The organism is Finegoldia sp. (genome assembly GCF_046991905.1).
Classification (GTDB): Bacteria; Bacillota; Clostridia; order Tissierellales; family Peptoniphilaceae; genus Finegoldia.
The window spans coordinates 1-46,802 of record NZ_JBKWZF010000017.1 but is presented as its reverse complement, the minus strand read 5'-3'; the positions used below and the strand labels follow the sequence as shown (position 1 = coordinate 46,802).

Annotated in this window: 48 protein-coding genes and 2 pseudogenes; 42 read left to right on the top strand and 8 right to left on the bottom strand. The window is 37.0% G+C overall.

What is annotated here, in order from left to right; all coding sequences use genetic code 11:
• Positions 1-589: 589 nt before the first annotated feature.
• The 3 genes and pseudogenes from ACLUJM_RS08015 (at position 590) to ACLUJM_RS08005 (ending at position 5,283) form a co-directional block, all read left to right on the top strand.
• Positions 590-2,404 carry a reverse transcriptase domain-containing protein gene (locus ACLUJM_RS08015; protein WP_008817044.1) on the top strand — a complete coding sequence of 605 codons (1,815 nt, stop codon included), beginning with the start codon at positions 590-592 and terminating at the stop codon, positions 2,402-2,404.
• A 104-nt stretch (positions 2,405-2,508) separates the two neighbouring features.
• Positions 2,509-4,264: pseudogene (locus tag ACLUJM_RS08010) on the top strand (helicase-related protein); the annotation flags it as partial.
• A gap of 65 nt (positions 4,265-4,329) precedes the next feature.
• Positions 4,330-5,283 carry a DUF3991 domain-containing protein gene (locus ACLUJM_RS08005; protein ID WP_008816968.1) on the top strand — a complete coding sequence of 318 codons (954 nt, stop codon included), beginning with the start codon at positions 4,330-4,332 and terminating at the stop codon, positions 5,281-5,283.
• Between the two features lie 86 nt (positions 5,284-5,369).
• On the opposite strand, the gene ACLUJM_RS08000 is transcribed toward ACLUJM_RS08005, so the two are convergent.
• Positions 5,370-5,582 carry a helix-turn-helix domain-containing protein gene (locus ACLUJM_RS08000; protein ID WP_008816967.1) on the bottom strand — a complete coding sequence of 71 codons (213 nt, stop codon included), beginning with the start codon at positions 5,580-5,582 and terminating at the stop codon, positions 5,370-5,372.
• A 600-nt stretch (positions 5,583-6,182) separates the two neighbouring features.
• On the opposite strand from ACLUJM_RS08000, the gene ACLUJM_RS07995 reads away from it, so the two are divergent.
• The 26 genes and pseudogenes from ACLUJM_RS07995 to ACLUJM_RS07870 all read left to right on the top strand — a co-directional run bounded on the left by ACLUJM_RS07995 (position 6,183) and on the right by ACLUJM_RS07870 (position 28,512).
• On the top strand, positions 6,183-6,383 hold the full coding sequence (locus ACLUJM_RS07995) for a hypothetical protein (protein WP_008816963.1): 201 nt from the start codon (positions 6,183-6,185) through the stop codon (positions 6,381-6,383).
• A complete protein-coding gene (locus ACLUJM_RS07990) occupies positions 6,380-7,021 on the top strand; it encodes a hypothetical protein (RefSeq protein WP_008816962.1) in 642 nt (213 codons plus the stop codon). The genes ACLUJM_RS07995 and ACLUJM_RS07990 overlap by 4 nt, the downstream gene beginning before the upstream one ends.
• A gap of 227 nt (positions 7,022-7,248) precedes the next feature.
• On the top strand, positions 7,249-8,016 hold the full coding sequence (locus ACLUJM_RS07985; RefSeq protein ID WP_008816961.1) for a DUF6602 domain-containing protein: 768 nt from the start codon (positions 7,249-7,251) through the stop codon (positions 8,014-8,016).
• A gap of 66 nt (positions 8,017-8,082) precedes the next feature.
• Entirely contained in the window at positions 8,083-8,424 is a 342-nt protein-coding gene (locus tag ACLUJM_RS07980; RefSeq protein WP_008816960.1) for a plasmid mobilization protein, read from the top strand.
• Positions 8,411-9,799 carry a relaxase/mobilization nuclease domain-containing protein gene (locus ACLUJM_RS07975; RefSeq protein WP_008816959.1) on the top strand — a complete coding sequence of 463 codons (1,389 nt, stop codon included), beginning with the start codon at positions 8,411-8,413 and terminating at the stop codon, positions 9,797-9,799. The genes ACLUJM_RS07980 and ACLUJM_RS07975 overlap by 14 nt, the downstream gene beginning before the upstream one ends.
• Positions 9,741-10,523 carry a PcfB family protein gene (locus ACLUJM_RS07970; protein ID WP_008816958.1) on the top strand — a complete coding sequence of 261 codons (783 nt, stop codon included), beginning with the start codon at positions 9,741-9,743 and terminating at the stop codon, positions 10,521-10,523. The genes ACLUJM_RS07975 and ACLUJM_RS07970 overlap by 59 nt, the downstream gene beginning before the upstream one ends.
• On the top strand, positions 10,520-11,443 hold the full coding sequence (locus tag ACLUJM_RS07965; RefSeq protein ID WP_008816957.1) for a hypothetical protein: 924 nt from the start codon (positions 10,520-10,522) through the stop codon (positions 11,441-11,443). Before ACLUJM_RS07970 ends, ACLUJM_RS07965 begins: the two co-directional genes overlap by 4 nt.
• A gap of 6 nt (positions 11,444-11,449) precedes the next feature.
• Entirely contained in the window at positions 11,450-11,641 is a 192-nt protein-coding gene (locus ACLUJM_RS07960; protein ID WP_044947573.1) for a hypothetical protein, read from the top strand.
• Positions 11,628-12,638 (top strand): type IV secretory system conjugative DNA transfer family protein, encoded by a 1,011-nt coding sequence (locus ACLUJM_RS07955; protein WP_412412586.1) that lies wholly within the window; start codon positions 11,628-11,630, stop codon positions 12,636-12,638. Before ACLUJM_RS07960 ends, ACLUJM_RS07955 begins: the two co-directional genes overlap by 14 nt.
• A gap of 3 nt (positions 12,639-12,641) precedes the next feature.
• A complete protein-coding gene (locus ACLUJM_RS07950) occupies positions 12,642-14,513 on the top strand; it encodes a DUF4368 domain-containing protein (protein ID WP_412412585.1) in 1,872 nt (623 codons plus the stop codon).
• Positions 14,510-14,857, top strand: coding sequence for a TnpV protein (locus tag ACLUJM_RS07945; protein WP_412412584.1), 348 nt, complete (start codon positions 14,510-14,512; stop codon positions 14,855-14,857). Before ACLUJM_RS07950 ends, ACLUJM_RS07945 begins: the two co-directional genes overlap by 4 nt.
• A gap of 135 nt (positions 14,858-14,992) precedes the next feature.
• Positions 14,993-15,484 (top strand): YfbM family protein, encoded by a 492-nt coding sequence (locus ACLUJM_RS07940; RefSeq protein ID WP_257332028.1) that lies wholly within the window; start codon positions 14,993-14,995, stop codon positions 15,482-15,484.
• Between the two features lie 309 nt (positions 15,485-15,793).
• Entirely contained in the window at positions 15,794-16,543 is a 750-nt protein-coding gene (locus ACLUJM_RS07935) for an SMI1/KNR4 family protein (RefSeq protein ID WP_349933928.1), read from the top strand.
• A 113-nt stretch (positions 16,544-16,656) separates the two neighbouring features.
• Positions 16,657-17,022, top strand: a complete 366-nt coding sequence (locus tag ACLUJM_RS07930) for a DUF3847 domain-containing protein (RefSeq protein ID WP_349933929.1) — start codon at positions 16,657-16,659, stop codon at positions 17,020-17,022.
• Complete coding sequence (gene mobQ, locus ACLUJM_RS07925; protein ID WP_412412583.1) at positions 16,979-18,475, top strand: MobQ family relaxase; 1,497 nt, start codon at positions 16,979-16,981, stop codon at positions 18,473-18,475. Before ACLUJM_RS07930 ends, mobQ begins: the two co-directional genes overlap by 44 nt.
• Entirely contained in the window at positions 18,472-18,774 is a 303-nt protein-coding gene (locus ACLUJM_RS07920) for a hypothetical protein (RefSeq protein WP_304323794.1), read from the top strand. Before mobQ ends, ACLUJM_RS07920 begins: the two co-directional genes overlap by 4 nt.
• 12 nt (positions 18,775-18,786) lie before the next feature.
• Positions 18,787-20,658, top strand: a complete 1,872-nt coding sequence (locus ACLUJM_RS07915) for an AAA family ATPase (RefSeq protein ID WP_349933933.1) — start codon at positions 18,787-18,789, stop codon at positions 20,656-20,658.
• Positions 20,659-20,799: 141 nt separating this feature from the next.
• Positions 20,800-20,958: a transposon-encoded TnpW family protein gene (locus ACLUJM_RS07910; protein ID WP_081018971.1), complete on the top strand. Its 159-nt coding sequence runs from the start codon at positions 20,800-20,802 to the stop codon at positions 20,956-20,958.
• Between the two features lie 41 nt (positions 20,959-20,999).
• Positions 21,000-21,853 (top strand): annotated as a pseudogene (locus ACLUJM_RS07905) (VirD4-like conjugal transfer protein, CD1115 family); the annotation flags it as partial.
• Positions 21,854-21,943: 90 nt separating this feature from the next.
• Positions 21,944-22,258, top strand: coding sequence for a TrbC/VirB2 family protein (locus ACLUJM_RS07900; RefSeq protein WP_008816955.1), 315 nt, complete (start codon positions 21,944-21,946; stop codon positions 22,256-22,258).
• Positions 22,259-22,296: 38 nt separating this feature from the next.
• Positions 22,297-23,127: a hypothetical protein gene (locus ACLUJM_RS07895; protein ID WP_008816954.1), complete on the top strand. Its 831-nt coding sequence runs from the start codon at positions 22,297-22,299 to the stop codon at positions 23,125-23,127.
• 14 nt (positions 23,128-23,141) lie between these two features.
• Entirely contained in the window at positions 23,142-24,092 is a 951-nt protein-coding gene (locus ACLUJM_RS07890) for a hypothetical protein (RefSeq protein WP_008816953.1), read from the top strand.
• An 18-nt stretch (positions 24,093-24,110) separates the two neighbouring features.
• On the top strand, positions 24,111-25,049 hold the full coding sequence (locus tag ACLUJM_RS07885; RefSeq protein ID WP_008816952.1) for a hypothetical protein: 939 nt from the start codon (positions 24,111-24,113) through the stop codon (positions 25,047-25,049).
• 6 nt (positions 25,050-25,055) lie between these two features.
• Positions 25,056-25,451 carry a PrgI family protein gene (locus ACLUJM_RS07880; protein WP_008816951.1) on the top strand — a complete coding sequence of 132 codons (396 nt, stop codon included), beginning with the start codon at positions 25,056-25,058 and terminating at the stop codon, positions 25,449-25,451.
• Positions 25,414-27,744 (top strand): VirB4-like conjugal transfer ATPase, CD1110 family, encoded by a 2,331-nt coding sequence (locus tag ACLUJM_RS07875; RefSeq protein WP_008816950.1) that lies wholly within the window; start codon positions 25,414-25,416, stop codon positions 27,742-27,744. The genes ACLUJM_RS07880 and ACLUJM_RS07875 overlap by 38 nt, the downstream gene beginning before the upstream one ends.
• Positions 27,745-27,750: 6 nt before the next feature.
• The gene (locus ACLUJM_RS07870) at positions 27,751-28,512 is read left to right on the top strand and encodes a DUF6674 family protein (RefSeq protein ID WP_008816949.1); all 762 of its coding nucleotides are present in this window, start codon (positions 27,751-27,753) and stop codon (positions 28,510-28,512) included.
• Between the two features lie 24 nt (positions 28,513-28,536).
• Here the strand turns inward: ACLUJM_RS07870 and ACLUJM_RS07865 are convergent, their stop codons facing one another.
• The gene (locus ACLUJM_RS07865; RefSeq protein WP_008816948.1) at positions 28,537-28,890 is read right to left on the bottom strand and encodes a hypothetical protein; all 354 of its coding nucleotides are present in this window, start codon (positions 28,888-28,890) and stop codon (positions 28,537-28,539) included.
• Between the two features lie 105 nt (positions 28,891-28,995).
• On the opposite strand from ACLUJM_RS07865, the gene ACLUJM_RS07860 reads away from it, so the two are divergent.
• On the top strand, positions 28,996-29,388 hold the full coding sequence (locus tag ACLUJM_RS07860) for a DUF6075 family protein (protein ID WP_008816947.1): 393 nt from the start codon (positions 28,996-28,998) through the stop codon (positions 29,386-29,388).
• A gap of 3 nt (positions 29,389-29,391) precedes the next feature.
• Positions 29,392-31,074 (top strand): lysozyme family protein, encoded by a 1,683-nt coding sequence (locus tag ACLUJM_RS07855; RefSeq protein ID WP_008816946.1) that lies wholly within the window; start codon positions 29,392-29,394, stop codon positions 31,072-31,074.
• 15 nt (positions 31,075-31,089) lie between these two features.
• Here ACLUJM_RS07855 and ACLUJM_RS07850 read toward each other — a convergent pair whose 3' ends face one another.
• Complete coding sequence (locus ACLUJM_RS07850) at positions 31,090-31,404, bottom strand: hypothetical protein (protein WP_008816945.1); 315 nt, start codon at positions 31,402-31,404, stop codon at positions 31,090-31,092.
• 1,018 nt (positions 31,405-32,422) lie between these two features.
• Here ACLUJM_RS07850 and ACLUJM_RS07845 point away from each other — a divergent pair.
• The 3 genes from ACLUJM_RS07845 to ACLUJM_RS07835 all read left to right on the top strand — a co-directional run bounded on the left by ACLUJM_RS07845 (position 32,423) and on the right by ACLUJM_RS07835 (position 36,235).
• Complete coding sequence (locus ACLUJM_RS07845; RefSeq protein ID WP_008817836.1) at positions 32,423-33,703, top strand: helix-turn-helix domain-containing protein; 1,281 nt, start codon at positions 32,423-32,425, stop codon at positions 33,701-33,703.
• 348 nt (positions 33,704-34,051) lie between these two features.
• Entirely contained in the window at positions 34,052-34,582 is a 531-nt protein-coding gene (locus ACLUJM_RS07840; RefSeq protein WP_222859840.1) for a DUF6431 domain-containing protein, read from the top strand.
• 57 nt (positions 34,583-34,639) lie between these two features.
• Positions 34,640-36,235, top strand: a complete 1,596-nt coding sequence (locus ACLUJM_RS07835; protein WP_008816942.1) for an ISL3 family transposase — start codon at positions 34,640-34,642, stop codon at positions 36,233-36,235.
• Positions 36,236-36,699: 464 nt separating this feature from the next.
• On the opposite strand, the gene ACLUJM_RS07830 is transcribed toward ACLUJM_RS07835, so the two are convergent.
• The 5 genes from ACLUJM_RS07830 to ACLUJM_RS07810 form a co-directional block, all read right to left on the bottom strand.
• Positions 36,700-38,187, bottom strand: a complete 1,488-nt coding sequence (locus ACLUJM_RS07830) for an ATP-binding cassette domain-containing protein (protein WP_412412582.1) — start codon at positions 38,185-38,187, stop codon at positions 36,700-36,702.
• 207 nt (positions 38,188-38,394) lie between these two features.
• Positions 38,395-38,667, bottom strand: a complete 273-nt coding sequence (locus ACLUJM_RS07825; protein WP_008816939.1) for a hypothetical protein — start codon at positions 38,665-38,667, stop codon at positions 38,395-38,397.
• Positions 38,668-38,795: 128 nt separating this feature from the next.
• Positions 38,796-40,925, bottom strand: coding sequence for a radical SAM peptide maturase, CXXX-repeat target family (locus ACLUJM_RS07820; protein WP_008819548.1), 2,130 nt, complete (start codon positions 40,923-40,925; stop codon positions 38,796-38,798).
• A 198-nt stretch (positions 40,926-41,123) separates the two neighbouring features.
• Positions 41,124-41,306 (bottom strand): hypothetical protein, encoded by a 183-nt coding sequence (locus ACLUJM_RS07815; RefSeq protein ID WP_008819549.1) that lies wholly within the window; start codon positions 41,304-41,306, stop codon positions 41,124-41,126.
• A 93-nt stretch (positions 41,307-41,399) separates the two neighbouring features.
• Positions 41,400-41,642, bottom strand: coding sequence for a hypothetical protein (locus tag ACLUJM_RS07810; RefSeq protein WP_008819550.1), 243 nt, complete (start codon positions 41,640-41,642; stop codon positions 41,400-41,402).
• Positions 41,643-42,117: 475 nt separating this feature from the next.
• Between ACLUJM_RS07810 and ACLUJM_RS07805 the strand changes: the two genes are divergently transcribed.
• The 8 genes from ACLUJM_RS07805 to ACLUJM_RS07770 form a co-directional block, all read left to right on the top strand.
• Positions 42,118-42,453, top strand: coding sequence for a helix-turn-helix domain-containing protein (locus ACLUJM_RS07805; RefSeq protein WP_008819551.1), 336 nt, complete (start codon positions 42,118-42,120; stop codon positions 42,451-42,453).
• Positions 42,454-42,514: 61 nt separating this feature from the next.
• The gene (locus ACLUJM_RS07800; RefSeq protein WP_008819552.1) at positions 42,515-43,213 is read left to right on the top strand and encodes a LytR/AlgR family response regulator transcription factor; all 699 of its coding nucleotides are present in this window, start codon (positions 42,515-42,517) and stop codon (positions 43,211-43,213) included.
• 2 nt (positions 43,214-43,215) lie between these two features.
• Positions 43,216-44,391, top strand: a complete 1,176-nt coding sequence (locus ACLUJM_RS07795) for a hypothetical protein (protein ID WP_008819553.1) — start codon at positions 43,216-43,218, stop codon at positions 44,389-44,391.
• A gap of 13 nt (positions 44,392-44,404) precedes the next feature.
• Positions 44,405-44,929, top strand: coding sequence for an accessory gene regulator B family protein (locus ACLUJM_RS07790; RefSeq protein ID WP_008819554.1), 525 nt, complete (start codon positions 44,405-44,407; stop codon positions 44,927-44,929).
• 84 nt (positions 44,930-45,013) lie between these two features.
• Positions 45,014-45,130, top strand: coding sequence for a cyclic lactone autoinducer peptide (locus ACLUJM_RS07785; protein ID WP_008819555.1), 117 nt, complete (start codon positions 45,014-45,016; stop codon positions 45,128-45,130).
• 168 nt (positions 45,131-45,298) lie between these two features.
• Positions 45,299-45,769 (top strand): sigma-70 family RNA polymerase sigma factor, encoded by a 471-nt coding sequence (locus tag ACLUJM_RS07780; protein WP_008819556.1) that lies wholly within the window; start codon positions 45,299-45,301, stop codon positions 45,767-45,769.
• Positions 45,770-46,230: 461 nt separating this feature from the next.
• Positions 46,231-46,542 (top strand): hypothetical protein, encoded by a 312-nt coding sequence (locus tag ACLUJM_RS07775; protein WP_008819557.1) that lies wholly within the window; start codon positions 46,231-46,233, stop codon positions 46,540-46,542.
• A 67-nt stretch (positions 46,543-46,609) separates the two neighbouring features.
• Positions 46,610-46,802 (top strand): hypothetical protein (locus ACLUJM_RS07770; protein WP_412412581.1); only part of this gene is annotated, 193 nt, incomplete at its 3' end.

The following is a 46,802-nucleotide window of genomic DNA, read 5'->3' as shown; positions in this document are numbered from 1 at the left end:
GTGCGCCCGTAAGGGGCTGTAATAATCTTACCTTGAGCAAGTAATAGGGCAAGGTATTAAAGCGGAATAATCCGCACCCTATCGTCACCCGACTTATCCGAAAGGGGAAACCCGACGGGGAGTGTAGCATGTCGGAGGGCACGAAACACGGAAACTTCCAAAGTGTTTGCGTGGTAGTGACGAAAAGTTATGAATAAGGATGAAAGCTAAACTGCCTGAATGACAGTCGGAGATTGGGCAAAATGTTGCTCCATGCGTAAGGAAGTTATACTCGCATGTACTCTGGTGGATATGAGTCGGCCATGCGTACCCACAAGATACCCAGAGTAAATCAGCCATAGGATAATGGAAAACGGCGAACGTCACATCCGAAATCATAGCAGGCTTATGTTATTACAGTTCTAAACGGGGATTGCCTACGGTAAAACGCCGAAATATCGGCTATGAGTGCTATGAGAAAAAGCGACTCTGAATATTTACTATGGCAACAGAGTCTCCGTAGTAGTCCGAGGGCGGGAAAGCCGTCCACATGGCGAAGGGAGACAGTCTTTCTTCAATACAAATAACAAGGAAAGGTGCGTGAGGCATTATGAGAAGTCCCGAAAATGTATTGAAAAGTTTAAGTGAAAAAGCAAAAAACAAAGATTACAGGTACGAGAGATTATACCGTAACCTGTACAATCCAGAGTTCTATCTGCTCGCATACCAGAATATTGCGACCTCTCAGGGGAGCATGACGGCAGGGGCAGATGGACTCACTCTTGATGGTATGAGCATGGAGCGCATTGAAAAACTCATTGCGAAATTAAGAGACCATTCATACCAACCGAACCCAGCAAGGCGTGTCTATATTGCGAAGAAAAATAGCAATAAAAAGCGCCCATTGGGGATTCCGTCAACGGACGATAAACTGTTGCAGGAAGTCGTCCGTATGATATTAGAAGCAATTTATGAGCCGACATTCTCCGATAATTCACATGGTTTTAGACCGAAAAGAAGCTGCCATACAGCATTAAAAGAAATTGTAACGCTGTTTACTGGCGCAAAGTGGATAATCGAGGGAGATATTAAGGCTTGCTTTGACAGCTTCGACCACCATATCACAATACAGCTTCTGAGAAAACGCATAAAAGATGAAGCATTCATATCGCTGATGTGGAAATTTTTAAGGGCAGGATATATGGAACAGTGGACATACCATGAAACGTACTCCGGCAGTCCGCAGGGCTCCGGTGTCAGTCCGATACTTGCAAACATCTACCTAAATGAACTCGATGAGTTTATGGGGAAGATGAAAAAAAGTTTTGACAAAGGCGATACAAGAAACCGTAAAGTCCACAAAGACCATGATAAGGTACGCTGGGCTTATCGGAAAGCGCAGAAAAATCTGGAAACAGAGCGCACAGAAGCAAACCTGACCACATTTAAAGAAGCAAGAAAAGTGATGCTGTCCACGCCGCATTTAGATGAAATGGATAAGAGTTACAAAAGGCTTCAATACAACCGTTACGCTGATGACTTTCTGATTTCGATAACAGGCTCAAAGCAGGATGCCGAAAATATCAAGGAACAGGTGAGGATATTTCTGAAAGACAAGTTAAATCTTACGATGTCAGAGGAGAAAACTCACGTTACCCATTCCTCTGAAAAGGTGCGTTATCTTGGATACGACATAAGAATATCAAGAAGTCAGGATACGAAGCGGACGAAAAAAGGCTTACAACGGGTGTGGTATGGAAAAGTGCAGTTATATATGCCGAAAGAAAAATGGATTGCAAAACTGCATGAATACGGAGCATTTAAAATCAAAAAGGACGAGAACGGCAAAGAGAATTGGAAACCGCTCCACAGAGGGGCGCTTATGCCATTGGATGATGTGGCAATCATCAGCAAGTATAATTCAGAAATCAGAGGTTTGTACAACTATTACAGATTGGCAATCAATGTATGCAATCTGGGAAAATTCCATTCTATCATGCGTTGCAGTTGCCTAAAAACGCTGGCGGCAAAATATAATTCTTCTGTTATGAAGATGTATAAGAAGTACCGCAGTGAAAAGGGCGACCTCGGCGCAGATTATAAAACCAAGAGTGGAACAAAGCGATGTGAATTTTACAATGAGGGATTCAGGCGTAACAAGAATATCGCTCCCGAATTTGTAGACATTATGCCGAAGTATAGAGGTCGGATAAAACCGAACAGCCTTGCAGGACGCTTAAAAAGCGGAAAATGTGAAATGTGTGGGGCAAGCCCTGTAAAAGTGTATATGCACCATGTGCAACGCTTAAAAGATTTAAATGCTGATAATGAATTTGACGGACTGATGTTACAGAAAAGGCGGAAGTCACTGGCTCTCTGCCCGAAATGCTATGAAGAAGCAAAGCTAAAATCACTTAAACTATGAAAGATGGCGAGCCGTGTACATCGAGAGGTGTAAGCACGGTTCTGGAGGGGGTTACGCCAAGACCGCTGACGAAAGGAAGTATGGCGTGGCGTTTCCTACCTTATGAAATGTATACGATACAGCGCTATCTGCAATATGACCTACTGGAAGAACATGGACTTGAGAACTTTGATGCTTGGGCATCTACCTTTGGTGAAACAGTATCCGCAATCGAACTTGCACCAGAAGGAACCGGTTATCGCATGAAAACCAGATTCTCACGATTTTATAACTTGCCGGAACTTATTTCCATGTTTAAAGAGATCGCTGATATTAAAACTGCCGATATGTTGAATTTGCCTACGCCTACAGCACATTATGAAACAATAGCAGTAAAGCCTAGTGAGATGCAGAAAAGCATCGTAGAATCGCTTGCAAAGCGTGCAGAGAAAGTAAGAAACGGTGAGGACCCACGAATAGACAACATGCTTAAGATTACCAATGATGGAAGAAAACTAGCGTTAGACCAGCGATTGATTGATGATAGACTGGAGGACTTTGAAAATAGTAAGGTCAATATTTGTATTCAGAAGGTATTGTCTATTTACAAAGAAACAGAAGAGAAAAAATCCACGCAGTTAATATTTTGTGATATGTCCACTCCACATAGAAAGTCATCTTCTGTGAAAGAACAAATAGAAGCAGGAAACGAACTGTTATTTACAAATGTTTACGATGATATCGCTGAGAAACTAATAAGACGTGGTTGTGCCGGCTGATGAAATTGCTTATATTCATGATGCCGAAACAGATGCTACCAAGAAGGAATTATTTGCAAAGGTACGCACTGGAAGTATCCGTATTTTGTTAGGTTCAACCCAAAAGATGGGAGCAGGAACGAATGTACAAGATCTGTTGATTGCATCACATGACCTTGATTGTCCTTGGCGTCCATCTGATTTGGAACAGCGTGGAGGTAGAATCGTTAGGCAAGGCAATACCAACAGTGATGTTTATATCTATCGTTATGTTACCGAACAGACGTTTGATGCTTATTTGTATCAGCTGGTCGAAGGAAAACAAAAGTTTATATCACAGATTATGACATCAAAAAGCCCTGTACGCTCGGCTGAAGATATTGATGATGCGACCCTTTCTTACGCTGAAATCAAAGCATTAGCCAGCGGCAATCCTAAAATTAAAGAGAAGATGGATCTTGATATACAGGTCAGTAAACTCAAGATGGCGAAAGCAAATTATCTTTCAGAACGATATGATTTAGAGGATAGAATCATAAAATATTATCCAAAGAAGATATCTTTACTGGAAGAAAATATACGTGGTCTAAAGAATGATATAGCCACACTCAAACCTGTGGAAGACTTTTCTGGAATGATGATTAACAATATTCGTTATGATGAGAAGGAACATGCTGGTAATAGCCTAATATTGATGTGTAAAAAAATGGAATCATCAGAGCAGAAAGCAATAGGTGAATATCGAGGATTCCAAATGCTTCTTTCTTATGATGTTTTCAATAAAGCTTTCGTGTTGACTTTGAAAAAGGAAACAGCTTATTCCATTGAATTGGGTGATGACGTTTATGGAAATCTAAAACGTATTGATAATCTTTTGAACTCCTATCCTGACAAGTTAAAAAACGAAGAGGCACTATTTGAGGACGTGAAAAAACAGTTGGGAAATGCAAAGGAGGAAGTCAATCGACCTTTTGAAAAAGAAGAGGAGTTAAAGGAAAAGACTAAAAGGCTATCAGAATTAAATAAGGAATTGGATATCAGCAATAAGAATGATCCTAGCACAGTATTTGTGGATGATGAGCCGGATGAGAACGTGGAAAGTCGTAATGAAATGACACGATAGTAAAAATGAGAGATTGAGGACTTCATAGTTTTGGAGTCCTTTTTACTTTGAAATGAGGTGTTAATATGGGAAAGAAAATCCCCGAAAGTGATATGAAAAGAATTAGAGAGTTGGACTTACTGACTTACTTTAAAAATTATGAACCGCATGATCTTGTGAGAAATGGACATGTGGATTACACAACAAAATCTCATACATCACTGCATATGTCGCATGGATTATGGATGCACTGGTCATCAGGGATCGGTGGTAAAACAGCACTCGATTTCTTAATTAAAATTGAGAATATGAGTTTTCGGGATGCAGCAATGCATATTAAAAATCTGATAGACTTAAAGGAACCTGTGCAACACAATCAAAGAGAAAGACAGACAAAGAAACTGCGTCTGCCTTATCCTGCTGAAAATGATAATGATGCAATAGCTTATCTAATAAATAAGCGCTGCATTGATAAAAACATTGTGAACTACTGTCAAGAACAACGTTTATTTTATCAGGAATCTAAAGAGCATTGCATCGTCTTTGTAGGATACGATGAGAACCACTATCCTCGTTTTGCATGTAAAAGATCATTGGATAATGATATGAAAAAGGATGTCTGGGGCAGTGACAAAAGTTATGGATTTTCAATTACCAATGACAGTAATACTTCCCTGCACGTTTTTGAATCAGCGATTGATTTGCTGTCATATATGACGTTATCAAAGCAGAATCACAAGGATTACAAATTGGATAATTATCTTGCAATTTCTGGAGCCTCTACTTTGGTAAAGGATAGAAATCTTGAAGAATCTACAATTCCAATAGCATTAAAATCATTCTTAGAAAGGAATCTTCAAATCAAAGAATTACATCTGCATTTGGATAATGATAAAGCTGGTTACGATACAACGAGAAAAATTATTTTTCATCTACAAGATCAATATAACATTTTTGATGACAGTCCCAGACATGCAAAGGACATTAATTTGATATTACAGAATCAAGTTAAGAAAAGAAAATATAATTTAGAACGATAACAATAGTTCTAAGTCATTCATAGCTAATGTTTTTTATACAGTTTAAAGCGATTATTTATAGAAAAAAAGATAGCCTTAACTATCTTTCAAAAGGAATTATCATCTGGAAAATGTTCCATGATTTCTTCTATTTTGCAATTTAAGATATTGCATAATTTATCAATCGTGTTTACTTCAACATTATGATTTTTTCTTAATCTATTCAACTGAGAGCGATTTACATTATAATGTGTATAAAGATCATATTGAGATATACCCTTTGCTTTCATCGTTTGCCATAATCTATCATACTTTATCATTATTGTCACTCCAGTCTCCATCGTATAATTGCATTATAAATATTATTACGATAATATTGAATTACTGATAGTGTTCGCGTAAGAACACTATTTGATGCGAGGAGGTTTAATTATGGCTGAGAAAAATGTAGAATTTAAAGAATTAATTTACGATTTAATGAATGGTATGATGGAACTGAATGAGGCTCCAAGCGAATTGAGGTGCTATAGAAAATGAATTTGAAATTGGCAAAGTATGTGAAGAAGCGTATCAGAACATATATGATGCATATCATCATATATGTGAAAAATTTTGTATTAGTGAGGATAAAGATGTAGAAACCATCTTAACAAATTATTCGTTGATCACTAGATTTTTGAGTATGAAAATGTATGATTATGGATCACTATTTTTGCATGATGAAAATATCAAAGAAGTGATAAAGTTTTATAGAGAATTATCAGATGTAAAGAAGATAAGGTATATGGAGCTTATAGATATATTAAAAAAAGCTTTGAGTAATTTAGATTGATTATTGTATTATCTGAAGTAACAAATAAGTAATAAAGATGTGATTTAAAATAAACAGTTTCTTTTATATCTAAGGAGGATTATGTAGCATGTACAAGAAAATTGAAAAGGAAATACAGAAATTAGAACAACAAAAAACTTTGAAAATAGAGAAAAGAAATGAGTTAGACTGTGAAGTTAATCAGCTTAACTCTAAGCTGAAAGATTTAAATAATCTTAAAAATAAGTATCAGAAACTTGAGCAAAGTACAGATGATTTCTTTGAAAAACAGGAAGGAAAAAGTAAATGAAGCGTTATGATGTTGAGATTACTGAGATTCGGCAGGCTGTTATTCCTATTGAAGCTACATCAAAAAACTTTGCTGAACAGCAGGCAATGGAATTGGTAGATTCTGGAGAATTTCAATTTCAAAAGAGTGATTGGTATAAGATGGAATATCGTGCAACTGATAAAGGTCGTATACCTCAAAAGGAATTAGAATACTTCAGTGATGGTGTTTCGTTAAAGGAAATGGAAGATAGAATGATATATACAACTGATTATGAAAAAGGAAATCATGGTGGTTGTATCATGATTTTTAGCAAAGAAGGAAGTAAAATCTGGGCAGCCGAGGCACTGATGATTGAAAATGATATTGAAAATAAATTTGATTTTAAAAATTATTATGTCGTTGATTGTTGTTATCGAGTTATGGATTTTAAGTATGTAAATTATATGGATACACAACAGTATTCTCAATCATTAGAAAGACTGCAGGAGTTATATATTCATGAAGATATGCAAGGTATAAAAACAGGTTTTTACTCAGTGTCAGCGGATTTAAACTTCTATAAAATCAACATAGATCGCTTAGAAATCATGCACCAGCAGGAAATGAAGAACAAACAAAAAGGAAAGGAACAGCCTACGCAGGAATTGCCATTTTAGGATAGATGCGATTTGGATATAGGGCGAAACAATAAAATGTTTTGCTCTTTTTATATTATTTTAGAACTATTCAAATCTTTGAGTGTACCTTTATGTCTTGTACTGCAGCAAGCACTGAATTTGGCTACCCACAAATTCGCTTGTTAGGGTATACCCTAAGACCCATGCTTTAAAGTATGATCTATATTTGATATGATGTATTATATATCAAGAAAGGATGAGAGAATATGAATCAAGAAGAAAGTATAAGGTTACCTATACTTGTGCATAAAAGATGGTTTGAAAAAATTATAGCTGAATTAGATCTTATCACAAGCATACATCATAATGGAGAGAGAGGGAGAGAATGCGAAGAAGTTGTAAAGAATTTTCTAAAGGATTATATTCCTGATAAATTTACTATTGCATCTGGTTTTGTATACACAGAATCAAGTATAAGTAATCAATGTGATATTATGATATATGATTCATTTAATTATCCGGTATTGTTTTCCGGTTATGCAAATAAAATTATTTATCATGAAAGTCTAAAAGCAAATATTGAATGTTCTACTTTGTTGTCAAAAGATAAAATTAAGAATGATAACTTGAAGTTTACAAATCTCCAAAATGCTTTTAACAGAGATGAAAAATTAAAAAGTACCCTAAATTATAAAGCTCCTTTAAAAGTGATGTTCACATATAAATCAAATATATCTAGTAAAGAAAAAGTTCTGGAAATTCTAAATGATTTAGAAGAAAAAAATATAGACATGCTTTTTTGCGCACAATATGGTTTGTTTTTAAAATCGGAAAATAAGTATATTTCTTTTCTGAATGATGATAATTTTCATGGAGAAACGGAACATGATTTCAACCTATCTTTGGAAGAACAAGCATTTCAGATATTTTTAGCTCAACTCCTAGAACGGTTGGATTCAGAATATGAATACGAAAAATTGGGATTAACTATGAAATTTATGCGAGCTGCTAATCACGTTGATTATAAAGAATAGAATATTATATTTCAAAGACTTGTTTATTTTTATGAACAAGTTTTATTTTGTATTGGAGAGTTATTTATGAGAAAAAGAAATATTAGATTGATGATTCGCTTAAATGAAAAAGAAAATATATTGCTGATTGATAAAGTAAGAAAATCTGGATTATCAAAAGAGGCATATATTAGATACTTAATAAGTGGTTATATCCCTATGGAAAAACCATCACAGGATTTCTTTGATATGATAGATCAATTAAGGCGAATTGGTAATAACATTAATCAATTAGTGATGATTGCTCATAAAACAGGTAGTATAGATATCGCTCGCTATAAAAGAGATATTGCCGAATTGAATAAGAATATTCTTGAGATTAGAGAAAAGGTTTTGCTGCCAGAGGAGAATAGTGATGGCAACAACTAGAATATGGGATGTCAAAGACAATTTGAAACGTGTGCTTGACTATATTTCCAATCCAGATAAAACAACTGTCAGTGAAAGTGATTATCATTATAATGGATTGAGTCAAGTCATCAATTATACCACTCAAGATCTTAAGACTGAAAAGCAATTATATGTCAGTGGTATCAACTGTACAATGGCAACTGCACTCAAGGATATGATGATTACAAAGAAAGCTTATCATAAAACAGAAGGTATCCTTGCCTATCATGCTTACCAGTCATTTGCCCCTGGAGAAGTTGATGCAGAAACAGCACACCAAATAGGTATTGAATTAGCACAGGCGATGTGGGGGAATCGCTTTGAGGTACTGGTATCAACACATCTTGATAAAAAACATTATCATAATCATTTCGTGATTAACTCTGTTTCATTTAAGGATGGACTGAAATACTATGATAATAAGGAAAATTATAAAAAGATTCGCAAGTTGTCAGATGATTTGTGTCGTAAGTATCAGTTGAGTGTCATTGAGAACCCAAAAAAGAAGTCTATGCATTATGCAGAATGGCAGGCTGAAAAGCAACAAAGACCAACTTGGAGAAGTGCTATAAGGGAAGATGTCAATTATGCTATCAATAGGTCAATGACGATGAAACAGTTCTTCCAATGCCTAGAAGCACAGGGATATGAAATTAAATATGGTAAGCATATTGCAGTAAGACCACCAACAAAGGAACGTTTTGTCAGGTTAAGGAGTTTAAGTAACGATGGTTACTTTACTGAGGAAAATATCAAGGAATTGATATTGGAAAATTCCACTATCAAGTGGGAATTAATTCAAAAGGATACTAAGACACCACATTATTATTATAAAGGGGATATAAAGAAGGCACGGAAACTCACAGGTTTTCGTGCTTTGTATTTTCACTACATGTATAAAATGGGGATACTCCCAAAAAATGCACCTAATAAAAAGAGGGTGCATTTTTTATTCAAGGAGGATTTACGTTATATGGATCGTATTACAGAAGAAACTACTCTACTCTGTAAAAAGAAAATCAATACGTTGGATGATCTTGATTGCCATGAGCATAGTGTCCAAGATCGTCTGGAAAGTCTGATTAAAGAAAGACGATGTGTTTATAACAAGATTCGGCGCTGTCGCAATCTGGACAGCAAAGATAAACTACAGCAGGATGTTGCAGTTCTATCAGCTGAGATCAAATTACTACGTAAGGAGGTGGTGCTCTATGAGAGTATCCGACATCGCTCGGTAGCGATGAAACAGAATTTACAGGTTGTAAAAGAACAAGAACGAAAGGAGCGTGAGGAAAATGAACGCAGGCGGAGAAACAGCCGATCAGGTCGTGAGAATGTCCCTTCAGGGGATTGAAGTTGCGGCAAATATTGCCCTCAAGATTGGAGGTGCAGCTACAAAGTCTTTAGCAGCTACACTGTATGCAATGCTAAATGATAAGAAGAAAGTAAAAGGAGCGGCACGATTAAATTCTATGCTGCAGTCTGGTAAAGAACTCAAAGTTTTTGCGATTCGTCATGAAGATCTAAAGACATTCTGTCAGGAGGCAAAGCGTTACGGTGTGCTGTATTCCGTACTGAAAGAAAAGAACAATACGGATGGAATCTGTGACATTATGGTACGAGCAGAAGATGCATCAAAAATCAGTCGTATCGTTGATAAATTTGAACTTGCTACGATTGATACCAAGGCGATGCGTGAATCTATTCTATCTGAAAGAGAAAATCAGCCATTGAAAGATGTTCCGGTTATGTCAGCAGAAGAACATGACGATTTGATTGATTCCCTTATGTCATCTACTAAGCAAGAAGAAAAGTCATTTGCTGAAAACCCCACAATCGCTCGGACACAGAAAACGAGCGACGTTCCGTCCGAGCATATCTCAAAGAGAGCAAACGTCGCAGAGGATACTTCTGAACGACCATCTGTCAGACAGGAATTGAAACAAATTAAAAGTGAACGTGAATTGCGTATTGAGAAAAACAAACAGCGCAGTAAGGCACGAGGTCAGTCATTCAGTAAAAATCCAAACAGTAATCACAAGAAAAGAAAATCTAAGAAAAAGGAGAAGTCATTATGAGTGAATTATACGATGTATTTAACGAAGGCAAGGCAGAAAGTACAAAAAAGGAATGGACTCCAAAGCTTCCTAAAGAGGAATATGCAAAAAGGATGCAGGAATGGAGAACCGCCCTCTTCTCAATGGCAAATGAGCAGACTTTAAAAGCGATAGAATCTCCGGAAAATTATAAGTGCTATTTTGATCTGATGGTACGACTTGATTATCAGGTAACCAACACGCTGCTTGTTATGGCGCAATACCCTGATGCACAGCTGTTGAAAGAAGGTATCAAGTGGAGAGAAAACAATAAGTTTATTCGCAATGATGAAAAAGATAAAGGGATTCAGATTCTCGAACCCGGCTCTGAGTATATGCGACGTGATGGTACGGTAGGTGTAAACTACAATCCGAAGTACGTTTATGATATATCACAACTGAACGGTAAAGCAATCACAATTCCTGCTCCTAACTACAGCAATAAGGAAATCATTAGTGCCCTGATGCATGGAACAACAATCAAACCTGAAATAGTTACTGCTGAATCAGACTTGCCTAGTCCTGTTTATTATGCAGATGATGCAAAGAAGATTTATGTAAAAGCAGGTCTTGAACCGCAAGAGATGATGACGGGTCTAGTCAAAGAATACTGTACAGTGGAATGTCTGAAATCTGGTATCAGCAGAGAGGATAGTCAATTCATGGTTGCTAGTGCCTCTTATATCATTTGCCAGAAGTATGGTATCAAAGGATGTGATGAATCCTTTATCCAGCATGCTGGTGAGTATTTTGAAGGCTTGGATCAGCGTGAGGTCAAGGGTGAACTGGAAGATATCAAAGGGCTGTATAAAAGTGTATCAGATCGTATGGAACATGGTATCTATGCAAAGCAGCAGGAGCATATGGATAAGCAGAATGAACATTCTGATGTGTCCAGATAACAGCATATGAAAGAACAGTTTTATGATATCACAGTTACTGATACAGAAAGACGGATCATATTAAATGCCCTCAATCATTTAAGGTCACGACAGATTGAGGAAAAGAAAAGCTATGACTTCATAGACGATTTGATTCTAAGGGCTTGTGATGCTCCTGTCTCAAAAGGAAAGGTAAAGCGTGCATATGAAGAGAGATAGAAAAGAAGATTATATCTTTCTTGGATTCCTTGTGATACCGGTAATATGGGGAGCATTGCTATTTGCTCCCTACATGAAAAAAGGATTGTTCTTTGCATTATCAAACTTGAATGATGCAATCAACGATCCTTTTCATATTGTCTGGGTTTCTGATACACCCAGAACGATTCTGATTTTTGTACTTGCCTATTTGATAGGCATCGGTATTTATATCAGCAGTATAAAAAACTATCGAAGAAAAGAAGAGTATGGATCAGCAAAATGGGGAGATAATTCCAAAATCAATAAAAAATATACGTCCACAAAGTTTTTAGAAAACAAGCTGCTTACGCAGAGTGTACGTATTGGATTGGATGGTAAAAAGCATCGAAGAAATCTCAATACGATTGTCCTTGGTGGAAGTGGTGCCGGTAAGACAAGATTTTACGTAAAGCCTAATATCCTGCAATGCAATACCTCATTTGTAATCTTAGATCCAAAGGGGGAAATCTTGCGTGATACGGGTTATCTTTTAGAAAAAGAAGGTTATGTCATCAAGGTCATAGATCTTATTAACATGTCAAAATCTCATTGCTATAATCCATTTGCTTATATCAAGGATGATAAAGATGTCTTAAAGTTGATTACGAATTTAATTCGTAATACAACGCCTAAAGGGTCGCAAACGAACGATCCTTTCTGGGAGAAATCAGAAACTGCATTGCTAGAGGCGTTGTGTCTTTATCTGATACATGAAGCACCAGAGGAAGAACAAAACTTCACAATGGTCATGGAAATGATTGCATCCGCTGATGTAAAAGAAGATGATGAGGAATACCAAAGTCCATTGGATGAATTGTTTGATAGGCTGGAAATGCGAAAACCTGACAGTTTAGCACTCAAGCAGTATAAGATTTATAAACAGGCAGCTGGTGTTGTATGCTCTAAAAGACTTCTTAATCAAGCGGTTGGGAAGTCTCTTAGAACACACAACCTAAAATCGAAGAAAGGAGCGTAAGCCATGAGAAGAAACGAAAAAATCACTGCTCTTTATGAGCGATTGAGCCGAGACGATGACCAGCAAGGCGAGAGCAACAGCATATCGAACCAGAAGAAGCTGCTTGAAGAATATGCTGACCGTCAGGGCTTTTCTAACACAGTCCATTTCACTGATGACGGTATCAGTGGTACTTGCTTTGACCGTCCCGGATTTCTGGCAATGATGAAAGAAGTGGAAGCCGGGAATGTGGAATACCTTTGTATCAAGGACATGAGCCGACTGGGGCGTGACTATCTGAAAGTCGGTCAGATTATGGAGATACTGCGTCAGCGTGGTGTCCGTTTAATTGCCATCAATGACGGTGTGGACAGTGCCAGAGGGGACGATGATTTTACCCCATTCCGTAATATTATGAATGAGTATTATGCCAGAGATACCAGCCGCAAAATCCGTTCCACTTTCCAGTCCAAAGGCAAGTCCGGCAAGCACCTCACAGGTACAGTCATTTACGGCTACCTCTGGAATGAAAACAGAACCCAGTGGTTAGTTGATCCGGAAGCAGCCGAGGTGGTAAAGCGTATCTTTGCCATGACAATAGACGGTTTCGGACCGTATCAGATTGCAAAGAAGCTGTCAGAGGAAAAAATCTTGATACCCTCTGCTTACCTTGCACAGTTTGGAGAGGGTGTGAACAAAAATAAGACTTTCAAAGATGTGTACGGCTGGGGTGCTTCTTCCGTTGTAGAAATCCTTAAAAAGCGTGAGTATCTGGGGCATACGGTCAATTTCAAAACACGCAAGCATTTTAAGGACAAGAAAAGCCATTATGTGCCGGAGGACGAATGGACGATTTTTGAAAATACCCATGAGCCAATCATCGACCAGCCAACTTTTGACCTTGTGCAGAAAATCCGAGGAAATGTCAGACGCTACCCTAACGGCTGGGGCGAAGCTGCTCCCCTCACTGGCTTGCTTTATTGTGCCGACTGCGGTGGCAAGATGTATGTCCACCGTACCAACAACGGCAAGCGTATTTCTCAATATACTTGCTCCCAATACAGCAAAGTCCCTGTTGGAAAGCTCTGCACCACACAGCACCGTATCAATGAAGATGTGGTACTCTCCCTTATTTCTGATATGCTCAAAGCCATTGCCGAATATGCCAAGCATGACCGAGCCGAGTTTATCCGGGTGGTACAGGAAGCACAGTCCAGCCAGCAGACCGCAGAGGTCAGAAAACAGCGGACACGCCTTGCCACCGCAAAGCAGAGAGTTTCTGAGCTGGAAGTGCTGCTCTGTAAAATCTATGAGGACAACATTTTAGGAAAGCTGTCTGACAGCCGATATGAAATGCTGGACGCTCAATATGCAAAGGAACAAAGTGAGCTGACCACTGAAATTTCTGCTCTGGAAAAGGCAGTTAAGGGCTATGAAAAGCATGAAAAGGACGCTGACCGTTTTATCGCTCTGATTGATAAATACAAGAATTTTGACAAGCTGACCGTTACCATGCTCAATGAATTTGTTGAGAAAATCCTTGTCCATGAGCGTGACCGCAAAGGCAGCCGGGACACAACACAGGAGGTTGAGATTTACTTCAATTTTGTTGGGCGTTTCGTTCCCCCGGCATTTGGAGAAGTGGAGCTGACATCAGCGGAATTAGAGGAAATCCGTAAGAAAGAGGAACGCAAGGACAGGCTTCATCAGAACTATTTGAAGCGTAAAGCCAACGGCAAGCAGAAAGAATATGAGGAACGCACAAAAGCCAAGAAAAAGGCTGAAATCGAAGCCCGAAAAGCCGCTATCCGCACCGAGGATATTGCAAAGGGCGTATTTATCCCGGTGAGCAGTTTACCGCAGAGAGAGCCGCAGAAAGGAGCTAAGACAGCATGAAACTGACCTACACCAAACAAGGAGATTATCTCATTCCATATATTACGATACGCCAGCCGAGAAAGGCATTAGGACACTATGGCAGACTTCGCAAAGCCTACTTGCAGAACTTCCGTCCAATCCTGTTTAATGAACTGGTTCTTTCAGATATGCTTTTTGAACACTGTCTTGAAATCGAGGAAACCGCCAGAAACCAGGTTGATGTTATTATGTCGGGGCTGATGAAACAATATGGTATTACTGAGGAGTTGAAAGCTGAAAATCAGATGGAGTGGGTGCGGCAGATGAACGCTTGCAAGGCACAGGCAGAGGAAGTTGTAAAAGCGGAATTGATTTACAATTGAGCGAGGAAGTCCGGGCAGAAAACTGTTCGGACTTTTCTCATATCTCACAAAAGTTGTGGTAGAATTGTTCACAAGTTTTATGGTATAATTTGCACAAGTAAATGAACGGTAAATTGAAATGAGGAGGAAAGCAAAATGGGCATGATTGCAAATTATCAATCGACTTCTGACAGTGAACTGGAGAATTTCTTGTGTCTTGATGATGTTGAGGAATTACAGGAAAATGAAGATTTAGAAATATGCGACATAGACAAAATGTGGGACGCACTTCATTTCTTGCTGACAGGAAAATCTGCCAGTGAACCAATTGAGAATGACTTAATTAGCGAAGCGATTGTAGGTCAGTTTAATATTTCTGGAGAAGATATAGAAGAATTTATATCTGGAACACGAAGTAATAGAGTAAAAGAAATTGCAGAAGCGTTGCAGAAAATAGATTTTGAAAAATATATCGATAAATTTAACATGAGAAATTTTGCGAAAAACGATATATATCCTAACATCTGGGAATATGAAGATGAAGCTGATGAAATCAAAGATGATTTGAGGACTTCCTTTGAAAGCCTGAGAAAGTTTTATGCGAAAATGGCTGAGCAAGAAAGTGCTGTTTTGGTGTCAATTTATTGATATCTATTTATTACATTCATTATGGAAAGACGCTGAGCAAAAATCCCTTTAGGAACTAAAGGGCGCACTTCTATACTCTCCTGTCGGGAGTATTGTGCGTCCTGCGGAGCTTCATTCTCTGTCAGCAGAAAAAAGCTGCTTGACCGAGAATACTTCGTCACTTCGTTCCGTCAAGGTGGCTACACCCCCTTGCACCGCTTATGCGGTTATCCCCTGTGTACTTGCCGTCCGCAGACGGTTTTAAGAACCGTCCGCCGCCAGCAAGTTGAGCTAATAACAAGATGAATTGGGAGGATATTATGTATTTTTATGAATGACGAAATTTTCAACAAAAAACTTTTAGATTTAGCGGAAGGTCGGGAAACTCCGGAAAGTTGGTGGAACTGGTGGCATGACCATGAAGCGGAGCTGGAAAGCCTTTTAAGTCCAGGGGAGTTTTTGAAGTTGAAGCCCCGAACTCATGGTTTTTCTTGGGTGCCAGTGTTTGGTAGTCAGAAAGGAGCAATCGCCATTCTGGAAAGGAAAGGTGTGCCTTTTGAAACCAGTAATCTCTATCAGGAGAGGTATCTGGAAGAGTTGGATTTTTACTGTAAAGAGCAGAAAAGAGTACAGCGAGAAAAACAAAAGGAATTTAAGACCAAACATCCAGAGTTATTTTCCCACTATCCGAAGTTCTCCAATGCTTTGGCAAAGATATTGGACACCTCAGACGAGATTAAACCAGCCGCCACTGAGGAGCAGATTAGGAATCAAGAAAGCGTGCTGGACTTCACACTCCCGTCCCAGGTGCGAGAGTTCTTCCTGCTGACCGCTGGCATACAGGTATCCACAGGCGTGATTATTACCCTTTCCGGGATGTTTGATCTGACCATTCATGGAGAGCGGTATTGTGTGCTGGGCGAGTTCTGGAAAGAAGCGGATGGCGACCAGCTCCTGCTCCGCCCCGGAGAGGAAACCATCTGGTACTACGCCCATGAGCAGGACAAGGTAAAGCGCCTCTGCAATGGTATGACAGAACTGCTGGAGAAGAAATTGGCAAGGTATCTCAATGAGAATTGATTTTGCCCCTCGACAACTAAATACGGAAAAATAGACCGTTGACACACATCGTCATGTGAAAAAGTCGGCGGTCTTTTTTTATACCTATTTTTCAAAAAAGGAGGTCAAACAGAATGGAAAAACCGAAAACCCTTGAACAGCTTCGGGCTGAAAAAGAGCGAGCTGAAACAAGGCTTGCACAGGAGCAGCACAAGCTCAACCGCCTTGAGAACCGAAAGAAGTTTCTGGAACAGGGCGAGCGAAAGAAACGCACCCACCGCCTTTGTAATCTGGGCGGCACAGTGGAGAGCCTTGCCCCAGTGTTCAAAGACCTATCACGCACCGAAATGACTGGGCTGATGGAACACATCTTTGCTCTGCCGGAGGTGGAACAGGCTCTTAGAGAAGCGGCGACAGCCCATGAGAGAAATCTTCACAGAGAGGAGGAAACGGACAATGGCATTGTTCCACTTCACAGTAGACCAGATGAAACGCAGTGAGGGGCAGTCCGCTATCGCTTCTGCTGCTTACCGTTCCGGCGAAAGGCTGTACAGCGAGTATTACGGCGAGTACAGCGACTACACCAGAAAGGGCGGCGTAATCTGTTCCGACATTCTCTTACCGTCCCACGCTCCCCCGGAATTTGCAGACCGTCAGACCTTGTGGAATGCCGTTGAACAGGTGGAACGGGGAAAGAAAGCCCAACTTGCATACAGCTTTGAAATTGCCTTGCAGAACGAGTTTACCATTGAGGAAAATATCGCTCTGGCAAGGCAGTTTTTGTTGGACAACTTTGTGAGCCGGGGCATGACCGTTGATGTGGCATTCCATGAGAAAGAGACCGAGGACGGAGGGATACCCAACCCTCACTTTCATTTCCTCTGCCCCATGCGCCCCATGAACCCGGACGGGACATGGGGCTTTAAGCAGCACCGAGTGTACCGGCTGGACGAGGACGGAAACCGTATCAGAGACCAGAACGGCAAGTTCCTCTTTGACGCTGTTCCCACTACCGACTGGGGCAGTCCCGAAACGCTGGAACACTGGCGTAAGGCGTGGGCTGATGTGTGCAATGCCAAATTTGAAGAAAAGGGGCTTGATGTCCGTATCGATCACCGCAGCTATCTGCGTCAGGGAGTGGACTTGCTCCCCACCGTCCATGAGGGTGCAACTGTCCGGGCAATGGAGAAGAAAGGCATACGCACTGAAAAGGGCGAGTTCAACCGCTGGATTAAAGCCACCAATGCCGTTATCCGGGACATCAGAAAGAAAATCGCTCTCCTGTCTGACTGGATCAAGGAGATAAAAGCCGAACTTGCCAAGCCGCAGACCCCAGACCTTGTTTTCCTTCTGAGAGCCTATTACTCCAAGCGGAGTGCCGGAGCTTACTCCCAGAAAGGCAAAATCAGCAACCTAAAGGAAATGAATGAGACTTTCAATTATCTACGGGAGAATGGCATTTACACCCTTGAAGATTTGGAAAGCCGGGTGGAGAGCCACCGCACTAAAACTGACAGCTTGAAAACAACAATGGACGCCGAGAATGCCCGTATGAAAGCCATACGCAGCCTGTCCGATGACAGCAATACTTTCCAGCGGTTAAAATCGGTTTATGAGGGCTTGCGGAAAATCAAATTTGACAAGCCAAGAGCTGCATACAAGGCAGAGCATGAAGCAGAGCTGAAACAGTTTTATGCTGCCAGACGCAGGCTGACTGCCGAGTTTCCAGATGGAAAAGTGAATATGAAAAAATTGTCTGAAGAATATGACGCACTGGTTCAGACGCACACAACTACCTATGAGCAGTTTAAGAGTGTCCGGGAGGACTTACAGCGGCTCTGGAAGGTAAAGTCATGTGTAGATACTGCCGCCCGTTCTATGGAGCATACAGAGGAACAAATGCTCCAAAATCAACCCCAGACACGACACAAAAAGGAGGATATATCTTTATGAAAAAATATGACTGGAAAAATGAATATAATCCCATTCGCAGAACTGCAAAACGGATTTTAAGTGGAGACCCATTGAAAGACGGGAGACCACTTTCCGACCTCATCGAGCTGGACAAACACAGCCGGAAATGCCTTGAATTTGAAGCTACCCTTACCGACCAGCAGATTGAAATGTTGCAGGATTTAGGGTATCTGCCCGTTACCACAAGGCAGTATGCCGAAGAATGCGAGGAATGCCCCTACACGCTGGACGAGCGTGAGCATGGCATTTGCAGACGATGTTCAGTTTTCAAGAAGTAAAGGAGGACACCCATGCAGTATACACAGGCACAGATTGACCGGGCGAATGCTGTCAATCTGGAAGATTTTCTCCGTTCACAGGGAGAGACACTGATAAAAAGCGGCAGAGAATACCGCTGGAAGGAGCATGACAGTCTGACTATCCGGGGAAACAAATGGTTTCGCCACAGCCAGAGCAAGGGTGGTTATCCAGTCAATTTTGTTATGGAATTTTACGGCAAGTCCTTTCCCGAAGCTATCCAGATGTTGACCGGAGAAAACGGTGAGGGACAGACTGAAGCCACCACAGCACCGCCCACCGAGTTCCACTTGCCCTTGCACAGCAAAACAGCCGACAGAGCAATCCAATATCTCACAGAAAGCCGAGGTCTCAACAAAACGCTTGTTGAGGCTTTTCTCTTTTCCGGGGATATTTACGAGGACGCAAAGCGGCATAATGTTGTCTTTGTAGGCAGAGACCAAAACGGCATACCCCGATATGCTCATGTAAGAGGGACAGACGAGCCGTTCAGACAGGATATTACCGGATCTGATAAGTCCTATCCGTTCCGCTATGAGGGCAATGGCAGCCAGCTCTTTATTTTTGAAGCACCAATAGATCTATTGTCCTTTATCTGCCTTTATCCGAGAGACTGGCAGACAAGGAGCTACCTTGCTTTGGGAGGTGTTTCGGGCAAAGCCCTTGACCATTTTCTTTCTGAACGCAAGGACATCTGCCAAGTATTCCTCTGTCTGGACAGCGACACCGCTGGGAGCGAAGCCAGCCTTCGACTGGCACAGAACATTCCCGATGGAATTTCTGTTGTCCGTCTTGTTCCTGCAAGGAAAGACTGGAACGATGTGTTAAGACAGAAAACGGACATTCCCAGCAAAAAATTCATTGCTGAGACAATCACGCTGAAAGAATTGCCGGTTGTCCAACCTGTTCCCATGCTTCGTATGGCAGATGTGGAGCTGACAAGCGTGGAATGGCTATGGTTTCCCTATATCCCGTTTGGTAAGCTGACAATTATCCAGGGCAACCCCGGTGAGGGCAAGACCTACTTCGCCATGCGTCTGGCGGCGGCTTGCACTAACCGAAAGCCATTGCCCGGTATGGAAGTCCTTGAACCGTTCAATATCATTTACCAGACCGCCGAGGACGGTCTGGGCGATACAGTCAAGCCCAGACTGATGGAAGCGGAAGCTGACCTTGAAAAAGTGCTTGTCATTGATGACAGGGACACGCCGCTGACCCTTGCCGATGAAAGGATTGAAAAGGCAATCCGGGAAAATCATGCAAGGCTGGTTATTATTGACCCCGTACAGGCATTTCTGGGGGCTGATGTGGATATGAATCGAGCCAATGAAGTCCGCCCCATCTTCCGCAGTCTGGGAGATATTGCACAGGATACAGGCTGTGCAATCGTGTTGATTGGACACTTGAACAAAGCAGCCGGAACACAAAGCACTTACAGGGGCTTAGGCTCCATTGACATCACAGCGGCAGTCCGTAGCCTGCTCTTTATCGGCAAGCTGAAAGACAGTCCCACAACAAGGGTACTGATCCATGAGAAAAGCTCCCTTGCCCCACCGGGACAGTCCCTTGCCTTTTCTCTGGGAGACGAGAAAGGCTTTTCATGGATAGGGGCTTATGACATTACCGCCGATGAACTCCTTGCCAGAACGGACACCGCAAAGACCGAGAGCAAGACCGCACAGGCAGAAGCACTGATACTGGAACTGCTGGCGGACGGAAGAAAAATGCCAAGTGCAGAGCTGGAAAAGGCGGTTAATGACAGGGGCATATCCTCACGCACGATGAGGACAGCCAAAAGCCGTATTGGAGACAGGCTTGTGACCGAGAAAAATGGTGCTTCATGGATTTGCTATCTCCGAGAGTAACACAGGAAGAAGGCAAGTGTGGCAAAGACGGCAAGGTTTTTATAGATACCTTAAAGTTGCCGCCTTGCCTTCTTCCCTTATATTGACACCGCCCGATGATGAACAGTCACCGGGCATTTTTCATTTACAGGAGGATTTTGAATGAACAATACCGCAACCAACAGCACCCCTTGCCCGACTGTCAGAAAGCAGATCGGCAAGACAACCTATATCGTCCGTGTCCATTTCAGCCAGACCGCCAAAGAGACGATGGAGGACAAAATCAAGCGTATGCTTCGTGAGGAAGTCCGCAAAATGTAACTTCTTTGTGGAAGTGATTAAAAAGTCCTTGACAATTTGTCTCTGGAAAGACTGCAAAATCTATTCTTATTTCTGTTGGTGTACGACTTGCTGCTTTCAACTTAGACAGTATTGCCGGTATTACATCCTGTGACGAATTAGAACTGGATCAGGTTGGAGAACGTAAAACAGCTATTTACTGTGTGATTCCTGATAATGACAGTACCTTTAATTTCCTAATTGGTATGCTATACACCCAGTTATTTCAGATGCTGTACTTTCAGGCAGATATCGTTCATGGCGGAGAACTTCCTATTCCAGTACATTTCCTAATGGATGAATTTGCGAACGTCGCATTGCCGGATGACTTTGACAAGTTATTATCTACGATGCGATCACGATTGATTTTTGTATCTATCATCATTCAAAATCTAAGGAAAGATTGTATAAAGATGTTAAAAGTATTGTCGGGAATTGTGATACTCTCCTCTACTTAGGAGGAAATGAACAGAGCACCCACAAATTTATGTCAGAGTATCTTGGAAAGGAAACACTAGATACGAATACTTTTGGTAAAAGCAGTGGACATAACGGCAACTACTCTACCAATTATCAACAAGCTGGTCGAGAACTGCTTACACCGGATGAAGTGCGGCTTTTGGATAATGACTATTGTTTATTATTCCTGCGTGGAGAACGACCGATTTTTGATAAAAAATACGATTTGTTGAAACATCCTAATATCAAAGCAACTAGGGATGGTGGAACAAAATGTTATCCTCACGGTGTTATACATCACGCCATAGAAGATTGGCAAAACATCCCACTGAGCAATAGTGAATACGAATTGCTTAGTGAAGAAGATTTAGAAGAGTATTTCAGTACTTTTGAAATGGAACAGAAAGAATCTTTATAGACTGTCCTCTGTTCTACGTTTGACAGGAGTGTAGCGAGATTTTTTTATTTCGCAGCACTCCTGATTTCATATGAAGGAGATAATGAAAAAATGAAACTTTTAAAATTGAATAAGAAAACGAGATTTCTGTTTGTCGCATATTGCGTCATGGTTGTATGTTTCTGTTTTGCTACACCGGTTCACGCAGATGGTGACCCGATTCAGGTCGTAAATAACCTGTCTGATTTCATTTTTGGATTGATCCGTGCCATTGGTATGATCTTGCTGGGCTTTGGTGTTGTGCAAGTCGGTTTATCCCTAAAGAGTCATGATCCATCGCAAAGAGCAAATGGCTTTTTGACAGTTGCGGGAGGTATCGTCATAACGTTTGCTAAGGAAATTCTCAACATCATTGTAGGAGGATAATTCTATGGATGGGAAAACAAAACAAGGAGGTGTAGGATTTGGATGGAATCATTGACAATTTACGGAACGCCATTGAAACGTGGAATGAAAAACTGGCAGAGATATGGCTGTTATTAACACAATCTCCAGAAGATTTTAAGGGCGGTGGTATATGGAAGATTATTGAGAAGATTCATGGAGCTTTGCTTGCTATTGGTATTGCACTACTGGTTCTATTCTTTGTTGTGGCAGTTGTAAAGACCTGTACTTCTTATCAGGATATCAAGCGACCAGAACATGCCCTTAAACTGTTTATCCGATTTGCGATTGCTAGAGGTCTTGTCGTATATGGCATGGAGCTAATGAAAGCCATTTTTACCATCGTACAAGGTATCACATCGACGATCATGACAACAGTCGGTGTAGGAACAGCAACCAATACGACGATACCCAAAGAAATCATAGACGCAGTTGACGATTGTGGCTTTTTGGAAAGTATCCCATTATGGGCAGTAACCCTGCTCGGGGGGATATTTATTACGGTATTGTCGTTTGTGATGATTTTAACAGTTTATGGGCGCTTTTTTAAGATTTATATGTATACGGCGATTGCTCCAATTCCACTATCAACATCTGCCGGAGAATCTACGCAGCATATAGCTGTCACATTCACGAAATCCTATGCAGGAGTATGTCTTGAGGGTTCTATCATTGTGCTGGCATGTATCATCTTTTCAGCTTTTGCCGCCTCTCCGCCTGTGGTTGATCCAAGTGCTAGTGCAGTGAGTATGGTTTGGAGTTATGTTGGTGAATTGATCTTTAATATGCTTATTTTGGTTGGTACGGTCAAAATGTCGGATCGTATTGTTAAGGAAATGATGGGACTATAAGGAGGTGGAGACAAATGGAAGAAAGACTAATCAATAAAAGAATCAAAGAGGTAATGGATGAATATCCATTTAAAAAGCCTCCTTTGATTGGTGTCTATGGTGTTGATAATGAAAATATCAAAGTTGCCTATCTATATGAAAAGGACAAGGAAAAACTGGGGACGAATATGAATGACATGACGTATCATGGCTTTAAACCCGTTGATCATGTGTATAATATCTTGGCAAAAGGTTATAAGCCATTTTATATCTCAGACTATGTACATGTAGAATGCTGGAAAGAAACAGAGAGAGCCTTTGAAAATTTAGACGATATGTATCTTGAACAATATCATCATGGCAGACGTATTTATTTTGAATATTGTAAAGAGCATGGTATAGATGCTCCATATATTCAAAAGTTGACAGGTGATAAAGAATTCTGTTCTGCAGAACGCTGTTTAAAAAACTTTGAAAAGCAATTATCAAAACAAGTCGATGAAAAAATGAAGAAGTGTGGGCATATCGAAGCTGTAACACTTAAGAATTATGAATATCTTCTAAATGAGCCTTTTTACAATGATCTTGCATTAGGTTATACACTAGAGGATGAGAGTGGAACGATTTCCTTTTTCCCATACGATTCATCATCTATGGTCTTGATACGAGACGAAAAGTATCCCTTTATCAGAGATTTACAAGATTGGGGATTTGATTTTGAAACAGATTTATTCAATGTACTGCAGTCAGGTGCAACTATTCGATTTATGTCACTGGAGACGCACGAGAATATCATAGCTGAACTGGAAATAGTATCAAAAGCAGAATATGATTCGAAAACACAGGAAGGAATCAAGAAATATTTAAAATACTGTAAGAAAAGCCATATTCATGTCTATCTACCAGAGGAGTCAAAAGTCAAATTAAAAAATCTTTTTCAAACTTATGAAATATCAAAATCAGGTCGTGCGGAGCATGAACGTTAGAAAAGGAGATAATAGAGAATGAAAATAGATTTGTTGAAAGAAGCAGAAACGATTTTGCGAGAAGGAGAAGATACCAGGGACTACAAAGTCCTTTTCATTTTAGAACCTACCTTGGTTTTGAATGATAATTATTATGAACGAGTAATGATGGAGGAATACATGAATCACGAGCCGGTATGTTTTGCGGCAAAATCCAGCGATGAAATTACAAGTATTGCTATTACAGATCGAAGGACTGATTATGTTGCTCCTTGGGCGTTTAATTTAGGTAATGAATTTATGAATCTTATACAAATGCAGTATGAGATAAAAGCAATGACACCAGAAGGACATTACAGTATGTGGCGTTACATTGCAGGTAAGAATGATATTCATGCGGTTATGGGAGTAAAAGTATATATGGATTATTGCCAAGAACATGGTGTTACGAGAAATTGGCTGCAAAGGCAGATGCCATATATTGAAATTCCAGACATTTTTGATGTTAAGTCATGGAAACCTTATGTTAAAAATTCACGTTATTATTTGGATCACTCTTGCCTTGAACATGGAGAAAATTATGTACCTATCTGTATTTTAGATAAGTTTTACCCAGAGAATACAGATGTCTTTACAGTAGCAACCAATGGCAAGGAACTTGTGACCTTTCATCCCAAAGATTTTTCTATCAGTCGTGAATACGCAATACAACTTGCAGATGGTGAATTTCATGAGATGTTCATAGATAAGCTGAAAGATAATTTTCATATCGATCATTTGGAAATGCCGGCACATGTCATGCTTTGGAATATCCTTCCCAAGTATTATCCAAAGCCAACGAATGAAATCAGGATCTATCTCAGTCATTGTAAAGTCGAGGGTATAACAGCAGATAAGCTACATGAAGAGAGTCGTATGCACGTACCGGATATCATGAAGTTTTACAGCAAACCAAGATATAAAACACAGGAAAGGTAAGATAAAATGGAAGTAAAAATCAATAAGGAAATCAGAGAATACACTGAGAGTATTTTCTTTGGATTATCTGTTCGGCAATGCTTTTTTTCAGTCATAGCTTGTGTTGTTGCAGTTATTCTGTACTTTGTTTTTATTGACAAGTTAGGGATAGAGTTGACCAGTTGGCTGTGTATGCTGGGCGCTGCACCGTTCGCGATGTTAGGATTTGTGAAATATCAGGGTATGAATGCAGAGCAGGTTGTCATTACCGCAATCCGCTCTTTTTTGTTAAAACAGCGTCAGCTCATATTCCAGCCTGTCAATATATATTACGAGTGTTTGAAAGATAACATTGAACGTCATTTGAAGGAGGACTTAAAGAAAAATGATAAAGGGTTACGAACGATTAAGAAAGCAAAATAAAAATAAGCTGAGGATTCCTAAAAAGGCTCAGGATATTGTTGAAGCGGATACCGTCTACAAGGATGGTATTTTTAAATTAGGCAATCGTTACAGTATGACATATCGGTTTAAGGATGTGAATTATTCCATTGCCTCAAAAGATGAAAAAATCAATATCTTTCTAGATTATTCAGAATTGCTGAACTCGTTGGACAGCTCAACAATGTCCAAAATCACAATCAATAATCGAAAGATCAACATCAAAGATTTCAAAAGTGAGATACTGATACCATATCAGAATGATGGATTGAATAAATATCGTGAAGAATACAATCAGATGTTGCTAGACAAGGTATCCGGATCAGAAGATATTCTGCAAGAGAAGTACCTTACTGTCACAATTTTCAAAAACAATTATGAAGAAGCAAAGAATTTCTTTAACCGAACCACAGTAGAATTATCTTCCCATTTCGCTAAATTAGGTTCATCGTGTGAGAGCATGGATGCAATAGAACGTTTAAAGGTTCTTCATGATTTTTTCCGGAGCGGTGAGGAAGAATTTATCAACTTTGATCTGAATAATTCCATGAAAAAAGGACACAGTTTCAAGGATGCTATCTGTCCAAAGGCACCAATATTTGAGCATAAGTATTTCAAGATTGGTGATAAATTTGGACGTGTCTTATATCTGAGTGATTACGCACGCTATATCAAGGACAGTTTTGTATCTGAGGTATGTTCGCTCAATAAAAATTTGATGTTTTCTATTGATATCGTAACAGTGCAGACAGATGAAGCGGTTAAGGAAGTAGAAAATCGCTTGTTGGGGGTAGAAACAAATATCACCAATTGGCAGAGAAAGCAAAACAACAACAACAACTTCAGTGCGGTCATTCCTTACGATATGGAGCAGCAGAGGCATGAGGCAAAAGAATTCTTAGATGACCTGACAGTACGTGACCAGAGAATGATGTTTGGTACGATTACATTGGTGCATTTAGCAGATAGCTTGGAAGAACTTGATACAGATACAGAAACATTGATGGCAGTCGCAAGAAAGTATATGTGCGAGCTTACGACATTGGCTTTTGCGAGCCGGCAGCTGGATGGTTTAAATACAGCACTGCCCTTAGGCATCAATAAGTTGAATATCGTCAGAACACTGCTTACAGAGAGCGCTGCAGTGTTCATACCTTTCCGAGCGCAGGATATCATGGATAAAAAAGGCATCTGGTTTGGTCAACATGCCATTACTAACAATTTGATTCTTTGTAATAAGGAAAACCTTTTAAATCCAAATGCTTTTCAGTTGGGCGTACCTGGTTCCGGAAAGTCTTTTCTAACCAAGGAACAGATTGTATTCATTGCACTCTCAACCAATGACGATATTCTAATATGTGATCCGGAATCGGAATATACTGCCCTCATTGAAGAACTGAATGGAGAAGTCATTCATATTTCTGCGGGCAGTAAAGATCATATCAATGCAATGGACATGGTTGAAGGATACGGAGATACTGGTAATCCGGTTGGCGATAAATCTCAATTTGTGATGTCTTTATTTGAGCAGTTGGATCGAGATGGTATCAAGCCAGTGGATAGAAGCATCATCGACCGTTGCGTTGCCTTGGTATATTCAGACTATAAACGACGTGGTCCGGTTCCTACACTAAATGTGTTGAGAAAGAAACTGTTGGAACAGCCAGAACTGGAGGCACGCAGTCTTGCCCTGAAACTCGAATTGTTTACAGATGGAAGTCTTGACGCATTCGCACATGAAACGAATGTGGATGTAGAAAACCGCATTATTTCCTATGATATTTTTAATTTAGGAAAACAACTGAAAACGATGGGGCTATTGGTCATTACAGATGCAATGATCAATCGGGTCAATGATAACTGGCGTAAGGGCAAACGAACGCATATTTTTCTGGATGAATTCCATGTCGTCTTTGAGAATGAAGAGAGTGCATCATTCTTTAACTCGGCTTGGCGACAATTCCGTAAACGTGATGCCTTTCCAACAGGCATCACGCAAAATGTGGAGTATCTATTAGACAGTACGCAAGCCAGTACAATGATCAGCAACTCCGAATTTGTCGTTATGCTGAATCAGTCCTATCAGGATCGAGAGAAGCTGGCAAAGCTACTGAATATTTCCGAAGAACAACTTTCTTATATTACGAATGCTCAATCTGGATGTGGACTTATCAAATATGGTGGTTCCCTTGTCCCGTTCGTAAATAAGTTTCCAAAAGATACAAAACTATATCAGCTTATGACAACAAAACCAAAAGATAGAGAGGATGTGTAATCGCACATGGAAAAACAATTACCCGCAATTTCAATGCAAAATGAGCCCATCGTTCAGGAGTATTTAAAAGCACTTATGCAGGGTGGCAAAAACAAAGAAGTAAAAGAAACCAAAGAACTTTTAGAATATTTAGATACCATGGATCAAAAATTCACAGAACTGATTCAGGAAGTCACAAGTTTAAAGGAAACGATCCAGACTTTACAGAATCCGGAAACAAGATCTCGCCTCACTGTAATTACAGATAAACTGGAACTTGCGGTCAATCATACAAGAGAATTATTTGAGAAAACAAAGAACTCATTTAGAACTGCCGTCAAGCAGTCTGTAGATGAATTCAAAAGCAAAGGAAAACATGCTGTAATCAAGACGGTAGATACACTGCACTTTAAACAGGCATTACAGCATATTGGACATTCCCTCGCAGTTGCAAATGGAGTTGTAGGAGCATTCAATAGCAAAGTAACAGAAATTACTGCACAATCAAGAAATATCAAGCATAACTTTAAAAATATCGGTCGTATCATGATGGGCAAGGATGCTGTTCCCTTTCAAAGTGATACGCAAAAGCTGAACGTGTTACAACATGCCGGAATAGGCTTATACAAAAAAATTGAGGCATTATATCAGAAAACACAATCAGCTTATAAGAAACTGGATGGATTGGATAAGAGTTCTGTTAAAAAAGATTTGAAGCAGATTGGAGAAAGTAAAACGAATGATGCAGCGTTCCTTGAAAAGGCGCTGCCCAAAGATAAAGATAGATAATAAAATAACTCCTGATGTGATGATTCAGCAGGAGTTATCTTCTTTTATTTGATGTAGCAGCTGCATGATTTGTTCAACCGTTAAATCGGGATGTTTTGTTCGTGTTATCTCTATGCCAAGTTGAATACCAGTAAGGAAATAGTATTTGAAATCTTCATACTGATACAATGCCAAAAGATGAAACATCGCATCATTGAAATCGTTGAGCAATCCAATAGCTTCTTTGGCCGGAAGAACTTTAATCAAAGAACTATGGATTTGCAATAAAAGCTGTTCATGATGATCAGAGCGTTTTTTATATTCAGCAGTATCTTCGATTTTATTGTTTTCCCTATTCACAAAATGTTCATCATAAAATGATTTTAAAAATTTATCCATGTAAATTCCACCTTCTTTCGCACTCATTATAGGAGCCTTAGAACCTATAAACAAATGTGCGATTTTTTTAATTGCAAAATTGACATATGAAAGGAAGTGTTCTATATGCAATTACGATTTAAAGATTCTCAACACGAAAAGTTTTTCCTAGACTGTATGGCACATTCGAAAAGGGATGATAGTTATCACAGAGCGATATTCTATACATTAGGAATCAATCCTGATACAAGAGCAAATATTCAAACGATATTTGATTTTAAAAATGACCGAATCAAACCAAAAGGATTAGAAGGTAGCTGGCAGACAAGCGGTTCCATTAAGGCAACACTTTTTGCTTTTAACATGTGGAATGGATATACTGATGAAAAGCTCCCATCCACTCCTTATGATCTGTTCTGTTGTGAATCAGCTCCCTACTTTTTTGAGGCGATAAAATTAAAATATCCTGAATATTGTCCTCCTGAACATAGAAAAACTGTGAAGCATGATGCTAGATAATTTATGAAAGATATCAAAGTAAAAGAAACCAAGCAGGATATCAATTCTCTTGATAAAAATAAAACTCTGCAACACTTTACCAAAGAGAAGAATGTAAAAGAAAAATCAAATCAATCACAACAAGATTCAGCTAATATTTCAGACCCTAGCAAAAAGGCAACGAATACAGTTGTAGGTAGAGAAAAGAAAACCGCTGCTGAAAGCGTATATATGGCCAAGCAGTATGCAAAGAAGATAAAAAGGAAACAAGCGGATATCAAGAATAAGAGGTTGATTGATGAGTCCTTTAAATCTGGTGCTGATATTAAAGAAAAACAAGCTGATATAAAAAATGGAAAAAGCAATGATTCTCATTTGATCAAGACAAAAGAAAAAGATGCTGCTGCGAATAGAACCACATCTAGGCTTAAATCTGATGCAAAGAAAACATCTTCAATTCGATCGGATAAGCAGCCGGATCGTAAAATAAAAATAAAGTCAGCAAAAGGGTCATCAAAACAAGTGAAATTCAGACCTGTAAACAAGAATGACTATCAATCGAAGATGCACTTTTTTCATATCCACAAGCATAAGCAGAAAGTGAAAAAAGCGCAGCAAAACAGCAGTAGAATAAAAAAAGGAATTGGTCATCTAGGCAACGGAATCAAGAACACCTTTAAGGTAGTCAAGGTTGCAGTAACTAGCGTGCAGAATATTCTGAGTATCGGTGGTACATTTATCTTGCTGGTTGTCTTGGCACTGTTTTTTGGTGTGTTCTCTGCTCTAGCTGATGACAGCAGTGTCAATAGTGCATTGCTGTCTGTCAGCCCAGAGGTTCTTGCATATTCCGATACTGTATCAAAATATGCAAAGAAATACGACATCGAGGATTATGTAGGAGTAATCAATGCTGTCATGATGCAGGAAAGTGGTGGTCAAGGTAGTGATCCTATGCAGTCAAGCGAATGTGAGTATAATACGAAGTATCCGAATGAACCAAATGGTATTACTGATTCAGAATATTCTATAGAAGTAGGTATTCATTATTTATCAGATACGATAAGACTTGCAAAAGTAAAAAATCCATCAGATATCAATCATCTTTCTCTTGCACTGCAGGCATATAATTTTGGCAAAGGCTACATTGATTGGGTGAATGTGAATTTTGGTAGTTATACACGAGCCAATGCCAAGGTGTATAGTGACCAGAAAAAAGCAGAACTCAAGACAGATGTTTATGGTGACCCACAATATGTGCCGCATGTTATGCAGTATTACCATATTGGTAATCATGATGTTGTACAGATTGCACAATCGCAGATTGGCAATATTGGCGGGCGTCCGTATTGGAGCTGGTATGGTTTCAACAGTCGTGTGGAATGGTGCGCCTGTTTTGTAAGTTGGGTTATGAATGAAGCAGGCTTAATCGAGGATGGTACTGTTCCTAAATTTGCCTACTGCCCAACAGGGATTCAATGGTTCAAGCAACATGATCAATGGCAAGGCAGACAATATACACCAGCATCGGGAGATGTCATCTTTTTTGACTGGCAAAATGATGGAATCAGTGACCATGTAGGCATCGTTGAAAAAGTAGAAAATGGCACTGTTTATACGATTGAAGGCAATAGTACAAATGATGAATGTAGGCAAAATAGTTATCGGGTTGGTAGTATTTATATTGCAGGTTATGGTATTACAAAATAAGGAATAGAGCGAGCTCTACTCCTTATTTTTTTTTGATTCATCCATTTCATTGAGACTATGTAATTCTCTAAGTATTTCGTTGCTCAAACTGTTGCTAAAATAATTAAGTTTCTGATAATCATCTTTCATAAAAATTATTGAAGCTGCCTCAACAAAGTGATTATAACATTCCGTTAAATCTTTAGATAAATTTTGTAACAAAGGTGCAACCTCAGTTAAAGCTACATTGTCATCAGTACCAGCCGCAAAACTTACAAACATCAAACACTTTACTAATTCTGAAAATTCATCAAGCATTTTTCCATACAAATATTCATAATCATTTTTCATATCATATCCTCCCGACTTAAAAATATCATTTTATTGCTATTTAGTCATTTGTGCAAATTATAGATTCACAGATTTGACATTTTAGAATAAGTGCTTTTTTCCTTTAAATTTATCTGATACGTTGACTAAAGTATAAACAAAGGTCAGCAAACGTACCGGCCTTTGTTTTTTTCTATTTCTTCTCTTTCTATATCCAATAAAGCTTTATCATTAAGGTCGTTTAATTAGAATGATACTGAAAAAGCTATAAATATAGACAACCATCTCCTCTGTTCACATTACAGTGCAAAAAATTGCACGATAGCTTTATGAATATAGACCATGATACTCTTATTTATTACGAATTTTCTATTAATAGTGGAGCATCCATTCTTTTGCATAACACCATTTTAATTAAATTCAGCTTTTCGTTAAATAATCTAATTATGCTTTGAAATTCACTTTATCGCTAATACTTAGACTCTTCTTGCGGGTTGGATGAAATTAAAAATACATTCTTCAGAGCAAGGATTTGATTGCTTTTGCTGAAACATAAAAAAAGCATTATGGTATCTTAAAAAGAATATTTAAATTGTGTGTGGGTGAAACAAGGCATGGAAAAATGTTGGGGACAGCTAAATCATTCAACGCTCATATATTTAAACTGAATTGGGGAATCCTACGACTGCTCACGATTAGCAGTCTTTTTTCATTTGTATTATAATAATCATAACGGAGTCAGAGAAAATAAAAAGAAGAGACGACCTTTGCACAGTCACCAATCTCTTCCTACTCTCTTGAGTAATTTTATGATACTATATTTCTCACAGAAATTCAAACATATTTCTCATCTTTCTGAATCTGCTGAAGTGAAAAGTTAAATTCCACTTTCAAAGTAGCTAAGTAGAAAAGACTCTTACACAACAATCTAGTTGAATTTACACTTACAATTGCATTTAGTCTTTCATATATCCTTTTTTATATCTATGATGAAGGTAACCGCTGGTTATTATCATACACATTACAAAGGGTGATGAATATGGCAACGAACAAAAACAAACATCTGACTCAGGACGATCGCAATGTCATCGCGATCGGCATCGTTAATGGTTCTTCTAAAAAAGCTATTGCTGATAATCTAGGCAAAGATAAATCTACGATAGGTAAGGAAATCCGTGCTCACCGTTATCTCTCTCATAAATCTACACTTTCTCTAGAATGCGAGAACTATGCTCACTGTAAGTTTAAGAGAAAGAATTGTACTGTCAACTGCCCTGATTATTCTAAGTTCCGCTGCAAACGCAGAGATCGTACTCCGGGAGCTTGTAATGGCTGTGAGAAACTGAAAAGCTGCCGCTTTGATAAATACCTCTATAAACCTACGATCGCCTATGAGGAATACCGTAGCGAACTCGTTGAGTCTCGAACCGGAATCAATCTGACCTCATCAGAAGCTGTAGAGCTAGGCAATACCATCAAGCCTCTTATATTAAAAGGTCATTCACCTTATCAGATCATAGCTGCACATCCCGAACTTGGAATCAGTGAGAAGACACTCTACAACTATATTGAACAAGGTGTATTCGAATGTGTTGGCATTGCTAATATTGACCTTCGTATAAAAGTCAAAAGAAAAATGACCGCTAAGAAGAAGACGATCTATAAAAAACGACAAGACCGTAAATTCCTTGTTGGACGGCTTTACACAGATTACCAATCCTATGTTGAGTCTGAGGAAATCACACACATTTTACAAATGGATACAGTCTATAATGACATTTCCAATGGACCGTTTATCCAGACTTTCAAATTCATCAAATATGGGCTCCTGTTTGCTGTATATCACGACACGAAGACTGCTGCAGATATGGTTGACGGACTAGCTGTTCTTGATTCCATCCTTGGAAAAAGCCTGTTTGAACAGGAAGCTCATATAACACTCACTGATCGCGGAGGTGAATTTACTGATGCTGAGCATATGGAAAAAAGAGACGATGGTACCAGAAGGACACGAGTCTTCTATTGCGACCCTATGCAGTCCGGGCAGAAAGGAAGCCTGGAAAATATGCATCGTGAATTACGTTATATATTACCTAACGAAGTAGACTTACGCAGTATCGGCCTGACCGATCAGACTTCCTTGAATGTAGCCATCTCACATATCAATTCCAGTGCCAAGGAACATTTGAATGGAAAATCCCCATTTGAGCTATGTGAGTTCATGTGTCCGGAATTAGCGCAGAAACTTTATGAATTTGGTCTACAGAAAATAGAAAAGGACGAAGTGATACTTCGTCCAAGCGTATTGACTCATAAGTAACAAACAGATGATATAAAGAATGATAAGAGCAGCGGCAAAGAACAGTTATTTATAGTGTAACTATAAAATGGAAGTGGAATTTAGTTATACATAGGCATAATGGAGCCTATTTTCAGTGCGCTTATTCATTTTATCTATCATTCGCACAATGACCACTTTCTTCACATTTTTACTTACTTCTACCTATTTGAAACCCTTTCTAACGCTATATTTATGCTCTGTATAGACTTTTGTAGAAGAAAGTTCCACATTTTTTATTCGCCTTTTGAAAGTGGAATTTAACTTTTCACTTCAGCTCTTTCTGAATCTTCTTTACAGGAGCTATATGACAGACAAGTAGATAACCATATCAAATCTTTTGTCTGCCCTAATGACAAATGTTCCAATGAGCATTCCCTTTCTATCGATTCTTCCTATCAGCGTTATGTATACATTGAATCAAATGTATACCTGATTCTCAATATCCGTGTTGTGAAATGTGAAGAATGTGGCACTTATCACGCTATACTTCCTTTTTTTCTCCTCCCCTTTTCCTCTTATTCTTATTCTTTTATCATCAAAACACTCTATCTTTATTTTTTCGGTTCTATACAAGGTAATAAGACAAAGGTATGTGCAGCTATGAATATTTCAAGATCTGTTCTCAATCATATGATCCTGATGTTTTCCAAAGAAGAAGTAAGATCCGCAAACAAAGAAATCAATATGATGAAATTGAAATCAGGTTTAGATCGTATCATGAGCAAACGCCAGGATCTCTATGTTTTTCTTTTATCGTTCATTGACTGTCATAATCATATTTTATTTCTTCTCACTACGATCATGATCAGGTCTTTTCATGTCGCAGTTTTCAAACCTCCGAATAAATCTGAGAAGTGACCTCCTGTTCATTCTGCATTATGCTTGATTTGTAGAAGAAAAGGAGGATTTCCATCAATGAAATCAAATAAATGTAACAACCAACTCATAATGAAAGATTCTGATACATTATCTGATACCCTTTCTATGCCTAAAATCATAGACGACCATCTTATCTGCACTCTTTTTAATCTTGACCCTCATAAGATACAGCTGGTAAAGTGTGAAAGAGATCCTGCAGCCAACGTTACCGTTATCCATATCACTTTACATCCGACATATCCACCCTGTCCCATATGTGGTGCGAGACGTCCGCTGATCAAAGATTATTATATACGGAAAATCAAGCATTCTGTCCTTAATGACTCAAGAACCGTCCTCAGTTTCAGAGACCGCCGCTATCTTTGTCCTTTCTGTCATCATACCTATTTCGCCATGAATCCTTTTACTGAAAAAGCATTCAGACATTCTTCCCTGACTACACAACTCATCTTGAAAGATCTGAAAGATCCTAATATGACCATGAGCGCAGTCGCAAGAAGGCATCATGTTTCGTCTACTACGATTGCGAATGTATTTGATGCCCATGTGGACATCGGACGGCGGCGACTTCCTAAGTTTCTCAGTATTGATGAAGTATACGCATTCCGCAGTGATAAAAGCAAATACATCTGTGTTCTTCTTGACTATAAAAACAAAACTCCAGTTGAAATACTGCCATCAAGAACCTATGAGGATCTTATGCGTTTCTTCTCCGCAATACCTATTGAAGAACGTCGCGAAGTTTCTGTATTCAGTACAGATATGTGGAGAACGTATCGTTCAATCGCTCAGAGATATCTTCCAGCCTGTATTGTGATCGTGGATCACTTTCACGTAATACAGGAGTGTAACAGAAGACTGGACAAGATAAGGATCAAAACACAGAAATCATTCAGCCGTAAATCAAATGAATATTATCTTCTTAAAAAATTCAGCTGGATTTTATTCAAAAATGATGAACATCTGCTGGATGCCAATCAGAAGAAACGTTATAACAGAAAGATGAAACAATATCTGAATTATCATGATATCAAATATAAGCTTCAAGAATCTCATCCTCATCTGGAAACTGCAATAAATTTAAAAGATTCCCTCTGTATGTATTATGATACGATCAAACTGATCGAGAAAGGAGAAGATCCTGCATATCAGGAAATACTGCCTGAACTGAAAATAAAAGAAGATGGTAAAGCAACGATCCGTTCGAAAAAGCTATATGATGAAGCAAAGAAACGAAACGATAAAAGAGTTCTGAGCGAAGCAGAAACCCTCCATGAGCTGGAAGAATTGATAGACAGATTCAGAGCCTGTCCTTTGGAGGAATTCAGCAGTTTCGCTTCCACTCTCAACGAATGGAAACATGAAATAGTAAACTCATTACGTATTTATACTGAATTAGATAGAAAAGCAATGTCGAACGCATTGATCGAGAATCGCAACAAAATTATAAAGAACGTAAAAAGGACTTCTAACGGATATGGAAACTGGCGCAGATTCAGAAACAGGCTTATGTTTACACTTACCCCTGAGAGCACGTTTTCTCTTATGGCTGATGAAACGGTCATTGAGCGGAAACGCAAAAGCAATCATGAACATTATATGAAATGGAAGAGCAGTCATGAACGAATATAACTGTACAACGATCGAACAATTTTATATCTATAAATGGATTGATGAGAATTTCATTATTGATCGATTACGGATTGGATACTGTAACAAAAATACTATATACGTGATCGATCAAGAGGATAGCTATATGACTGCCAGTTATTCGAAGGGTCGTATCATTCTGTTATATAATGTCAACAATCAGATCTCATCAGAAGTTATCCCACTTAAAAAGACGCAATTAGGTTACATTGCGTCTTAATGGTTTAAACTGAATCGGGGTACTAGTAACCCCAATTTAATTTCCCTGGTTTTTAGGCTCTCCCCAAATCAATTTAGAGACCCCTTAAAAACGTCCATAATGCTTTGGTCTTAACACTAAGCATGTTAAAAGGTAGTTTTCTCTCCTGATTATAGCATTACTACTTTCAAATCAAAGCTTAATTAATTGGAAATATCTTTTTCCAACTTTAACATTAATATTAAAATTAACTTACTTCTAGTTTTCCTTTGTTTAAAGTAAATATATTTGCCTTTCTGTCAATCCAATCAATATCATGAGTTACGACGAATACAATTTTATTTTTATATAAATCAAATATCTTCCCCATTATTATTCTTCTTGAATTGAGACTAATAGAACTACAAGGTTCATCCAATATGATTACATCATAATTATTGACTAGCAACCTTGCCATAGCTAATCTTTGTGCTTCACCTCCAGATAGAACACAGCCTTCATTATCGAATTCACGATATACTTGAGTGTTTATACCATTAGGTAATTGTTTGATTTTATCATATAGACCTACGATTTTTAATGCATTCTGGACTTTCTTTTCATCATTTTCATTTTCAATCTTTCGCATCAATATATTTTCAGCAATAGAAAATGCGAAAAGCACATAATCTTGAAATAATACTCCCATCTTATCATAATAACTTTCTTTATTAAAGTTATTTGCTTTTATGGAATTTACAAACAAATAGCCATCGTTTGGCGATCGTAGCAGACAAAGAAGACTTAATAATGTACTTTTTCCTGCGCCATTTTCTCCTAAAATTATATGTATTCCCTTTTGAAATACTATAGATATATCATCTATGATTATGTTATCCTCATTATACCAAAATGAAACATGTTCTAACGCGATTTCATGAATCTCATTAATTTCTGTAGTAGATAAAATGTCCTCTGTTTCTTGCCTTAAAAAATTTACAAGAGGTTCCATATATAATGAATGCTCATAGAAATTTGGTGCAATTTTAATAATAGAAAGCATTTGATCTATCATTTGAGAAACACCAGATAGTAATAGGTAAAAGTTGGTAACAAGAATGCTACCAGAAACTACAGAGCGAGATATTTGCATATACTCTATACCTAAAGTTAATACCAAAATCAATTGTTCTAATGAAAAATTAGGAAATGTCTTTCGTGCATACTTCTTAATTAGAGAAATTTGTGAATACATAGAATTTTCATAATCTCTTAGCAGTAATTGATTTATTCCTTTATTAAGTCGTATTTCTTTTGCATTCTCAAATAAATAAAATATCCTTTTTGAATAATCTGCCTTTCTTACAAAAGGTATTGATTCTTTATATCTCTTATTTTGGATTTTGGCGATTATCATTGTAAAACATGTGATAATTAAGACGTTAATTATCACTATAATAATCAAAGCTGCATCGTACATACTAATAATCGCGATATAGCTTGATATCCCTAGAATACATCCAAAAAAACCTGCTAAATCTTGGATAACTGAAATAACTCTTGAATCCATTTGTTCCAATGATATGGAAAATTTATCAAAATAATCAGGACTTTCATATGAACTATAATCAACATTTCTTGATTTTTCATAAACTAGCAAATGTAGTTTTTTTGATAAAACTAAACTTTTTGTCGGTATCATGTAGATGTTGATCCATCCACAGATTACACTTGAAATTAGTTTCCATATAATCATCAGACATGTCCACTCTAATATCTCTAAAAGAGAAGCTGTTGACATAAGAATATTTATCACTTTAGTTATATAAAACATGAATATCAATGGGTCCAGTGTATTAACTATTTGCATTATTATATAAAAAACTAGAATGGATGCTTGATTCTTCAATATTAATTTCAATATAAACAATATATTGCTGATTATTTTATTGATTTTCTTCACTTAATTATCATCTGTGTAAATTTCGTTAGTTAACAGATTAATTTTCCAATCTTTATCAGCAGATAAAGCGTATGTTTCAAAAAGTTCAAGCCATATTTGCTTATATTGTTCTAATGTTGTTTTATACTCTTTATCTAATTTTATTAGACTATTGTCACTTAATTGATTAGATATTTTTTCTAAATTTTCTAGAGCATGCTTTTTCTCCAAAATTGTATCAATTCTTATTCTTTCTTCATCACTTATTTTCTTAACGACTTGTCTTGCGGTCATGTATATATTACTCCTTTCTTTTCGTTTATGCGAATCATTTAATCCAATGTTTCATAATATTCATTCAGTTATTATTAAAATTTCACTGAAACATATTAGTAAAATACACTTCTACCCTGCATTATTACTTAATAATCAAAGTGAGGCATTATAGGTTTAGCTGAAATAATTGGATCTAAATTCTTCACTTTCTCTAACTTGACACTGTTTATGAAAGCCTCGGGTATACGTTTCTGAAGTTCATAGGCGACATTTAACTCAATATTACTTTTTCTACATTGATATGATGGAGAAACATTAAATTCATCAGTGCTTTCTTTGTTTAGATAAACACAATTCAAACACTGATTTGCTTTACAATTCTTACATAAAAAATGACTTTTTGCATTGAATAATTTATTGTCAAAATTAATGCCATTCTCTAAACATCCAACATCATTTTTATTATTACTGTAAAAACTAGGACAAATATAAAATCGGCCATTTGGAGCAAATGCAAAAAGTCTATCCCCAGCTTTACAGTTTTCATGAGTGTCCTCATACATCACATCGTTTAAAACGTTTATTTCTTTCACTTCACCAGTAATCTTGAAACATTGTACTAAATAATCTGATATCTGCATCAATTGTTCTTGGTATAAGTCTTCCTGAAAATTTTCATTTAATCCAATTACATTTAAATTAACTCTATCTGTAAATTTAAATACTTCAGTTATAAACTTATAAAGTGAATCAATTTGATCTTGATTTATATTAAATATACATCTTGAAATTCTATTACGTAATTTACCAAGTGTATCAGGTTCAATTACATATGTGACATTTTTTAATGTTTTTGAATGCTCATAATTCTGAATTGGAATTATATGTTCAATAATAAAAGAATCATAAAAGTCCTTGCTTTCAAAATTATATAATTCATTTGAATGTATAAATACAGGCTTATAAAAATTTTCTCTACAGAAATTTAATCCTTCCTGTATTAAATCTTGATTCATGGTTTTATGACTATTACATTTGTTTTCAAATTGACAAAAAGATACATAATCGTCAGAAAGTATAAAGTATAAATATTGATGATTGCTAGAATAATTTTCTCTAGTTATTCCTTTTTGATTATAGAGCTTTGCAAAAAAATAATCATTCGCCCTAACTCTTGCCTTTTGCATCAAACAATGATATACAGTTCTATTGAAAATTGTATCATTTTTAGATTCATCATAGTTAAAGCCTTGACAATACGGGCATCCTTTAGCAACTGGACATTCAATACATTCTTGGCTACTTATCATAGAAGCATCTATACATGCATATGTTCTTAATTTTTCTTTATCTAAACCTTTTTCTATATTTCCAATAACCTTTGCTTTTTTATTACTTAATGAATTAGGTGAGAATCGTATACATGGATAGATATTTCCAGAACAGTCTATTGCCAACATTTTCCCAGCTCCACAAAAAATACTATTCAAATCACCTTGTGTATTAAATCCACCTAAAAAGTCCATAAAGAATGTACATTTATACCCTTTATCGTATAATTCTTTATCAATAATGTGATCTGCTAAACTCATCAATTCTTGTTCCAAAATCTTATCATCACCAGTATTCCAAACATCTTCATATACAACATTCGCTGCAACATCATAAATACCTAAATCCCATAATGCTAATATACTATCTTTCAAATAAATAAGATCTGGACTAGAAAACGTGACTTTTGTTGATGGTACAAATTGTTGTTTCCATAATGGCAAAATCCTCATGATATCATCATAAGAACCTGAACCATCTACTTTAACTCGATTTAAGTCATGCTTTTGCTTATTGCCATCAATACTTATTCCAAATGATATTTTATGAATATTTTTTTTGATGAAATTTTGAACCTTCTCATCTTCATATAGTAATCCATTAGAACAGATGTTGATTCTATATTGCCAGTACCATTCATCAGATAATTCAAAAGCCTTTATTTTAAAGTAGTCACATATTTTATCAATTAGCTCAATTTCTAAAAGAGGCTCTCCACCAATAAAATCTAGTACGACTTTTTTACTTCTATTTAATTTATCTGACATTAAATAGTCAATAAATTTTTTTGCGGTACTAAAATGCATTCTTTTATTATTTTCTTTAGCTACTACATAGCAGTATTTACACCTTAAATTGCAATCACTAGTTACTATAAAAGTAATTGTTTGTGTATCATCGCCTCCCCATAGTGGGAGATTTTCACCTATTGTATATGATGTCATGTTTTTTTAGTCAAAAGACTATTCCCTCCTTTTTTATAAAGGCAATCAAAAATTTTGATTGCCCCTATATTTACCCCGTTAATAGCTTTATCTTTTATCATTTGCATTGAATTATTACTTGTTATATCCTTAGCTTCTTTACATTGCCATTCCAGTGTCAAATGCCGATTTTTATGCAAGACAATGTATTTTGACTACTCAGATATTTTTTTTAGCATTGTCACTCTGATAGCCAGCGCCACCTAGAGAGCAATATAATGCGCATATCATTGAACATGATTTTACACAAGCGGTTTGACAACTGTTTAAACCACAAATAGGCATTCCGCCTCTAGCTGTAGAATTTAAATCAACATTGTCTTTTTTACTTGAATAGTTCATAGAGCACCCCCCTTTCCGTATGTCTCATATGATAAAAGCATTAAGCTATAACGTCCGATTATTAAGAAAATAGCCCAAAGTAATGATTATTGTTTAATCTTGTCTATACACTAAATAGAAAACAAGAACCCCAACCTCAACTATAGTATAAGGCATTATCCATAAATATGCTGATTCAGGATGTATGTCACTAGAAGGAATATACCCTTCTTCAATTTGAATTTTACCGCTTTTTAAATCTTCTAACTGTTTTTTATTATGATATATATGGTAAGCCATGATAAAAGGTAAGATTATGATAAATATTAATAAAATCCGCACCCTTATTTTCTTCATGATCGCCCTCCGCATATAATATTTCTGTACCAAATAGATATATGCATTCTGAATTTCTACTTATGTATTTCTATATCTTAATTATATATCGTTTACAATATAAAATCAATCAGCTTTTCTCATTATTTGAAAATTAAACCTTTTAATCCAAAAATAGGGTTTAAATGATTCAAATTATTTAAACTCAATAGTAAGCAAAACTTATCTATGGATAGCGAATGTCATTTATGATTTATCAAAATAATTGCTGGTAAATAACATGTATATATAACGATATCCTGCCATAATCGTGATAAGATAATGGTTTTCTGCTTTTTTATTATTGTTAAAGATTTTGTAACTTAAATCATTCTTACTAATATCAATGCTAATAGCATGATTTCATATATTTTAGTTTATTCAAATGCATAGCTGGAAATACTATAATTATAGTAATAAAAGTAATGCTATTTGTATTATAAGAGGAATGTTTAATATGACTAAAAATGAAATGCGCGATAAGATAGGTAAATATATAAAACGGGAAAGAGTAAAATATAATATTACTCAGCAAGAACTTGCTGAAAAAACGAATTTATCAGTTGTATATATAAGTGAAATAGAGCGTGGCATTAAAGCTCCCGGATATGTTGCTTTAGCTCGCATCATTGATGTTCTACATATGGATTCAAGGATTATATTTCCTTATTCACCTGATCAAAACTTAGATATCAAAAAAATATATGAAATCTATTGTGATGCAGGAAAAACGTTGAACAAGGACGAATTAATCCAGATTATAAATTTAATAGGTATGATAAAGAAAGCATAAAACTCTATAGATAATGTGGGGTGTATTGTAGTAATGATATGAATAAAGGGGGGTTTACCTGATGATAAAGATTGCATTAGTAGATGATGATTCTGATTTTATTGATTACGCATCTAAGACTATTTATAAAATGCTAGAAACAGATATCGTGATAGATACATTTACTACTGTAGATACATTCGCTTTAGCAATTAAGGATAATTTTTATCACATTATAATTCTAGACTATGATTTAACATCTGGTATTACTGGTTTTAGTATTATTGAGAATCTGAATTATGAATACGATCCCATAATAATCATGGTTACATCATACACAAACACAGATATTATGTCTGAAGCATTTGAATACAAAATTTACAGATATATTTTCAAGCAATCATTTGAAGATAAAATAGCTAAAGTATTTGATGCAGCAATAAGTGAAATAAGGGCAAGATTACAAACCTTGACAGTGAAAGACAAACAAAATACATACCATCTTAGAATCAATGACTTGTATTGTGTTTATTCTGAAAGTTACTATGTGATTTTCCAGTTAAAGAATTACAATATTCGCATAAGAATGTCTTTAAAAGATGTAACAGATCTGTTACTGCTACATCATTTTGTACATGCAAAAAGCAATACGTTGGTCAATATTTATCATGTAATCAGATTCAATAATGCTAAAGTTTATTTGGATAATGGCAGTTCTTGTTTATTAAGCAGAACAGGTTACAAGGAAATGTCTATAAAATTCAATAAATATAGAGTTTAGATATGAATGAAAATCTTATAAATGCCATTTTATGCATTATTGAAAATACAATAATTATCCAAGTTATAAACACCATGTTAGTATCCAAAAATTTCTACGCACAATTATTAATTGTTTGTATATTATCTGGATTCGCAATGACAGTTAATACGTTACACTATCCTTTTATGTTATTGACCGTATATCTGATTTTGTTCATTTACGTTTACTATAATTATGAAGGTAGTATTAAGAGGAAGTTTTTTGTCAGTTTATCCGTGTTTGCAACAAATATTTTATTAGCAAGTTGCCTGATACTTTTGGTTTCAGCAATAAGTGATATTGAAGTAATGATGGAAAATGACCTTGTATATTATTCGTTAGTTATAATCCAGAAATTCATTCTAATTACTATATTTATTCCTTTCCGCCAAAAAATGAAATTTAGCTTGATGAATTTGAAACTTATATTAGTAGAAATGATCATGTTTTTCATATGCAATTTATATGTATTTTATTGCTTTATATCTAAAGATATGACGATTCCTATCACTATAACATTATTAGCTTTCATAACTATAGTTTGCATTATCACTATTTATATTGTAATAAAATACAACAAAGAACTCCTGCGTAATCAGAATATAATGCTCCAAGATCATTATCTTGATAACGCTAATGCGAACATAGAATGGTACAATACTTACAATCTATGGATTCATGATTTTAGAAATAAATGTATGGATATGAGAATCGCTTTAGAAAGGAATGATGCTAGGCAAGCTTTAGACGTTCTAAATACTTTCTCTTATAAAAAAACTCCATTTCTTGCTATGACTTCCAATAAAGCATTAAACTACGTTATAAATAGCAAAAACTCCATTATGGAGCAAAAAAACATTCAATTTAATACAATTATTAAGGATGATCTAACGTTTATACAACAAGCTGATTTGATTCTCTTAATGGATAATATGTTAAGCTATGGTATTAATAAAACAAATCAATACATCAATCTGCAAATTTTAAAAGTAGAATTTGGTGTAAAAATCATAATGGGATATTCATTAGCAGAAAACAAATATTCAAAAGACAAGTATTTATTAGATAATTTAAAAGATATTATACATGCATATAAAGGTACTTTTGCACTTGAAGAAGATTGTATAAAAATTTGTTTCTTTAATATTGAAGCATAACTGGAGGTAGAGAATGGATAAACTCTCGGAAAGATTAACAAATTACATCATGTTAAATAACAAAAAGGATCTAGATTATGATGTAGTTCGCTATGGTATGGATGCCATATTATCAACTATATTATGTTTAGGGTGTGCCATAACAGTTGCGACCATTCTTAATGGCTTTAAATTTTCCCTGCTTTTCATCTTTTTTCTCACGCCGATAAAGATGTCATTTACAGGTTACCATTGTAAAACTCTAGGTCAATGTATAACTACGTATGGTATATGTGTAGGTGCATTCACACTAATTTATAAGTATATTATTCTTCAAACAGTAATGGTACCACTTGTAATTTTTTATTGCATAATGCTTTTTATTATATTTTTAATCAGAAATGAATTGAAAAAAAGAAACTTTTTTATGTTAGCAGCATACATCTTTGGAGGTACCATATCATATTTTGTGTCATATGACTTATTTGTGATATTAACACTTTCCACCCTCTTTGAGTTAGCATTATTATGCATGTTGCAACTAAATCATATCAAATAATGACAGTTTTATATCTCCTTGTATGAATAGCCTAGCGTCTTTTTTCACATTGTATAAAATTAAAGTGTGAAAGGAGGAGTGGTTATGTTTAAAGATATATTTACATCTATCGTTATGTATGCAGCGTCTACAGCTGCCGATCGTGTTACTTGGCTAGGATTATACCAACCGAAGAAGCCCAAGAACTTACATAAACGGTAAATTGTATTTAGTCCAGTGTAGTGGTGATAAACACTATATTGGACTTTTTTTCTTTTTACGTAAACTCCCTTTAATTATTGAGAAGAGAAACATATTTATTTTCTTTTTAATCCGGCCTCCACCCTCTATTTTTGTTTGCTTAAAAAAACGAAAATGGAGGAAAAATAAATGAAAGACTATTATTCAAAAAACGATTTTTGGGTTAGAAAGAATGAAGACTCAGATGAGAGAAAGTATTATATAAGACTTAATGGAATGTATATAGAAGTATCTAAAGACGTCTTTGACACTTGCTATTATTCCTATAGGAAAGAGCTGAGAGATAAGAAACGGGATCAAGACCTTTTATCTCTAAACACATTGAATGCAAACAATCACTCCCTGGAAGATATAATAGGTGTCTATGATGATACGATACAGAGTATCAATGATAATATTTTGATAACAAAAATCAAAAGCATTATCAATAGCTTTAATGAAACAGATAAAAATATTGCATATCTGTCATTATTTGTTGGTGAATCAGATGAAAAAATCTCTAAAAAGATGCATATGAAACGCTCTACAGTTAATTATCATAAACACAGAATCTACAAAATTTTACGCGAGCAATTAACAAATCTTGAAGAGTGGCTATAAGCCATTCTTCTTTTTTTCATTTTTATTTGGCAATTTATGTTTTTGATTATCCGTTATTAGGGTAAGGGGAGCTTTATGCCCTACTCGTTCTTTGACATCATTATCACAAAATTGTGATATTTATAACCAGTTGTTGAACGTTGACCAACTGATCCTATCTATAGGATAGCACATCAATGTGTACGCCATGATTTTTGCTATGAAAAAATGCAAAAGAGCGAATAATACACGATTGAACTAGCAATCATAGCAGATTGCTTTGCCATGAAACAGTTGGAGATAATGATACTTCAGATGATGCCACCTTGGTTGGTGGAGGCTGAAATGCCTATGAACGTCCTGCTAGGACTGTCAACGACTGCCCATTATACAGGGGAGAGGATAATATACTGTATTCATTTACAAATAAACATACAGTGCGCATTGCGCACTGGTACATAATTTGAAAGGAGGATGATTTTATGAGGGCTTGGGTTTACTGTATAGTCAGAGAAGAAAGAAGCTGTACAGAACTTGGGAGATTACGCCAAAAATGTATTGAATTTGCGGCAGATAGAAGATTTCCGTTATTGGGCATAACATCTATCAATCTGGCAAATGGACGTTGTCATATAAAAGATCTGTTGCATGATATTGTCACAAATGATATCGACTACTTAATCGTTGCAAACATAGAATTGCTTACACCATATAAGCATAGATGGCTCTGTGATACTTGTTTTAAGCAGAATATTGCAATTATAAAATTTAGAGATGAAAGTGAGGTGAATTGATATGTTATCAAATCTGGAGTTGTGGTATAATCTATATATAGATACATCATAAAGGGGGTTAGAAAAAATGAACTTGATTGAAAAATTTGGAAAGAAAAAATTTTTTATCACTGGTGGTGCAATTATCATAGCACTAATCGCAATAGGTATAGGAATTTGGTATACAGGTGAACAAAATCATAAACAAAAAGTGCTTGATGCATTGGATATCACATTCAAGGAGAATGTTTATATTGAGTATGGTGTAACGAAAGTAGACT

What these genes read in the sequence shown, in the direction of transcription:
- ACLUJM_RS07935 (WP_349933928.1), top strand. Translation starts at nt 15,794, where the DNA reads ATGAATGACGAAATTTTCAACAAAAAACTTTTAGATTTAGCGGAAGGT.
- ACLUJM_RS07885 (WP_008816952.1), top strand. Translation starts at nt 24,111, where the DNA reads ATGAAAATAGATTTGTTGAAAGAAGCAGAAACGATTTTGCGAGAAGGA.
- ACLUJM_RS07875 (WP_008816950.1), top strand. Translation starts at nt 25,414, where the DNA reads ATGATAAAGGGTTACGAACGATTAAGAAAGCAAAATAAAAATAAGCTG.
- ACLUJM_RS07880 (WP_008816951.1), top strand. Translation starts at nt 25,056, where the DNA reads ATGGAAGTAAAAATCAATAAGGAAATCAGAGAATACACTGAGAGTATT.
- ACLUJM_RS07915 (WP_349933933.1), top strand. Translation starts at nt 18,787, where the DNA reads ATGCAGTATACACAGGCACAGATTGACCGGGCGAATGCTGTCAATCTG.
- ACLUJM_RS07850 (WP_008816945.1), bottom strand. Translation starts at nt 31,404, where the DNA reads ATGAAAAATGATTATGAATATTTGTATGGAAAAATGCTTGATGAATTT.
- ACLUJM_RS07775 (WP_008819557.1), top strand. Translation starts at nt 46,231, where the DNA reads ATGAGGGCTTGGGTTTACTGTATAGTCAGAGAAGAAAGAAGCTGTACA.
- ACLUJM_RS07970 (WP_008816958.1), top strand. Translation starts at nt 9,741, where the DNA reads ATGAACGCAGGCGGAGAAACAGCCGATCAGGTCGTGAGAATGTCCCTT.
- ACLUJM_RS07855 (WP_008816946.1), top strand. Translation starts at nt 29,392, where the DNA reads ATGAAAGATATCAAAGTAAAAGAAACCAAGCAGGATATCAATTCTCTT.
- ACLUJM_RS07845 (WP_008817836.1), top strand. Translation starts at nt 32,423, where the DNA reads ATGGCAACGAACAAAAACAAACATCTGACTCAGGACGATCGCAATGTC.
- ACLUJM_RS07815 (WP_008819549.1), bottom strand. Translation starts at nt 41,306, where the DNA reads ATGAACTATTCAAGTAAAAAAGACAATGTTGATTTAAATTCTACAGCT.
- ACLUJM_RS07985 (WP_008816961.1), top strand. Translation starts at nt 7,249, where the DNA reads ATGAATCAAGAAGAAAGTATAAGGTTACCTATACTTGTGCATAAAAGA.
- ACLUJM_RS07900 (WP_008816955.1), top strand. Translation starts at nt 21,944, where the DNA reads ATGAAACTTTTAAAATTGAATAAGAAAACGAGATTTCTGTTTGTCGCA.
- ACLUJM_RS07995 (WP_008816963.1), top strand. Translation starts at nt 6,183, where the DNA reads ATGTACAAGAAAATTGAAAAGGAAATACAGAAATTAGAACAACAAAAA.
- ACLUJM_RS07790 (WP_008819554.1), top strand. Translation starts at nt 44,405, where the DNA reads ATGGATAAACTCTCGGAAAGATTAACAAATTACATCATGTTAAATAAC.
- ACLUJM_RS08005 (WP_008816968.1), top strand. Translation starts at nt 4,330, where the DNA reads ATGGGAAAGAAAATCCCCGAAAGTGATATGAAAAGAATTAGAGAGTTG.
- ACLUJM_RS07890 (WP_008816953.1), top strand. Translation starts at nt 23,142, where the DNA reads ATGGAAGAAAGACTAATCAATAAAAGAATCAAAGAGGTAATGGATGAA.
- ACLUJM_RS07835 (WP_008816942.1), top strand. Translation starts at nt 34,640, where the DNA reads ATGAAATCAAATAAATGTAACAACCAACTCATAATGAAAGATTCTGAT.
- ACLUJM_RS07805 (WP_008819551.1), top strand. Translation starts at nt 42,118, where the DNA reads ATGACTAAAAATGAAATGCGCGATAAGATAGGTAAATATATAAAACGG.
- ACLUJM_RS07825 (WP_008816939.1), bottom strand. Translation starts at nt 38,667, where the DNA reads ATGACCGCAAGACAAGTCGTTAAGAAAATAAGTGATGAAGAAAGAATA.
- ACLUJM_RS07865 (WP_008816948.1), bottom strand. Translation starts at nt 28,890, where the DNA reads ATGGATAAATTTTTAAAATCATTTTATGATGAACATTTTGTGAATAGG.
- ACLUJM_RS07975 (WP_008816959.1), top strand. Translation starts at nt 8,411, where the DNA reads ATGGCAACAACTAGAATATGGGATGTCAAAGACAATTTGAAACGTGTG.
- ACLUJM_RS07960 (WP_044947573.1), top strand. Translation starts at nt 11,450, where the DNA reads ATGAAAGAACAGTTTTATGATATCACAGTTACTGATACAGAAAGACGG.
- ACLUJM_RS08000 (WP_008816967.1), bottom strand. Translation starts at nt 5,582, where the DNA reads ATGATAAAGTATGATAGATTATGGCAAACGATGAAAGCAAAGGGTATA.
- ACLUJM_RS07785 (WP_008819555.1), top strand. Translation starts at nt 45,014, where the DNA reads ATGTTTAAAGATATATTTACATCTATCGTTATGTATGCAGCGTCTACA.
- ACLUJM_RS07950 (WP_412412585.1), top strand. Translation starts at nt 12,642, where the DNA reads ATGAGAAGAAACGAAAAAATCACTGCTCTTTATGAGCGATTGAGCCGA.
- ACLUJM_RS07870 (WP_008816949.1), top strand. Translation starts at nt 27,751, where the DNA reads ATGGAAAAACAATTACCCGCAATTTCAATGCAAAATGAGCCCATCGTT.
- ACLUJM_RS08015 (WP_008817044.1), top strand. Translation starts at nt 590, where the DNA reads ATGAGAAGTCCCGAAAATGTATTGAAAAGTTTAAGTGAAAAAGCAAAA.
- ACLUJM_RS07920 (WP_304323794.1), top strand. Translation starts at nt 18,472, where the DNA reads ATGAAAAAATATGACTGGAAAAATGAATATAATCCCATTCGCAGAACT.
- ACLUJM_RS07800 (WP_008819552.1), top strand. Translation starts at nt 42,515, where the DNA reads ATGATAAAGATTGCATTAGTAGATGATGATTCTGATTTTATTGATTAC.
- ACLUJM_RS07830 (WP_412412582.1), bottom strand. Translation starts at nt 38,187, where the DNA reads ATGATTATATGGAAACTAATTTCAAGTGTAATCTGTGGATGGATCAAC.
- ACLUJM_RS07955 (WP_412412586.1), top strand. Translation starts at nt 11,628, where the DNA reads ATGAAGAGAGATAGAAAAGAAGATTATATCTTTCTTGGATTCCTTGTG.
- ACLUJM_RS07990 (WP_008816962.1), top strand. Translation starts at nt 6,380, where the DNA reads ATGAAGCGTTATGATGTTGAGATTACTGAGATTCGGCAGGCTGTTATT.
- ACLUJM_RS07780 (WP_008819556.1), top strand. Translation starts at nt 45,299, where the DNA reads ATGAAAGACTATTATTCAAAAAACGATTTTTGGGTTAGAAAGAATGAA.
- ACLUJM_RS07945 (WP_412412584.1), top strand. Translation starts at nt 14,510, where the DNA reads ATGAAACTGACCTACACCAAACAAGGAGATTATCTCATTCCATATATT.
- ACLUJM_RS07860 (WP_008816947.1), top strand. Translation starts at nt 28,996, where the DNA reads ATGCAATTACGATTTAAAGATTCTCAACACGAAAAGTTTTTCCTAGAC.
- ACLUJM_RS07795 (WP_008819553.1), top strand. Translation starts at nt 43,216, where the DNA reads ATGAATGAAAATCTTATAAATGCCATTTTATGCATTATTGAAAATACA.
- ACLUJM_RS07940 (WP_257332028.1), top strand. Translation starts at nt 14,993, where the DNA reads ATGGGCATGATTGCAAATTATCAATCGACTTCTGACAGTGAACTGGAG.
- ACLUJM_RS07930 (WP_349933929.1), top strand. Translation starts at nt 16,657, where the DNA reads ATGGAAAAACCGAAAACCCTTGAACAGCTTCGGGCTGAAAAAGAGCGA.
- ACLUJM_RS07810 (WP_008819550.1), bottom strand. Translation starts at nt 41,642, where the DNA reads ATGAAGAAAATAAGGGTGCGGATTTTATTAATATTTATCATAATCTTA.
- mobQ (WP_412412583.1), top strand. Translation starts at nt 16,979, where the DNA reads ATGGCATTGTTCCACTTCACAGTAGACCAGATGAAACGCAGTGAGGGG.
- ACLUJM_RS07910 (WP_081018971.1), top strand. Translation starts at nt 20,800, where the DNA reads ATGAACAATACCGCAACCAACAGCACCCCTTGCCCGACTGTCAGAAAG.
- ACLUJM_RS07820 (WP_008819548.1), bottom strand. Translation starts at nt 40,925, where the DNA reads ATGACATCATATACAATAGGTGAAAATCTCCCACTATGGGGAGGCGAT.
- ACLUJM_RS07980 (WP_008816960.1), top strand. Translation starts at nt 8,083, where the DNA reads ATGAGAAAAAGAAATATTAGATTGATGATTCGCTTAAATGAAAAAGAA.
- ACLUJM_RS07965 (WP_008816957.1), top strand. Translation starts at nt 10,520, where the DNA reads ATGAGTGAATTATACGATGTATTTAACGAAGGCAAGGCAGAAAGTACA.